Below are 56,072 nucleotides of genomic sequence, written 5' to 3' on the forward strand. Positions count from 1 at the left end.
TGGTGGATGGTACTGGGTTCGAACCAGTGACCCCCGCCTTGTAAGGGCGGTGCTCTCCCAGCTGAGCTAACCATCCAGGGAGGATATGCGTTTACTTCACTAAGTGAAGTGGTGGATGGTACTGGGTTCGAACCAGTGACCCCCGCCTTGTAAGGGCGGTGCTCTCCCAGCTGAGCTAACCATCCAGGGAGGATATGCGTTTACTTCACTAAGTGAAGTGGTGGATGGTACTGGGTTCGAACCAGTGACCCCCGCCTTGTAAGGGCGGTGCTCTCCCAGCTGAGCTAACCATCCATTATTTCACCTTGCCGCAATGTGCTTGGCAAGTGGGGGCGTATTATAGGGGGGCGAGCTTGGCTGTCAACAGTAATTTTAGCGCGATGGTTTGACTGCGCAAAAAGCCATCGCCCTGATGGCATTTTAGGCATACCAGCCTGAATTATCTCATGTTAAATGCCGCTCAGCAGCGGTCTTAGGGTTCAGGATGCCTTTGGTTTGAACAAAGTTAATCCGCGAAAGCTTTAAACGTCTCAACTGGGTGCCATGATAGGTTTCTGACTTCAAGGCTGGTAAAATGCCGCCACTTTTTTGTTAGACAGGACAGACTATGACAGTGGTGACCCGTTTTGCGCCCAGCCCTACTGGCTATTTACACGTGGGTGGTGCCCGCACCGCGCTTTATTCCTGGCTGTATGCCAAGAGCCAGGGCGGCAAGTTTGTATTGCGTATTGAAGACACCGATATTGAACGGTCAACCCAAGAAGCCATGGATGCCATTTTAGAGGGCATGCAATGGCTGGGATTGGATTGGGATGACGGACCTTATTACCAGACCAAGCGTTTTGACCGCTATAACCAGGTGATAGATTCTCTGCTTGCCGAGGGCAAAGCCTATAAATGTTACTGTTCCCGTGAGCGACTGGATACCTTGCGTGAAGAGCAGATGGCGGCGGGCCTGAAACCCAAGTACGACGGCAAATGTCGCCATGGGGTTGAGCAGGAAGGCTCTTTTGTGGTGCGATTCAAGAATCCGCAGGATGGTTCGGTAGTGATTAATGACCATATTCGAGGTCGTATTGAGATTGCCAACAGCGAACTGGATGACCTGATTATACGCCGTACCGATGGCACACCGACGTATAACTTTTGTGTGGTGGTGGACGACTGGGATATGGGTATTACCCATGTTGTACGTGGTGAAGATCATATCAATAACACGCCCAGACAGATGAATATTCTGGAGGCCCTGAACGCGCCTTTACCTGAATATGCCCACGTATCCATGATTCTTGGCGATGATGGTAAGAAACTGTCGAAGCGCCACGGCGCGGTGAGCGTTATGCAATACCGTGATGATGGCTTTCTGCCTCAGGCTCTGTTGAACTACCTGGTGCGTTTGGGCTGGTCTCATGGTGATCAGGAGATCTTCAGTCGCGAAGAAATGATCAAGCTGTTCAGTCTGGACGCCATCGGCCAGTCCGCTTCCGCGTTTAATACCGACAAGTTGATTTGGTTAAACCAGCACTATATTAAAACCTTACCTGGCGCAGAAGTAGCTGAATATGCCAAGTGGCATTTTGACCAGCAAGGTATTGATATCAGCCAGGGACCAGCTCTTGAGCAATTACTGGCCATTCAGGCGGACAGGGTTAAAACGCTAAAAGAGCTGGCTGAGACCAGTCGCTATTTCTATCAAGAATTTGATGACTTTGATGAGAATGCTGCCAAGAAGCACTTGCGCCCTGTGGCTAAAGAGCCGCTCGAACTGGTGAAACAGAAGCTACTGGCTGTTGTCGATTGGAATCCAAGCCAAATTCACGATGCCATTAATGCCACAGCTGAAGAGCTGGGGGTGGGGATGGGCAAAGTGGGTATGCCACTGCGGGTGGCGGTAACTGGCTCTGGTAATTCCCCTTCACTGGATGTCACCCTGGCTTTGTTGAAAAAAGACCAGGTTGCACAGCGTTTGGACAGAGCGCTCATTTATATAGCAAACAGATCTGAATCTTAAAAAAAGCGTTGACAGGGAATAGGGGCGTGCCTAGAATGCGCCCCGCTGTCACACAACAGCAACCTGTTACAAATAATGGGGCTATAGCTCAGCTGGGAGAGCGCTTGCATGGCATGCAAGAGGTCGGCGGTTCGATCCCGCCTAGCTCCACCAAATTTTAGGTTACAGTTAATCGCTGTAACTAGTTACCAAGCCTAGTTGGTAGCGCAGAATAAATTCAGTAAGGAAAAGGTCGCTCGGTTCACTGGCTCACCTCGCCTTACAGAATTTTAGCGAAGCGGTGCTTCGCTGACAAAAATTCTGTCCCCTTCGTCTAGAGGCCTAGGACACCGCCCTTTCACGGCGGTAACAGGGGTTCGAATCCCCTAGGGGACGCCATATTTAGAACCAAAGGGTTACGCTGTATGTGACAGCGGCACCGACGGGGTGAGAACCCCTGGTTCGACTAAAACGCTGGAGCGTTTTAGAACAGCCGGAAGGCTGGCCCGAAGGGTTAAAGGCAGGAGCCTGGAATAATCCCCTAGGGGACGCCATATTAAGTTTGCAGATGTTAGTTGACAGTTTGCAGAAGGAATGCCGAAAATTGGCTGTAAGGATATAGTTGCCAAGCCTAGTTGGTAACGCAGAATAGATTCAGTAAGGAAAAGGTCGCTCGGTTCGCTGGCTCACCTCGCCTTACAGAATTTTAGCGAAGCAGCGCTTCGCTGACAAAAATTCTGTCCCCTTCGTCTAGAGGCCTAGGACACCGCCCTTTCACGGCGGTAACAGGGGTTCGAATCCCCTAGGGGACGCCAAATAAACAAAAAGCCCGCTCTATGAGCGGGCTTTTTGTTTATTTATTGTACCCACGAGGGATGCTGAACCCCTTCGGGTTCGACTACAACGCCAGGAGCGTTGTAGAACAGCCGCAGGCTGGCCCGCAGGGCGAAGGGCAGGAAGCCCGGAGTAATCCCCTGTAGAACACTTAGACTGTGTCAGAAATGACCGGGGTGTTTTTTTATTTGCTGTACCCACGCGGGATGCAGAACCCCTCCGGGTTCGACTACAACGCCAGGAGCTTTGTAGAACAGCCTTCAGGCTGGCCCGCAGGGCGAAGGGCAGGAAGCCCGGAGTAATCCCCTGTAGAACACTTAGACTGTGTCAGAAATGACCGGGGTGTTTTTTTATTTGCTGTACCCACGCGGGATGCAGAACCCCTCCGGGTTCGACTACAACGCCAGGAGCGTTGTAGAACAGCCTTCAGGCTGGCCCGCAGGGCGAAGGGCAGGAAGCCCGGAGTAATCCCCTGTAGAACACTTAGACTTTGTCAGAAATGACCGGGGTGTTTTTTTATTTGCTGTACCCACGAGGGATGCTGAACCCCTTCGGGTTCGACTACAACGCCAGGAGCGTTGTAGAACAGCCTTCAGGCTGGCCCGCAGGGCGAAGGGCAGGAAGCCCGGAGTAATCCCCTGTAGAACACTTAGACTGTGTCAGAAATGACCGGGGTGTTTTTTTATTTGCTGTTCCCACGAGGGATGCTGAACCCCTTCGGGTTCGACTACAACGCCAGGAGCGTTTTTACTCATCCCATCCCTGTGGTTCGTCCTTTGGACAAGCTAAAGCTGTTGATGGTTGCTCCAGGCAACCATGCAGAACAACTACATCCCCGTTAAAGCCATCTATAGTTAGGCACACTACTACCCATTTTAGACCTGCAAATGTCAGTCAATAAAACCCAGGCCACAGAACATCCAGTCGAAGATTATCTGGCTTCCTTGTCAGATCCAATCCAGCAACAGGACTGCTATACATTGCTTAACATAATGCAAACGGAAAGTGGTGAAGCACCGGTGATGTGGGGAGACAGTATGATTGGCTTTGGCCGTTATCATTATCGCTACGAGTCGGGACGAGAAGGCGATTTCTTTCGAATGGGGTTTTCACCCCGAAAAGGTAAGCTGGCACTTTATATTATGCCTGGCGTTAACCAGTTTGCCGACTTACTAGACCAACTGGGTAAATACAAAACCGGAAAATCCTGCCTCTATATAAAATCGCTTGTACAGGTTGATACGAAGACATTGCGCGAGTTAATTGCTGCAGCCTGGCTGGAAATGGCTAAACGCTATCCATAAAGCGTATCTGCGCATTTGTTTCAGCGCTGTTTTGCGGCACAATAGCGGCAATTCCATTGATGGACCTTATTATGTCGCAATCAAGCCCTTGTTTAGACGATCTGCTTCAACAAGACCCTGAGAGCAGGGCCGAGTTCTGTTTGCAGTACTTAGCCAGCCATCACTATCTGTTTGGACTTGAAGCTAAGCAGGGCTGGGTCATGCTAAGTGCTGAAGGCGACGCCTGCACACCATTATTTCCCGATATGCAAAGCGCTCAGTTGTGGCTTAGCCAGCAATATCCAGAATGTAAACCCAAAAAAATAACCCTGATTGAGTTGCAACAAACCTTGTTCGGTCAGTGGCGTGAAGATGAGGTGTTACTGATGTTGTTTCCGCTGGCTGACGAAGAGGAAGGCATCATGGTGAAAGTGGAGGAGTTGCAGGCTGCGCTGGCTGAAGAACAGGGTAGTCAGTGAAACATTTCCCCTTAGTTGGTCTGGGAGACAGTAACGCGCAATTTAAGGTGTATATTGCCAATCGCCCCAAGCTACCTCAATACTTGTCTCTCAGCAGCCAACTGACGCTGAAACAGAACGACATTGCGACCATCGGCCAGGCCTGCGGCAATGGTTGGCGTAAAGTGTTTAATGTATATGCCAAGCTGATGTTTGCGCTGCAGGCGCAAGGTGTGCACCTTGCCCATGGGTTTTCCAGTTGGCAGCAATATCGCGATCAACGTATGTTGCAGAGTCAGTCCTCGACAGCCTTAATGTTTTCGCCCCCGGTGCTTGATGAGCAACAACCGGCTATTCAGGTTATCTGTGGCCGCACTTATGCGCAGCAACTGGATGCTGAGTACGGCTTAAGACTGTTCTGGTTAAATGCTGAATTTGCCGTGAGTCCAATGTATCGCTTGTTTGTTTGCCCTTATTTTGATTATCGCCAGCTAAGCAACCTAAAGATTGCCTATCTACAAACGCTGATAGGTGAATATGGCGCATCGGCAAATGCTAAGGAACGGCTTTGAATCTTCCGATAGCTGAAAAAGTGCATCAGGCTAAGGGCTGGGATGCACAAATGCGGGAATTAATGCTGGCTGGCAGCTCACTAGCGGTTTTGCCTGAAGCCCTGCGCGTGGCCCAGTTTGAAGTGCAAGGCTGTGAAAGTCAGGTATGGTTAAATTGTAAGATCCAAAGCGCAGGTACACTTTCGATAACCGCCTGGTCAACCAGCAAGGTGATCCGTGGCCTGCTGGCTTTGATGCTGGAAGCGCTACAAAATTGCAATGTAGAGGAAGTACTGCAATTCGATATGCAAGCCTATATGCAACAACTTGGGCTGGAGAGGCATCTCAGTCAGTCCCGAAACAGCGGTCTGCGCGCCGTTATGCAGCATATTCAGCAGCAATGTCGACTACACAGCCAACAACCCTGAAATTTAGGTATAAGCATGGAACGCGATTCTTTACCCACAGACAGTCATGCGCGGTTAAAGCCAATCTCTGAGCAGCAGCGTTATATCGTTCTGGATATTCTGCGAGGTTTCGCCCTGTGCGGGATCCTGTTTATGAATATCGAATGGTTTAATCGGCCTATGGCCGACTTTGGTGATTTGGACAGCAGTCAGCGGGGCTGGCATCACAGCGCTGACTGGCTGGTGAGTTTTGCCGTGGAAGGTAAGTTCTACACGCTGTTTGCCCTGCTGTTTGGGATGGGATTTGCCATCATGTGGCGACAAGCCAGGCACAAAGGCAACCAGGCTGTAGCCTGGTTTATTCGCCGTCTGGTGGTGTTGTTTGTATTTGGCCTGTTACACCTCAGCTTGTTGTGGAGCGGCGATATACTCAATACCTATGCACTGGGAGGCTTTATGCTGATAGGGCTGGTACTGGCTTATGAACGCGGCAACTTGCAGGCATTTAACCACACAGCAGCACAGTTAAAACTGGCCATGCTATGGTTATTGATACCTGTAGCTTTAACGGTGGTGGTAGGGGCGGTCGTTAGTGCCAGACAGGACCAGCAGGACATCCAGTCCCACTGGCAATATCAACAGACGCTGGATGCGCGAGCCCAGTTGCTGATATCCGGCGCAAAGGCGCTGCCAATCGATACTGCCAGCACTGATTTAAGTGAACTGCAAGCCTTGGAGCAGGCCGCCGCCGAGGTGGCTGATGAACATCAGCAAAATCTTAGTACTTCGATGGCAGAACAGCTGGTGCTGACGACGGGTAGCTTCTGGCAGGCTACTCAGCATAGGTTGACTTATATACCATTGGCATTGGGCATGAGCCTTGCTCTTTGCCTGTTTGTTATTGTGCCATTGTTTTTAATTGGTTATGCCCTGGTACGGGGCGAAATTATTCAACAATATCAGCACTATTTAGCGTACTGGCGGGTGCTTACCCTGGCTGGACTGGGATTGGGTAGCAGTTTGGCTGTACCGGCGTTATTGCTGGCATCACACCCGGCGGCGCAGATCGATCCCTGGTTGAACTTTACCGCACAGGGCATGAACTACCTAAGCCAGTATCTGATGAGCGTCGGCTATCTGGGCGGCATGCTCTGGTTGCTGTGTCAGGCTAAATGGCTGGCTCGCTTGTCGGGTCTTGCGGCGATGGGCAGAATGGCACTGAGTTTGTACCTGATGCAGTCGCTGATGCTCAGTCTGATCTTTTTCGGATATGGCCTTGGCTGGTATGGTCAGATTGACCGGGCCTGGCAGTTGCTCATGGCCGTGGTTATCTTACTGCTACAGTACGGCTTTAGTCGTTGGTGGCTGAAACACTTCCACTTCGGTCCGCTGGAATGGGTATGGCGCTGCCTGACCTATATGGCCTGGCAGCCGTTTCGTCGCTAAGCTGTTTCAGGGCTCAACCTGTTGTCTTTGGCAGCGCTGTAAATATTTATCAATAACTCTGGCGGCGGCCACAAAACCAAAAGTACCGGTTACCGCCACGGCGGCACCAAAGCCCGAATTACAATCCAGTTTTACACTGCCGTCATGAAATTGCTTGGTATGGCACACTGTGCCGTCGGTCTGCGGATATTTAAGCTGCTCGGTGGAATAGACACAATCTACTGCAAAGCGTCTTTTGGGGTTGCTGGTAAAGCCATAATCCCTGCGCAGTAAAGAGCGTACTTTGGCTGCCAGAGGGTCCTGACTGGTTTTACTTAAATCTGCCACCCCGACCTGGGTCGGGTCGGTTTGACCACCGGCGCCCCCTATGGTGAGTACGGGGAACTTCTTGCGTTTACAATGTGCAATCATCGCGGCTTTGGCATTAACCGAATCGGTGGCGTCAATCACATAGTCAAAGCCATTGAGATACACACCAACATTATCCGGGGTGACAAAGTCTTCAATGCAGTTCACCTGACAGGCAGGGTTGATCAGGCGGATGCGCGCTGCCATCACTTCCACCTTACTTTGTCCAACCGTATTCTGCAGGGCGTGAATTTGGCGGTTGGTGTTGGTGGTGCAAATGTCATCAAGATCGATCAGGGTCAGCTTACCCACTGCGGTTCTGGCCAATGCCTCGGCCACCCAGCATCCAACGCCACCTATACCCACCACACAAAAATGTGCCTGGCTCAGCCAAAGGGCCTGCTGATGCCCGTATAACCGGCTGGTGCCACCAAATCGTTGTTGAAAATCGCTCATACCAGATCAAGCTCAAAAACAGGGGCCGCACTATAGCACAATTGTTGTCCCTTGAACCCTGCTTAATTCCTTTGAAAGCCTTGCTGTTACTGGATTCTCTAATTTTCCTGCTTTTTTGTGATTCGAATGCTCGCGGCTGTATGGCTTTTGAGCGGTTTAAAGTTTTCTGCTTAAGCTACAGGCGTAAAAAAAGCCGCAATAATGCAGCTTATTTGTTCAGAAAATTGTTATGACGCCAGACGTCTAAATGCCTCTGCAACCCTTGGATTATGTAGCTTTTCGGCATATACGGCTAGGTACAGGCGCTCGGGCGGAATGCCGCTAACTTCAGACATTCTATCTAGAATTTCATCAGAGGGGAGTCTGTAACCATTTCTATAGCTGCTAAATGATTGGCGGCTAATGCCCAGTTTTTTTGCTGTCGCATAGTCAGAAGACCCAGCCGCAATGGCATTTAATGCTTCTTGAAAAGTCATATTTTTGGCCCGTTTCTGTAGTTCGCTTGCCCAATATAGTTTAGGCGTAAGCGGATCGCAATACGTCCGCTACCCTGTGGACGGATGTACGCAACCCTGTGTACATTGTTCAGGCCTTCGGGGTTGAGCAGTGGGCCGTGTAGTTCGCACCTACCAAGCGATTCAGTCATTCAATCCCAAGCGCGTTTCTGTCCTCTGTAGGCGGGGGAGTCGGCCGACGAACCCGCCAATTTTCACAGAGGTTTACTTAACGGGGGATTAATCAATATGAATACTTACCAAGTCACACACGGCAACCAGGAGCACCCGGTTGTTGCAGAATCTTTAAGGGCGGCAGCACAAAGCGTGCTGCCAACCGATACCCAGGCGGTTGAAGTTGGACCATGTGCCTTTGCGGCGGTTGTTGTAGAACGCCGCCTGGATGGCTGGCCGAGTATGGAAAGGGGCTACTTTGCCGCTGTGGTACAGGGTGGCCGCGCATGAGCCACCATATCACCCTGAGCTTGGAAGAATTACTGTTGGCAGACCAAGCCATTGGCATTTTACAGCGCAACGTCAGCGCCGTGATTGAACAGTACAAGATTAAAAACCTGCCCGCCCCGCAGTCCTATCTGGAAGACCAGAAGTTACTACGCACCCTGCAAACCAAGTTAGACGCCCGTTTATAGCGGGCTTTGTCAATGGTCTGCGGGTTTCCATTCTCCATCCGTAGGCCATTGCCAAAGCTCGTTAAAGCAACCGGGTTACATAAACGCCCTGACGTTTGGATCAAGATGCCTTTGGGCGTTGGGGGTAACCTGGAAGGGCTGCGGAGGCAGCAAGCCGGTACAAGGGATAGCGCCAAGCAGTCCGGCACGGTACGAAGCAGTAGATAGCGACGGGTCACGGGAGTCGCGCCCCGGACAAACCCCAGCGGGAAGGAGCGAATGCCGGCACCGCAATATAAACCAGCCGTGTAGGGGTTCAACGTGCATTTACTTGGTGGAGCCGTTGGTGTGGGGGTAGGCGTAAGCCTATTTCGAATAGTCCGCCATGCAATGCCCAAGGTCGACAAGACGAACGACGCGAGATAGCACCTCGCCAGTGCGCCCTTTCAAGGTGAGAGCTGAAAGCTTAGCGCATTGGTGAACAATGTTAAAGCACTTGCTGTGCTTGGCATTGGGGCAGTGAGCCGACCATGGTCGCAGAGTCCTAAACCGCAAGAGATTGCGGTTTTTTAAAGGAGCGTGACTAGGGGCTTGCTGCGCCCAAGCGCAGCAAGAACAGGTAAAAAAGCCTTTAGCCTTATCCCGTCCGGGATGAGTGGAGGCAACGCCGACAGCCTTTTACTGCGCGGAAAATTAGCGCCGCTGCAAGCGGCAGCGTTAACGGCCCGCAGGGGAAAGAAAAAAAGAAAAAAACAGAATATGGATGCTTGTTGCTTTGGGCCTGTGTGTAAACGGGAATTAGGGAACGACTGTGGGCAATGGCTGTGGTCAGCTCTGCTGTCCATCAGCCTTGTCCATAGGTAGTGACCGGCCCGCAGGGCAATTCCGGTTTTCCACAGGGCGTATTCTGGCCGACAGGCCATTTTTTGGTCCTTTTTTAACCTCGCCGTGATGGCGATATGGTCCGGTGCAAGGAACCTTATGATTGAGTTAACCCCACCTTTGGCGGCTTGTTGGGATAACACCCGCCAACCCTTTCACAGAGCGCGTTTCTACGTGCACCGTTCCTGGCTACCACCGCCATAGCCGCGCAGATTTCACGTAGCGACACCGTTTTTTTCACCCAATTTTTAGTATTACCAGCCGTAGAGGTAAACCCATGTCAAACATTCAACCATCCCAAGCCGTTCAGTCCCTGGTTAACGACACCAAAGCGCTGATTGTGTTTGCTAACCAGGACATTCCAGGATACCGGCCAGACTTACAAATGAAAGTCGCCCAGGAAGCCGGGCAACGGGCCATGCAGTTAACCGCGCAATTGGTGGACGTGATCCAATCCTTTGACGCCCGTCTGGCCCAACTGGAGGCCGCCAGCAATGCGTAAGGATAACCCCACCGTTATTGGTGAAATTCGCTGTACTACGCCCGGCTGCAACCATATCGCCCAGGTACGCGAGCGTAGCAACGGCCAGAAGCTGAAATACCTGTACTGTGAAAAACAGTGCAAGGTCACCCAAACCGCCGGAGAAGCGTTTCAGAAGTACATTCAGGACAATATGCGCCCCGTGGGCAGCTTAAGCGCCGAAACCGCGCAGACGGACGCCCAGGCAGCCGAAACGGTCAGCCAAACCGAACCCCAACCCGAACAACCGGCACAATTGACCGAATCGAACCCCCTACAGACCACCGAAACCGCTACCGACCCCGAGCCGGATTTGTGGCGGCCGTCGGTTAAAGCACCGAATCAACACCCAACCGGCACCGAAGCCGTGACCCAAAAACGCCTGTCCGGGGTGCATATCGTCGGTATCTTGCTGCTGGCCGGGACCGCTATCGGTGGACTGGTGTGGTTCTTCAGGCGTCGTAGCGCTGAGCCAGTGGCGGCGGGGGCATGATGCAGGAGCTATACGATGAGTTTGGCGGCCCGTCTGAAAACCTCGGGCTGGCTGCCTTTTTGGCCGAACAACAGGACGGTGGCAGCGCGAAAAGCCAAAGCAGCAGCCAATCCGATACCGAACACACCGAAAAGCTAACCGGGGATATTACCGAAGAGCAGGCCAAACAGGCCATTACCCAGGGCGCAATGGGTTTAACCCGGATCATCGGCATGGCCACCCGCACCGATGCGCAGTTATCGCCGCTGGAATACCAAGCGCTGGCTGATGATTTGGCCCCTGGGGTGGTCAAGCTGTGGAATTCCCAGTCCACCTTGCCGCCCTGGGTAAAACAATTACTGGAATTCGCCCCTTATGCCTGGATGACCGTTGCGGTAGGTATGTTCGTGCTATCGGTAGTGCGCAAAGTGCAAACCGAAAAGACCAAACAAGCCAAAGCCAAACGCGCCCAGGAGAAAGTCATTAACCCTACCAAAGAGGATGCCAACGATGGCCATCAATCCGAATAACGCCTTAGACCTAAGAAATGTTTGCTATGTGGCCGCCAGTGGTAACGGTAAAGGCGTGGCAATTCAAAATATGGGCCTGATACCGGCTAAGCCGTTTCTAGCCATCTTTGACCCTTATGGTGAATACCGCTGGAAGGACCGTAAAGGCGGCTTAGGGGGCAGGGCGGTGTACCACTTTACGGACCGGCGCAGCTTTGCGCGGTCCTTTGTCACCGCCTGGAACAGCAAGAAACCGTTTCGCCTCGCTTATCAACCGAGTGGCGGCACCAGCCGTACCGAATTGCTTTGGTTTTGTCGGTTAATGTGGGAAGCGTCAGACGGTAAGCGGGAACTGCATGTTTTGGTGGAAGAAATGGCCCGTATGACCGAAACGGCCGGTAAGGAAGACAGTATCCTGGGTGAGTGCTACACCGGTGGCCGCAAGTTCGGCCAGATATGGCACGCCGCCTTTCAGCGCTCCAGTGAGATACCGAAAACGGTTTGGAGTAATTCCCCCTTTAAAGCCATTGGTGGCCAGGAATCCATGATAGATGCGGAACGGATGGCCAAAGAGCTGTCTTGTACGGTGGCCGACGTCATAGAGCTGGGTAAGCTTAACCAGGACTGGGCGGTTAATGGCAAGAAAACCCGCTTACACTATTTGCTTAAGCGCCCTGGGCTGGGGAATTTTGAGAAAGTAGCCGTATCAGTTCGAGCCAATAAACACTTAGCCAAGTTGATAAAACCTGAATTGAAAACTGATTGTTGGAGAGGGTATAAGAAACTGTTTTAACTAAAAAGCTTCTAATTTAATGCTGCCGAAGTATTTATTTTATATTCTGTATTTTAAAATAAACTAAATTTTCGGCAGAATTAGATCAGTTTTCAAGAATTTCTGTGCCTAGATGTACGATTTTATCAAGCTTGGGTGTAGTTAGATTTTGTGATTGAGATAAATTTGCATTCCAATGTACTTCAAATTTTTCACGTTCTTTGAAATCCACAACTTTCTTTGTTTTGAAATTTGGGCTGTTTAAATCAAGGGTTTTCCAATTGGCTGAGTTGGGATCATTCGATTTTCCACCTAGTAGCTCTGCTACAGTGAAGGGGGACAAGGTGGCTGAAAGTGGAGTACCCTCATTTTCGTAATGAAATATTTCTAAATCCCGAGATACAACGCTAGACCAAAAAATTCTCTGTCGCTCCTTTTTTATAAATATTGGGCCTGATATCCACCAAGGACCTTTATCGTCACGATTGCGACTCTCTGATCTTATGGGTAAAAAAACTTCGGAGAATTGCGACTTTATTTGTTCGGAAATTTTTTCTTTAGTAAAAATACACTTATCATTATCTTTATCGAAAAATAGCTTGGCAGCCTTAATGGTCAACTCTGCTACTAAGTCTTCAGGGACAGTTGAAACAAGCGTATTGATCAGGACTTCCAAGTCATCAAGACTAGATAATATGCGTACGTTTTTCGAACTTTTTGATAGTTCGCTTAAATAATTTTGTAACGCTTTGTCGTTGGTCACAAAAGCCAGTAGGCAAGATGTGGGGGTTATAGGTGAAGAGTTCATTAATTGAATGAAAGAGTTCGCTATTACTGAATCCCTAAATCCTTTTTCTTTTTCATTTGGTTCAAAAGGCGGCTCCCTGTTAATTGAGCGAGAAATTATATCTGACCAATCTACATTCTTCGTGTTACAAGATATTACTTTTATATTTAGTCTTTCAGTGGACTTTTCAATTGCATTGTTAACATGAAGCTTTAAGGTATCTTCACCTATTCCAAATGAATGACCTAATAGCTTCTCCATCTTTTTCATGTTTGGCAAAAGATCTTTTGCTCTTGACAGCATTTGATAGGCACGCTCTCCTATTACTGCTTCTGGCAAAAACCACTCAATCTGAAGATCAGGGTGATTGGAATTATCTAGAATAATTCTGCTCACATCAGGTTGAACCAAATCTGAAGCAACTTGTGTATAAAGTGCGTTTGTATCAAAGACAACAAGAAGTCGTAGCGGGCGTTTTTTCTTCATTGTTAATTCCACTTTCCTATTCTATAAGTGCATAAATGCAATTCTTTATATATTCATTTGTTATTTTTTATTGTAGATCTTGACTTTTATCTTCTATTAAGTCGTTCAAGTCCGCCTCATGCAGCCATGTATTGAATTCATCTTCCGAAATGTTCTTATTATTCATTAAAGATTTAACTACGCTATCAAGCGTCTTACTATATTTTATCTGTTCGTTCTCTCCGCATGCGCTTATAATTCTCTCAATTTGCTCTTTTGAAAAATCAGTTGCATACATTCTTACAGTATTGGAAAAACTATTTGCTTGTGAGAAGCTATTTGAGTCTCCATATATTTCAACTACCTTGTCTGCTGCAACCTTTGATATTGAGAAGAAAATAACATGTTCCATCTCTTCTCTTGACATTTTATTTATTCTCTTGTTTAAAGATGGAATTAATTCTGGTATATCCCATAGGTTTTCAATAAACCCAATATTTTCTTTGGGAAGGATTTCAAGATAAAGCTCGATCTTTTGCTTTATGTCATCCTCTAAGTGAGTCCAGCAATCATTGATGATGGAAATGAGTTTTAAGGGTTTTCCAAGTTCTTCACTTTTTAAGTTTCTAATTATTCTTGAAAGATCGCTCTTTAATATCTCAATGTAGCGCTCTCGATGTAATTTTCCTATGGATTTTAAGGCGGCTGATATCCTCATGAACTCCTTGTATTCCAAATCTTGATGAATAATCATCTTTATTAGAATTATTGTAAAATTTCTTACTAGACTATCTCTAGCTCTGTTTAATGGTCCATGCCTGAATGCTATAAGAGCTTTTTTATCGTCAGTTGGAAAGTATTCTGATTTCACCTCGGAAACCAGTGTTTCCAATGCGTATTTACCTTGAGCTGGAGGATGCTGAAGTAGATGTTCAACAGCAGTTCTAATATGGAGCCTTGCCAATTCTGCAGGAGGGTTTAAAGCATTCCCGTCAATTGTCATGCTAGGATGAGCACATCGATTTCTATCTTCAAGTAATCTGTTTAGGTCAATAAACTCGATTGGTGAAATAAACTCAAGTTTATCTTTGCAAACTGTCAAGATTTTCTTTTCAAAAGAAAGTGATTGGGAAATATCTCCTTTTCTTCTTGCTTCTTCAAATTCTCCAATACATTTATCTGCTTCTTTATCACCAGCAAGGGACAACTCTTTTAGTTTTTCAATTATATCGAATGATACAGCTATCCATGTTAAAACAATTGCAGCTCTAAATGCCCCTGCTTTATAGCAAGCCACCGCTTCTCTTATGTGCTCTTTTGCCTTTTGGTCTCTGCACCTTAAGATTAGTTCATCGAGATCAGACAGTGTAGAAATCACTTTCATCCTTAATATGGCAGGTTTATATCGATTCATGCATGATTACCATGAATTTCGAGAAAGTCTACCCAAACCTTTCGGTATATCAACCAAACCCAAACCAAAAACCATTCGGTTTCCCACTCCCCGCCTTGTTATTCCTGTTAATGGACTTTTCCACTAACGATAACGAGGCAATACCTAATGAATTTTCTGACGAAGAAGGCCAGCTTTAGCGTAATGACGCTGCTGGGCCTGATGATTGTTGTAGCCGGTGTAGTTGTTTGGACTTCAAACAACGTAGATGCCGTTGAAGACGTAATCGGCTAAGGGGAGGGCATCAGCATGAATCTAACCCCTCGCTGCATTCAACTTGCCAGCCCTTCGGCCACTGAGTATGGCCGCGAATCCATTATTAAAATGGATGCCGGTTATGTGTATCACACCATTGAACTGGTCACGAACCTGAAGAAGTACGCCACCATTACCCGGATCACCCTGGATATTGGCGGTACACCTATTACTTATGACCGTGCCGCGATTCGCGACATGCTGGATAAGGCCTACAAGCGCTTTCGCAAAGAAGGCCGTATCGTTATCCCGTTGTCCAAGTTTGAGATGCGTAGCCCTGCCGGTATCTATCAAACGGCGCTGGCCACCGGGGCCGGTGATGACATCACCCTAAAAGTGGAATTTGGCGCAAAGGATGCCGAAGACCCAGCCGTGCCGACTCTGCGCGCCTGTGCGTATGTATCGGAAAACCCTGCCGCCGCCTTGCCCGGTGGGGGTCGCAAGTTTCTGCCGATGCGTTATGAGCATGTGCAGGCACCCGCCGCTGCCGGTGACCACAATTGGACCTTTCCCAACGGTAGCCCCAACAAGTGGCTGCAGCGCCTGATTTTGGACGAATCCGAAGTGCAAGTCACTGAGCTGCACATTAAGAACGGCACCAAAACCGTGGAAAAGTATTACCGGGACGATATCGAGTTTGCCTTGCAACGTCAGGCTGATGGGGTGTTGCAGCCGGGCTTTCTGATTATTGATTTTGTGCGTTTAGGCTTTGGCAAGAACGATGCAATCAATACCCATGGTTTGGGCTTTACGTTTGTGGTCAGCGGCAAAGGTGCGCTGAAAACCTACGTGGACGGCTTCGAGCAAATCGCCGCATAAGGGGGAGCCGATGGAAACCCAAGAACCCAGCTTTTGGGACAGCATTGGCGACTTTATCGAAGGGGCATGGGAAACCGTGTCGCCTGTCGCCCAAGATGCTCTTGGAGCCTGGACCAATGCCCAGGTAAATCAAAATCAAACCAGCCAGGGCAATCAAAGCCAGGGCAACGGCACTACCACCCAGCAGCCAGCCCAACCGGCCAACACCGGCTTGGTACTGGACACCAAAACCGCCCTGATTGGCGGCGGGGCGTTGCTGGTCCTGGTGTTGTTGTTACGGAGGTAAGGTCATGCCACTTATTCCCGTTTTATTGGTGGCCGGAGGCTTTGCCGGTGGGTTCTGGGCAGGCAATGGCCTGTCCAATCTCACTAAGCTGGCTTTGGTCGGCGGCGCGGGCTACCTGATTTATACGCAGGTGGCCAAGTGATCCCCGGCCTTCCCACTGGTATGCCACTCCCCAATATCAGTAGCGGCCCAGCCGTGTCAGGTAATGGGGATAGCATGTTTGACGCAAGCGGCAAATTCGGCGGGCTGAACTACAAAACCGGGGTGAATCCCTGGCTTATAGCCTTTGTGGTTGGCGCTGCCGTGCTGCTGATAGGAAATAAATAAATGCGCAGAGTCCAACTGACTGAGCCAGTCAAAAAAGCCCTGAAGCCTGCGCTTTGGGGCAATGCTAAAAAAGCCGTGTTTGCCGAGATTGAATCCGGCAAAGCCGGGGTGTTTGTCACCCACAACAACCAATTGTTAACCGTGCTACGCCTGGAAGGCCGGGAAATGGTAGTGGTGGCGGCCGTGGGGCAAAACCTGCGGGCCAACCGCCAGGAACTGATTAACTTTGCCCTGGCTAATCACGCCATGACCTTACGCTGGCACACCAAAGCCCCGCAGCATCTGCAAAAAGGCGTAGCAGGCCTGCCGGTGCAACTGGCCGAGGTGCGCAAGCGGGCCCTGGGGCCGGATGAGTACGTTTATAAATTGCAGGTGGCCTGATGGGCAGCAAGAGCAAAAGCCAGCAGCAAACCACCAACCAGCAAACCACCACCAATCATGTCAATGATGGTGAGTTTGCCGGGGCCAGTAACATCGTTATTGATGAATCTGACCGTTCAGTAGAAGACAGCAATAACACCACCCTGGATATCCGTGATTCCAACAACACGGATAACAGCCAGGAAGTGGAAATCAAGGACAGCTTTAATACCACCACGGAAATCACAACCGATATCCGCCAGGAGTATGACCAATCCACCACCAACAGTGGCGAATATGCCGGTAACACCGGCACCATCACCATTACTGACGGTGGCGCGATTGACCAAATGGGCCAGACCTCACGCGAGGCCTTAAAGGAAGGTTTTGAGTTTGGCGGTGATGTGATTGCGGAGCTGCGCAAACAGTCGGAAGAATACGCCCATGCCCTGGAGGCGCAGTTTGAAGACTTCACCAGTTCGCTGTCAGCCAATGCCGCCATGACCGCACAAACAAATGCCTCGGTACTACAAAGCCTCAATGAGTCGAGCACCGCAGATAAACAAATCATTGCTGATTTGGCCAAATCCACCGCCCTGGATGGTCAGGATGTTGTGGCTAAAACCTCTGAGCGCATGATCCTGTATGTCTCCGGCGCGTTTGGCTTAATTGCCCTGGTATTACTGATTAAAGGGGGCCGCTAATGCCCGTAATTAAACTTAACCCTGGCCAGGAACTGGATATTGGCACCCCGGCCAAGTTCCTGTCGGTGATTAATGCCAATGGCCAGTTTGTGATTGAGTCGCCCGCCTTTGGCAAGGTGGCCGGTAAAGTCGGACGTCAGTATGTGCTGGAGAACGTCGGCAATGTGACCTTTATCAACCCCACTGACGGGATATTGGATATCGACTATGAGATAGCCAATATCCAGATTTTTGGGGCAGGTAATGGCACGGTCAGTATTGATAACAAGCCCACCATTCAGCGTATTGAAGAGGCAATCCAGGTTGAAGCTCAGGCCACAGTAGAAGATGGCAAGATGCGCCAGATTCAGCCCAATGTGCTGGCCGCTATCAACCAACAGACTATCCCGGCCGGAGCCGTGCGCCAGTTCGTACCGGCCAGGGATAACACCAACCGCAGAGTAACTATTCAGGTGATATCTGAGGCGCTGACGGTGCTTCGCATTGGGGCAGATAACACCATCACCCAAACCCAAGGGGCAATTGTCGCCGGGTCGCTGGACGCCATCGGCACCGCCGTACTGGATACCGCCTCGGCTATCTGGCTGCGCAACACCTCAGACACTGACGCCATTGTTACCGGCATGGAGGAATACCGCCCATGATGATTTCAAACCCAGTTAACTTGCGTCCCGTTATGGACGCACAGAAAACCGAAATCCTGGCCACCATTCAGCAAGAAAATGCGGTGGAGCGTATGCAGCCGCTACTGGATGCCCTGTTTAACAACATTAATGCGCGCCTGATGTCCCAGGAGGATGAAAACAGCCTGTACGACAATATCAGGGATGAGGTTTCATCACTGCTTTACAGCACCATTAAAAAACCAGATTCGCCGGACTCCGTGCGGGTGATGGTGGATTGGATACTTGCAGAGCTACAACGCACCGATGCAGGCAGCATTCTGGAGCGAATCAACTACAACCGATCTGTGCAATTTGGGATTCGAGACACCTTAGTTGGGCTGATTAATGGCTTGCCACAGAGAGCAACGTTAGATGACCTGCCGCGCCGCTTAGTATCCGCTGCCCAAATCGCGAGACTGGTGAATCCTGGAAGCTATGCCAGAAGCAGCACTGAAGGGTTTTGGGAAGATTCAATTAATAGCTTTGGCACAAAGGGCGCGTCAGGAATAAGTGGTGGGTGGACGGTGATTGCTGATGTTGGCGGCGCTGGCGCGTTTATTGGCCACATGACCAGAGCCTGTCAGGCTGGCGCGACAATCACAGTACGCATCACGATTGATGGTGTGGCAAAGACCTATACGGTTGTCAGTGGTAATGCCACTACGCGCTACGTTATTGGCAATTTTGAGTCATCCCCCAACATAGACGCACAGGTTTTTGCCATGGGGTCATTAGCGGCTGATGTGATGAATCGGCCTTGTGTGCCCTTTACAACGTCTCTGCGAGTAGAAGAGCACATCTCGACCATTTACAACGTGCCGAATTATTCCAGCGCACTGGCCGCTTACCACTTAAATGATAAATACATAGGGTAACCATGAAAATCATCAACCTAACCACCTTTCAGCAGTTAGACCTGCAAAGCCCGCCAGCAGAGGGAACGCTGGTGATGTATATCCACCAAGCCAATGAAGACGGCAGCCCGGCCGTGTGGGAAATCAAACAGTTCTACACCGCACCTGCAGAGCCAGAGCAGTGAAGCCCTGGCACCTTGTCATTTTAATTACAGGAGCGTTTTTGCTTATGAGCAGTCGCAAAAACATCAATGTCAGAAACAACAACCCGCTGAATATTCGCTACAACCCGGCCAACAACTGGACCGGCCAAACCGGCCAGTCAGGCGGCTTTGCCACCTTTGTTAGCCCGGAATATGGGTTTAGAGCGGCGGCTAAGCTGATCCGCAATTATCAGGTCAACCATGGGCTGACCAGTATTGCCGATATCGTCAATCGCTGGGCCCCTGAAGCCGACAACAACGACACCCAAGCCTATATCAACTATCTGGCGGATAAGTTAAACAAACTTACCTGGACGCCGGTATTTGAGAGTGAAATCCCGGCGCTAATGCTGCATATGAGCAACTTTGAAGGGGGCAAGGGGCATTTCACCTATGAGCAAGCAGAGCAGGGGGCCGCCCTGGTATGAAAGGTTCAACCTTAACCTGGGCCGCCTTGGCCATTGGCGGCGCTGTGCTTGGCGCGATTGCCGTCTATCAACTGAAAAAACACACCTCGGGGATAGTCGATGATTGAAACATTGATACCGGCCTTTATCCCGGTGCTATCGGATGGCGTTCGCGCCCTGGTTAACCGATTTACCGGCAGTGCCGGGGCGAAACCTGCAAATGTGGGGGAAGTTATCCAACTTATGCAAGCCGACACTGAAAAACTTAAAGCACTGGCCGAACTGGACAGAACTGGCAACGTATCGCTATGGGTAGCGAATATCCGAGCTTTGCAACGGCCTGTCATTGGTCTGAGTGTGATTACTGGCTATGTGGTTGCTGTGAACACTGGGGCAAGCCCTGAAACACAGATCCAACTTGGCCAATACGCTTCAATGGTAACCTTTTATCTATTTGGTGACCGAACTTGGCAGTACATAAGAGGGCGGAATTAATGGAGTTCAAGCTACTAGAAGCATTGGCCGCTGGCGGAGATCTGGCAACAATGGCAATTGCTATCGCATTGTTCAAGCTTCATACAAGATTGACCAGAGTGGAAGCAAAAATGGAGTCTGTAACTAAGTAATTGAACTCTTGTCCGTATAATGTACGGAAATGTTTGACTTGAGTGGGGAGAGGGAGTACAGTGTGGGTGTTCCGTACATGGTACGGATAGAAAAAATGAAACTTAAAATCAAATAATCATTAAATCGAATAATTATTAAATCAATACAAAACGGAGATAAAAAATGAAAAATCACAATTTAGGGTTGCTGCTTACTGCACCCGGTTAATAAATATCGGAGGTTATATTAGTAAAGAATTTTAAAGGTGGGACAAATTATATGCAATTAGCATTTACAGATAGAAGAAGTGGCTCTCGCACTAATACTGCGAGAATTGAATTAAAAACAACCCCAGAAGTTAAGGTGGCGTTAGAACAGGCGGCTATAGAGAGCGGTGTAAGTTTAACTGCTTTTATAGTGGGCAGAGCTTATGAGGAAGCCAAGAAACTGATTGATTCTAGGAACGTAACTAGACTCAATGAAGTAGCTTGGGAAGCTCTTGATAAGCATATGAAAAGCCCTACTAATGCACCGAATGCTTTGAGGGAACTTATGAAAAGGTAAAGATAGAATGAATAATAACGGTGTTGAAGATGATGATCAGGTAATCATCGGAAAACTTGAAGAGCTACTCAACTCGGAACTTAAAGCTTCATTGAAGAAGTTTGATTGTGGAGATGTGCTTCTTAACCAGTTTGCAAAGAAACAGCTAGTTAACAAGGACGAAAATGGGTGGGTCAGGGCATTTATTGCAGTACACAATAATCAAGTTGTTGGGTACATAACTGTAAGAGCCCATAGCCTCCTAAGAGACAGAATACTCGCGTCGGGTCCGCGAGAGTTCCCATCGTTGATGGTGGATCAACTTGCTGTAGATAAGCGCTACCAGAGCAAAGGTATTGGACAAACTTTGCTAGCACGTGCATTTCAATGCGCTGTAATAATTAGCAAAGAAGCGGGGATTAAAGGTGTAACGTTATGGGCACATCCTCGTGCGACAAATTTTTACGAAAACCTTGGCATGATCAAGGTTACATCCGCAACTGAACAGTTCGGAGAAGTAGAACTACAATTAATGTATATAAACATCGAGATGCTTGTTCAAGCATATTGGGATAAAAGCGCCTAGTTTAAAAGGCCCGGCCAATTCAAAGTCGGGCCTTATTGCTTTGAGGGTATGATTGCCCACTATAATCTGGGGTTCATGTAAGCACCGTTCAGGGCTTGACAAAATAAATGTTTAAAAAGGCAGTTGTTGAATAGCTTCAAATTCAGATTTTTCCCCCCGTGCATCATACAAGCGTGTGGTCGCAATATTCTTATGCCGCATTAGGCGCTGTACAGTAAACAGATCCACCCCAGTTTCAAGCAGGTTAGTAGCAAAGGATCTACGCAGATCATGCGGGCTAAAGCTACGCACCCCAGCCAGTTCATAGCGCCGTTTGATAATCTTCCCGATGGTATGGCGGCTTACCCGCTTTTGTTGCAGATACTGGCTATTACCGACATGTGAGAAGAGGGCTTCAAACTCGCCAGTTCGCATACCAAGCCATTGATCCAGCACCTTCTTAGCGAAGCCTGGAAGCACGACAAAGCGCCTATAACTGCCTTTTCCATTCACAATAAGGCGCTGGCCGTCGTAATCACTGGTGTTTAGCCTGGCTATCTCACTGCGGCGCAGTCCGCCGCCATAGGAAATGGCAATTATGGCGCTGTCACGGGTTTCTCTGGGAATCGCTTCTTCCAGTCGGTAATTGATAAGGGTATTGAGTTCTTCAACGCTCAGGCCGCGCCCGCGAGTGGTGGAGTTACCCCGAACCGGCCGCACATCTTTAATCCGCATATAAGTGTCTGTGCTGATAAGTTGCAGTCTCCAGGCTTCACGGATGGCCCCGCGCATTATAATCAGATAGTTATTGATGGTGCCGGGCTGCAAGCCTTTATCTATCAGCATCTTCTTAAGCTTTAAGAACTCTACATAGTCAATCTGCGACCAGTTAAAATCTGCAAAGCCGGAGCTGCCCAACAGGCGGCATACGCCGTTAAGCGCAAATGTGGAATTTCTGACCGACATGGGTGAATCAAGGGAACTAAGGTACACCTCGGCCGGATTTTTATAGATTATTTGGTTATTATTTTTCATTTATTACATCCCCTAAAGTAATAAAAAAGCAGAAAAAACCAAATTATAGAGAGTTGTAAAAATAAGGCTCTTGCAACGATTTCTACTCGTACGCTGCAAAATAAAGAATGAACTAAGGGAGTGTGCTTATTCTGTGGGCTGTCCGGGCCGCACTATAGCACAATGACTATTGTGGGTTTGGAAAATCAGCCTTTACGCAAACTTTACACTGGCCTGACAGACGGTCAGAGCGGACTTTTTTATACTGAGCGCAGGGAATAATGAGGGATACCAAGTGCGTAAAGTTGTTTTCTCGGTTGTTGGTCTGACGCTGTTCGTCGGCGGCTGGTATTGGCTGGGGGGCGAGGCCCGGTCAGCGTCAGTGCACTATCAAACCCAGGCCGTGAGTCGCGGCACATTGCAAAGTCTGGTCAATACGTCCGGCACATTGCAGGCCGTCGTTACCGTGGACGTGGGCTCCGAACTTTCTGGGCAGATAGTTGAACTGCTGGCTGATTTCAATTCGCAAGTAGAGAAAGGCCAGATTATTGCCCGTCTCGATGATCGCACCATCAAAGCCAAATTACGTCAGGCCGAAGCGGATATTCTGATGGCCCAGGCCAGTATCAGTCAGCAGCAGGCCAGTTTGCAAAAGGCTGAGGCGGAGGGGCGGCGTGCCCGGCGGGCCTTACAACGGGCACAACAATTATTTCAGCAGCAGCTCAGCAACGATAATGATTTGGACCAGGCCAAACTGGATCAAGAGGTGGCCGAGGCGCAGATTCAACTGGCCAGTGCGCAGGTAACCAGCGCACAGGCGCAACTGGCGCAGCGCCAGGCGCAGAAAGAGCAAATTGAACTGGATTTGACCCGCACCCTGATCCGTTCGCCGGTTTCAGGTACGGTTATCAGCCGAGAAGTGGATGTAGGGCAAACGGTTGCTGCCAGTTTATCTGCGCCGGTATTGTTTACCATTGCCCAGGATTTGTCCCAAATGCAAATAGAAGCCGATGTGGATGAAGCCGATATCGGTCGCATTGCCGAAGGGCAGGCCGTGCGCTTTACGGTGGACACTTACCCGGAGCGGCAGTTTAGCGGCCGCGTCAGCCAGGTTCGAAAAGCCGCTAACCTGGTGTCCAATGTGGTGACCTATAAGGTAATAGTTGAAGCACCTAATCGTCGCGAGGCTTTGCTGCCCGGAATGACGGCCAATCTGGACATTGTGCTGGGCGAACGCACAGATGTATTGCGCCTGCCCAATGCCGCCCTGCGTTTCAAACCCAAAGGAACAAGCCTTGGGCCGCAACCGTCTGAGACAAGACAAATGCCGGATTGGGTGGCGCAATTACAGCTTTCAGGTGAACAAGCTAAGCAGGTGCGGGCGTTACAGGACAGTACGCGCGACAACATGCGTGTATTGCGCCAGCAAATGGCAGGCGGGCCACCTCCAGGCGGGGTCAATCCAATGCAACAGCAGCGCCAGGCTTTTCAAAATAAGCTCAAATCGCTGCTGAGTGAGGAACAGTTTACCCGTTATCAAGCGTTAAACCGTGAGCAACGCAGTACTCGAAATTCATCGGCTTCTGTATGGGTGCTGTCAGAAAACGGTCAGCCTGAAGAGCGTAAGATTCTGATTGGATTGGAAAATAACGACTACACTGAATTGTTAGGCGAACAACTGGCTGACGGTACGCAATTGATTATTCGTGCTCAGTATGGGGAATAAGCATGGCATCAGTGATTAGAATCAGGCAATTGTGCAAACAATATGGTGCGGGAGAGCAGCAGGTTAAGGCCCTTAGAGGCGTGGATTTGGATATACAGCAGGGCGAGTTTGTCGCGGTGATGGGCCCATCTGGTTCAGGTAAGTCCACCTTTATGAACCTGATTGGTTGTCTGGACTCGCCCAGCAGTGGCCAAATTATACTGCAAGGGGAGGATGTATCGCAGTTGTCGGCCAATGCGCTGGCAACGGTTAGAAATAACTATCTTGGGTTTGTATTTCAGCAATTCAATTTGTTAGCGCGCACCAGTGCGCTGGAAAATGTGATGTTGCCGCTACTCTATTCCATGCTACCGGACGAGCAGCACAAACACCGGGCGCTGACCTGTCTTGAACAGGTAGGGTTGGCGCAGCGACTCTGGCATATGCCCTCACAGTTATCTGGTGGCCAGCAGCAACGGGTGGCCATTGCCCGGGCCCTGGTCAATGAACCAGCGCTTTTGTTGGCTGACGAGCCGACAGGCGCATTAGACACCCAGACAGGTCTGGAGATTATGCAGATATTCCAGGCGTTAAACCGCCAGGGCAAAACCCTGGTATTGGTAACGCATGAACCTGATATTGCCGCATTTGCCAGTCGTATTCTGATGTTTCGGGATGGGCAACTGGTGTCTGATCAACAGCAGACTCCTGAAGATGCCAGCGATGCACTGCTTGCTTTTAAACAGGGCGCGGCTTCATGACCAACAGAAAACTGCTAATGGGGGCGTGGAATAACCTCAGCGTCAATCTGATGCGCAGCATTCTGACTATGCTGGGGATTATTATTGGTGTGGCTTCAGTGATCATTATGCTGGCCCTGGGGAATGGTGCCAAACGCCAGGTTGATGAGCAGATCCGCAATCTCGGTGGCAATGTGTTTGTGGTATTTGGTGGCAGCTTTAACAGTGCTGGGGTACGCGGTCAGGCCGGTTCGCTGCAGCGTCTGACCGATGCCGACGCCGATGCGATTGAACACAATATTTCAGCGGTAGTCGCTGCTGCGCCAGAATTACGCAGCAATGTGCAAGTGATTTCCGGCAATCTCAACTGGGCAACCAATGTGATAGGGTCAGACAATCGCCTGTTAGTGGCACAAAACTGGACCCTGAGTGATGGTCGCGAGTTTAGTGCTGCTGAGTTGGGCAGAGGGGCAAAAGTGGCGCTAATCGGCGAAACTCTGCGCCGGGAATTGTTTGGTGCCGGTGAAGCGATTGGACAAACCATCAGAGTGAATAAGTTGCCGGTCACAGTCATAGGGGTACTGGGGGCGAAAGGCCAAAGTGCCAGGGGCGACGATCAGGATGATGTGCTAATTATGCCGCTGGATACGGTGCGCAAGAAAATCAGTGGCATTAACCGGGCTAATCCTAAGGCCATTCGCAGCATCACGGTAAAAGTCGCTACGCAGCAAGACATGCCCTGGGTGGAAGAAGAAATGACCCGGTTGCTGAGTCAGCGACTCAAATCTGCGGGCAATGACATCCCTTTTCGCATTCGTAATCTGTCCGAAATTGTTGAGACCCGAATGCAGGCCATGCAGGTCTTTAATTCTTTACTGGCGGGAGTGGCTGCCGTGTCGTTGCTGGTTGGCGGCATCGGCATAATGAATATCATGCTGGTGTCTGTGACCGAGCGTACCAGGGAAATCGGCCTGCGTATGGCAGTGGGGGCAAAGCCGGGTGACATTCTGCGTCAGTTCCTGGTGGAGTCCGTATTACTGTGTGGTGTTGGCGGCGCTATCGGAATCGTCATCGCTGCGCTTACCTGCCTGGTATTGGCCCAGGGCTTTGCCATGGCGGCGGTACTACAGTGGCAGGTAGCGATCCTCAGTTTGGGATTTAGTGCGGTCATTGGGATTTTCTTTGGCTACTATCCGGCGCGCCAGGCGGCGGGGTTACAGCCCATCGATGCCTTGCGGTATGAATAAGGGCGCGTCTCAGCACGTCAAAATTTTTGACATATTGCTGTAAACGAGTTCTGAGCCAACTCAGTCGGGTTATATAAAACAATTAGTTAGGTGGTTTGGCGCGATAAGTGCATTGGTAAATTGTGTTAGTACATGGACGTCAAGGTTTGTATTTGGTAAACCACCTGAGGTTCATGATGTTTATGAAAGTATTTGCCCTGACCTTGGCCCTTTTCAGTCTTTCGTCGCAAGCAGCTTTGATTCGGGCTGATTTTCGAACTGAGTCTAATTTGCCTGATTATGGTTCAGGCCAGCCGTTGGTCTATCAAAGTCTGAATCAGACCGTTGGCGCAGGTTATGAACTGGATAGCGCTGATTTCGTGCAAAATCCCGATGGTTGGTATGGCGGGGTGGTCTGGGTAGACTACGATCCGGCTAGTGCAATCATTACACTCTGGTCGCAGGACTATTGGGATTTTCAGACGTTCGATGTGTGGATTAGCAATATTCAGTTCGATGTTGCTGGTGAAACTATCGCCAATGTCGTACTCTTATCCGACAATCTGATCGAAGAAGCGATTGCGCCGGTTGTCAGTATTACCAGCAACAGCCTTCACATTGCTTATGATTATCGTCCCGACACCTTTTTGTTCAGCGGCGGTATGGCCAGGTTTAAAATGGAATCCAGGGAGGGTGACATCACACAGCCCCTTGTCAATGTGCCGGAACCTCTGACGGCATTGATAATGCTAGTTGGGCTGTTTGTGATTGGACGACAGCAGTATGGTATTAAATAAATCATTCTCCAATGACTTATGGCCCTGTTTATCAGGGCTTTTTTTTAAATACTACATTTATCCCCGCGGGCTGTAATGGCGTTTAAGCCACTGGCTTAATCCTTCTAAGCCAGGGAAAAGCACCCGTTCCGTGATATTGGCCTGATCCAGCTTGTCGCGTACTTCCCATTTTAATGCGGCTGGCAAAATCACCCGTTGAAATTGCGTATTGGTTTTGTTTAGCAGTTCGTCCATTAAAATACTGGCTGAAGACGCTACACTGAACAGTGCATGTTGGTTGATAATGCGCCCGTCCAGTGACGGCGGTTCAAAGAACAAAAAGAAATCGGACTGATCCAGTTGGGCAAACGCATCCAGGTCGCGCACCAGCTCGGTTAGCAGCTCCACGGTGAAGACGTTGCCCCCTTCGAATTCGAGTTTTTCACGCATTGGCTCTGGCAATTGCTTGCATGAATCATGGTAGTTGACCTTCCATATCACCCCGTCTTTGTCACCCTGGCGAATATCCGCGGTAGCAAAATGCATCGCCACAAAGGGTGAGTAGGTCCAGTCCAGCAAGCGCGTGGGTAAGCCCTGATGCTGAGCCATGGTCAGCCAGTGCCAGATGGGCCCAGTGGTGTCAAAGCTGTCATGCCCGTATTTTCTGAAATTTCGCAATAAATGGCGTTCAAGGCTGGCATACTCGCCGCCCAGACGAGCCAGCGAGGTTTTCAGATTGAAACTTGCGTCCGGTAACCCTCTGAATACAAAAGGGGAACGATAGCGGCTAATGGCCGGGCTCCAGGACTCATCAAATAACAGCTCCTGCAGGTGGCTCCAGGATTTGGCAATCAAAGTATGCATGGATAATACGGGTGCGATTCTGTGTAGTTAAGTCTAGCCAAGGGATGTGACGAAAAAATAAAAAAGCCAGCATAAGCTGGCTTCGCGATAGTACCTGAAATTCAGGGGCAATAGCTTGCAGTTAGAACTGCATTTCCGGAATGTCACCTTCAATGATCAGTTTACCGGCGGTTTTCTGGCGAATTTCATCCACTGACACTCCAGGCGCACGTTCCAGTAAATAAAAGGCGTTGTCGCGGATCTCGAGCATGGCCAGATCGGTAATAATGCGGTTAATACAATTGACTCCGGTCAGCGGCAGGGTGCATTGCTCCAGCAGTTTGGATTGACCATGTTTATCAGCATGGGTCATGGTGACAATGATATTTTTGGCACCCGCGACCAGGTCCATGGCGCCGCCCATGCCCTTCACCAGCTTGCCGGGGATCATCCAGGATGCGATATTGCCCTGCTGGTCCACTTCAAACGCCCCCAACACGGTAATATCCACATGGCCACCGCGGATCATGGCAAAACTTTCGGCGGAGCTGAAAATAGACGCACCGGTACTGGCCGTGACGGTTTCCTTACCGGCGTTGATCATATCCGCATCCACCTGCTCTTCGGTAGGATAGGGGCCCATACCCAGCAGACCGTTTTCCGATTGCAGCATCACGGTAATACCTTCAGGTACATAGTTGGCCGCCAGGGTAGGAATGCCAATACCCAGATTAATATAGCTACCGTCTTTAAATTCCTGCGCCACGCGCATCGCGATTTGTTCTCTTGAAAGGGCCATATTGTTCTCCTTATGCGCTGCGGGTGACTTTGCGTTCGATGCGTTTTTCAAAGCTGCCTTTGATCACGCGATCCACGTAAATGCCCGGGGTTTGGATTTGACTGGGGGGGATCTCGCCAGGCTCGACAATTTCCTCCACTTCCACCACGGTGATTTTGCCCGCGGTGGCCGCCATCGGGTTAAAATTCTGCGCAGTATGGCGGTAAACACAGTTACCGTAACGGTCCGCTTTCCAGGCTTTCACAATGGCGAAATCGCCGGTGATGGACTCTTCCAATATGTAAGGGCGGCCGTTGAATTCCCTGACTTCTTTGCCTTCCCCCACTGGCGTACCATAGCCGGTGGCGGTATAAAATGCCGGGATGCCGGCACCGCCAGCTCGCATTTTTTCTGCCAGCGTGCCCTGTGGGGTTAGTTCTACTTCCAGTTCACCGCTAAGCAGTTGTTTTTCAAACAAGGCGTTTTCACCCACGTAAGAGGCGACCATTTTCTTTATTTGCCGGTCTTCCAGTAAAATACCCAGACCAAAGCCGTCCACACCGCAGTTATTGGAAACCACGGTCAGTCCTGTTACGCCCATGCGCTTAATCTGGCCAATCAGGCCCTCGGGTATACCGCACAGACCAAAGCCACCGGCAATGACCGTCATATTGTCTGTCAGTCCGGCCATGGCCTCTGCGTAGCTGGACACCACCTTGTCAAAACCTGCCATCGGATTCTCCTGTTTAGCTGATAAATTGCCCAGCGCCAAGTGTAGAAAGCAGCCAGGCTATTGCGCCAGTATTGAGTAATGTTGTAAATATGTAAAATCAATTTAATTTACCAACTAATAAATTATATTTATGAATTTGTCTGTGCCCAACTCGGTATCTTTACGCCAGTTGCAGATTTTTGTGCAGTTGGCTGACAGCCGCTCCTTCGCCGAAGCGGCGAGCAGATTGCATTTGTCGCAACCGGCTTTGTCTATTGCCATCCGCAAGTTTGAAGAGGCGGTGGGGGGAAATTTATTTTCCCGCAGCACCCGTCAGGTGGAATTAACCCCTGAGGGGCGGGCTTTTTTGCCGGTGGCACAGCGCCTGCTGCACGACTGGGATGAAGCCTTTACCGATTTACATAATCTGTTTGCCATGCAGCGTGGAAAATTGACCCTGGCCGCCATGCCGTCTTTTGCCAATAGTTTGCTGCCAGAAGTGCTGCAGGCCTTTCATCAGCAGTATCCGAATATCAATATCAGTTTGCTGGATATGGTGATGGAAAGAGTGATAGACGCGGTATTAGACGGTCGCGCAGAGCTGGGCATTATATTTGAGGCGCAGCATATGCCGGGGTTGGACTTTACCCCCTTATTTGATGACAGCTTTGTGGTTATTCTGCCGCTGGCGCACGCACTGCAGCACAGAGCTGCGTTAGGCTGGCAGGATCTGCAAGGCCAGCCCTATGTGGCAATGAACCGCGGCTCGACTATTCGCGCCTGGTGTGAACAGGCGCAGCAGGAAACAGGGGTACAGGTGAGCGTGGTGGCCGAGGCAAGTCAGCTATCCACGGTCGGGCAACTTGTTGCGGCAGGGCTGGGCGTGTCAGTGGTGCCGGCCATTTGCCAACAGGATATGCAGCGCCGTGGCCTTTGTACCTTGCCTTTGCAACATCAGGGCGGCGCCAAACGGGTTGGCATAATCCACCGTAGCCGTAGTAACTTGTCGGTGCCCGCCCGGCAGTTACAACTTATGCTGGAAAGCCGTTTTCGCTCTGGTTGAATACCTGTTGCCGAATAAATTTCATTCACCGCACAGACGCTGAGGGCAAAGAGATTCGCAGCGGTTTAGATGTTTCTGCTGCTACAAGGTAGACTGGGTGGCTGCACAGTGCATATGGGTCAACAGTCTGACTGCGCCAATGGCGCAGCCACTACTACCACTTTTTCTTGGGCGCAAATAATTCGTCCAGGTCATCCCGCTCTGAATCTTTGCGTTTGGCGCGGTCAGCGGCGTTGGCGTTGCGTAGGTTGTCCTGGATGGTTTGCAACTGGTGCTCCAGTTCCTGGCGTTTGCTGATAACATATTCATCCGGCGATGGCTGGGCGTTTAGCGCGGCAATGGCTTTTTCAAAATACTGTCTGGCCGAGCCCAGCATATTGCTTTGTACTGCCCCTCTGGCCCTTTTCGCCAGGGTTTCGACGTTGACTTTAAGTTGCAGGCGCTCCAGGCGTTTATCTTCATCAAGAAATACATGGGTATCCACCTTGCCCTTGGAATTTTCAGAGCGCAACAAAGCACGCAGTTTCTTAATACCCTGGATCAGCATAATGATTTGCTTATCATTTTCGGGCAGCATGAAGTTGTCGGTGGGTGGGGCAAGTTGCTCGGGTTTGATGGCATCCACCCGTTCCTGTGCATCCTTGACCCGTTGCTTGATATCCATCGCCTTGGGGTTAAGCTCGTACATGCTTTGCAGGGCATTAAGCACGCGTTTATTCAGGATGAGGATCAATTGCTGCGATACCGGCATTTGTGCAGCGGCCATCAGCACGTCCTCGGTTTCATCGACAATGGACTTCTGCTTGGCGGCTTCGGCGCGCCGCTCCGCCTCAACCTGCTCTTTATGCTGTTGAATGGCGTTGATCACAATGGCCACAATGATCAGGGCCACGATAAGGATGATGACTATGGTAAACATAAAATCGTCACTTTCTTGTTATTATATCCGCTCTGGCGCAGCATATTAGGGTAATTTCAGGGTAAACACACTACCCCCCAGTTTGCCGCCGTTTTCCAGGTGAATGGAACCCTGGCGATGATTATTACTGTGTGCCCGGGCAATCATTCTGGCAAAGAACAAGCCCAATCCGGTGCGCCCGCTGGCAATATCAAAGTCTTGCATATCGCTGTTACCGGCCAGCAGCATACTTGGCGGATAGCCAGGGCCGTCATCTTCAATGCGAAAACACAAATAGCCATCTTCTTCAAAGGTGCTCAGCTTAAGCTGTTTTTTGCTGTAACGCATGGCGTTTATTAGAATATCGTTTAACAACACATTGATAAGATCAGCATCCAGATACCAGGCAATATCGTCGGCTACTTCAATATCCAACTGCATTTTCTTGTTGCTGATGTAACCTTCATTGGTGGCCAGAATATCTTCAACAATATCTCCCACATAGTGCTCATCCACACTGATGGGCAGGTTTTGCTTTTCCGCCCTGTACAGTGACAACAATTGCATCAGCCCGGTATTTAAACGAAACGCCTCGTATTGCAGGCTGGCCAGGTTTTCACTGATCTGCGGGTTGCTGTCGGGCACCATCTGACTGAGGTTTTCAATGGACTGTAACAGCAGGCACAAGGAGTTTTTCATGTCGTGCACACCGGCAGCCAGTACAGAAGAAAAATCAATCAGCTTGGATGATGTAGGCATAGTCACCGCTACCCGGATAAGATGTTCTGATTTATACCAATAATGCCTCGGCAGGGAAAGCCAAATGCCTTAACCTACAATTGGTTATCGCCCCTAAATGAAGAAAATCCCGGTATTTATCTAAAATTTTATGGAATTAATCTTCTCATCAGTATATATATTTTGCATATAGGAAATAACAGAAGAATGGCCCGCGCAACAAAATGAAACTACAGCAGCTCAGATACATAGTCGAAGTCCTCAATAATAACCTTAACGTGTCCGCTACCGCCGAGAGCCTGTTTACCTCTCAGCCGGGGATCAGCAAACAGGTGAGGATGCTGGAAGATGAGTTAGGTGTACAGATTTTTGGCCGCAGCGGTAAACACCTCACCCATGTCACCGAAGCCGGTAAAGACGTGATTAATATTTCCCGTCAAATTCTGGCCAAGGTGGAAAGCATCAAGGCAGTGGCCCGCGAACATACCCTGCCGGACCAGGGCAAACTGAATATTGCCACTACCCACACTCAGGCCCGTTATGCGCTGCCAGGGGTGATTAAGGGCTTTATGGGCAAATACCCGCGGGTGTCGTTGCATATGCACCAGGGCACGCCCTCGCAAATCAGCGATCTGGCGGCCAAAGGCGAGGCTGATTTTGCCATTGCCACCGAGGCGCTGCATTTATATAACGATTTAGTGATGCTGCCTTGCTATCACTGGAATCGCAGTATTATCGTCAACCGTGAACACCCGCTGGCCAAGCGCACTTCCATTGCCATTGAAGATATTGCCCAGTACCCGCTGGTGACCTATGTGTTCGGGTTTACCGGTCGCTCCGAGTTGGACGATGCCTTTAACCGTGCCGGGCTGGAACCCAAAATTGTGTTTACCGCCACCGATGCCGATGTGATTAAAACCTATGTACGTCTTGGTGTGGGTATTGGTGTGATTGCCTCGATGGCGCTGGATGAAAAACTGGACGGCGATCTGGTCAAAATTGATGCCAGTCATTTGTTCCAGTACAGCACCACCAAAATCGGCTTCCGTAAAGGCTCCTTCCTGCGCAGCTATATGTATGACTTTATCGAACGTTTTGCCCCGCATCTGACCAAAGATGTGGTGGAAAAAGCCATGATGCAAAAAAGCAACGACGATATCGAGCGGATGTTTAAAGATCTGACCTTACCGGTCAAGTGAGTTGGCAGATAATTAATTGCGAGTTGCGAGTTGCGAGTTGCGAGTTGCGAGTTGCGAGTTGCGAGTTGCGAGTTTTGGCGGGGGATGTCGGAATAAATTCCAACCCACTGGGCTTTGTGCAAGTTAATTTTGTGCAAGTTAATTAGACGAGAAAATTTGCCTGCTTTGTTACTGGCAGAGCAGTCGGCAGCCGTTGCTGCCGATGGTTGAACAATTCGCCTAAATTGAGCATTTCAGTTGCTGGCCGAGCATACCTGCGGTGACCAGGGTCACGCCCTTGCTGGTGACGCGAAAGCCGCGGGCCTCATCAGCGGCTTTGTCGATACCAATCTGGGTGCCGTCGGGAATATCTACGCCACGGTCGATAATGGCTTTACGAATATGGCAACGCTTACCGATATTGACGCTGGGCAGAATCACTGAGTCTTCCACCTGTGAATAATCACTGACGGTCACTTCGGAAAACAGCAGGGAGCCGCGAATACGGGCGCCGGAAATGACGCAGCCGCCGGAGACCATGGAGCTGGTGGCCATACCCACCCGATCGCCATCTTCCAGCACAAACTTAGCGGGTGGCTGTTGCACCTGATAGGTCATTATCGGCCATCTGTCATCGTATAGGTTGAGTTCGGGCACTACCGAAATCAGTTCCATATTGGCTTCCCAGAAGGCATCCAGGGTGCCTACATCCCGCCAGTAAGCACGTTTGCCGCTGTCCTGATCGCGAAACGGAAAGGCATAGACCTTACAGCTTTCTATCAATGACGGAATAATGTTTTTGCCAAAGTCGTGTTCCGAACTGTCGTTGTTTGCATCTTTGACTAACTGGTCAAACAAAAATTCGGTATTAAATACATAGTTGCCCATAGAGGCCAAAGTCTGGGTGGGATCACTGGGTAAAGGCGTAGGATGCGGTGGCTTTTCGTCGAACTTGCGAATGCGCCAGTCTTCATCCACTGTCATCACACCGTAGGCACCGGCGGCTTCTTCTATCGGTACCTCAATGCAGGATACGGTCATATCGGCGCCGGATTCCACATGGTAGGCCAGCATTTCACCATAATCCATCTTGTAGACATGGTCACCGGACAATACCAGCACATATTTGGGCGCTACCGAGCGGATAATATCAATATTCTGGAAGATGGCATCGGCGGTGCCTTTGTACCAGGCTTCCGAGGTGCGCTGAGAAGCGGGCAGCACATCAACAAATTCACCCATGTTCACATTAAGATGCGACCAGCCCCGCACCAGGTGCTGGATTAACGAGTGGGCTTTATATTGGGTGGCGACACCGATTTTTTTGATACCTGAGTTCAGGCAGTTAGACAGGGGAAAGTCGATAATCCGGAATTTTCCGCCAAAATACACCGACGGCTTAGCACGCCATTCGGTCAGTTCATGCAGCCTTGAGCCCTTGCCCCCCGCCAAAATAAGGGCGTAGGTGTCTCGGGTCATGCGGCTGATAAAACGTTGATTCTTGTCGAGCATTACGTTCTCCCTGGATGCAGGTCGGATTTGAAAACGAAAGTGGCACGTGACAGCACAAACACGCTATGCACCTCCTGTGCTGTGTTCAATATAACGTCGTTAATTTGCCGCTCATAGAAAAACCGGACAAAAAAGTGAAAAAATACAGCAGGCTAGCTAATGTTTGCAAACCGTCCAGAAGTGATATCGCTATTCAAATCCCATATGAAATCAAACGAAACCAAAGTGAAAATCACCAAAATCCTATGAGCCCTTTCATCGCAGAGAACGCCGGGTTGAAATTCCAATAATTTCTCCTCTGTGTTCTCTGCGTCTCTGCGGTGAATATGGGAATGTTTCAGTGGCAATCCGCTAGCTATTGCTTGCAGGTTTACGCTGGCAATCACGGATTAAAAAGCGATTAGGGCTAAGGGCTGCCAGCGTCGCATTGTCCAGTGGCAAGGGCTCGCCCGCTAATTGGCTGGCCAACATCTCGGCCAGCAAAGGCGCCGTGCATAATCCACGGGAGCCCAGCCCCATGAGCAAATACAAGCCCGGCAGATCGGTGGCCTGAGCATAGCCTTGAGGCGCCTTACCCAAATACAGGTTCGCATAGCTCATGGACTGTGCGGGTAAGTCCGGCATAGCACCAACCAACGGCAAGTGATCGGGCAGACCAAGGCGCACCGAAGCCCGTCCCTGACCATCGGTGATTAGCTGACCGGCCCAATCGCAACCCGCCATTGCCTGCTGGTGAATGGCCAGGTTTTGCTCGGCTTCCGTGCTGCGGTAGTCGCAGAGCATATCCTGCTTAATATAAGTGGAACCCATAGCGTGGCGGCCATTTAATGCCGGGGTCATATAGCCTTTATGACATAACACGGTTTTAAGCTTGGTATAGGCCGGCAGGCTGGGGATATGTTCCACCTGGCCGCGTACCGGTCGCAGCGGCAGGTTATGCAATAGTGGTAAATGCACCGATTCAGCCCCGGTTGCCAGGACCACCAGGGGATGATGGTTATGGCTACCATCCTGCCAGTGCAGTTGCCATTGTCCATCTTGGTGGACGAGCTCCTCAAGTACTTTGCCCTGTATGATTTGAAGATTGTCGCCACAGGTTTGTAGCAGTGCCTGGGTTAGTCCGGCCGGGTCCAGCCAGCCACCATCCTGAATAAACAAGGCTGGGTAGGGGATATCCAGTCCGGCAATATCTGAGGCTGCGCGACTGTCAATGGGCTTAAGCAGATTCGCCGGCCAGTGCCCTTTTTGCACCAGTTTTTGCTGTTTGTCCTTAAGGGCTGCATTAAAGGCAATCTGCAGCACCCCACAAAAATCGTGGTCCACGGTCTGGCTTGTCAGTAATTCTGCGTAGCGACGACGGGCAAAGCCAAAGGCCTGGGCCATAAAGCGGCTGGACAGGTTGTCATCCACATGCAATTGAGGGTAGAAGCCGCCCTGGCGATTACCCGAGGCGCCATCTGCAATGGCTTTACTGTATAAGCAGACCTGGTAGCCTTTTTGGCAAAGGCTATACGCAAGATTTGCGCCGGCCAGTCCTGCGCCGATGATGGCAACCTGTTTATGTGCTGCTGTGCGGCGAAAGTACCAGGGTTGATTATCTGCCTGCGGGAGCTTGCTGGGCAGGTAACCGGCCAGCATATCGCGTTTGTGACCAAATCCCTGGCGTTTTTCCACTGCAAAACCGGCCTGCTGTAAACCGCGACGCACAAAACCTGCCGCAGTAAAAGTAGCGAAAGTACAATCTTGTTTCCCCAGTGTTGCCATATGTGTAAACAACTGCTCTGTCCACATATCCGGGTTTTTACTGGGGGCAAATCCATCCAGAAACCAGGCATCCACCAGTCCTGTTGGTGGGCAATGCCACTGCACCAGCAATTCGTGTAAATCGCCCAGCCATAAATCAAGAACCACGTCGGCGTCATACAGGGTAAACAGCAGGCGGTGACAACCAGCGGTAAGATGAGGATAGTTATTCAGTAGTGCCTGGCTGTATTCTGCCAGCACAGGCCAATGATTCAGGGCCTGTTGCAGGTCCCCCTGAGATAAAGGGAACTTCTCGGTGCTGATAAAATACAAACGCTTAAGCGGTGAGCTTGGGTGATTCACACGAAAGTCTGCGAAGGCGGCCAGACTGGCCAGGAAGTTCAACCCCGTGCCAAAACCGGTTTCGGCAATTATAAAATGCGCGTTCTGCCACTGTTGCCAACGTTGTGGAATCTGATTGTTGTGCAAAAATACATAGCGTGTTTCCTCCAAACCGTTGGCGTTAGAGAAATACACATCGTCAAAGGCATTGGCCACTGGCGTGCCTTGTTCGTTAAAATCTATCTGGGCGGTTTGAATGGCCATGCAAGGTCTTTAATCACAACAGCAGGGGCGCTATTCTACGTGATAGTGGGATGGCAGTAAAAAGTTGCCCGGCCCGCTTGGCATAAAGCAAAACAATGGCTTTAACATTGAACCGTCGGTAGCGCGTCTGGTCTTAAAGAGCAGACCAGTTTTGCCGAGAAAATCATTACCATAAGGGCACTTTTTTAAGTGAAGGTAACAAAATGAGAAGAGCCGTGATTACCGGACTGGGCGTGGTGTCCAGCATTGGTAACAATAAGCAGCAAGTATTGGAATCCCTGCAACAGGGCAAAAGCGGTATCCGTTATTCCCAGCAATTCGCCGATATGGGCCTGCGTAGCCAGGTATGGGGCAATATTGAACTGGATGTGAGCGAGCATATCGACCGCAAGGCCCTGCGTTTTATGGGCGAAGCAGCAGCTTATGCCTTTATTGCCATGCAACAGGCTATCGAAGATGCCGGGCTGAGTGATGAGCAGGTTTCCAATGTGCGCACTGGTTTGGTTGCTGGCTCCGGCGGCGCTTCTTCGAAAAATCAGGTGGAAGCGGCGGATATTCTGCGCGAAAAAGGCGTAAAACGGGTTGGCCCATATATGGTGCCCCGGACCATGAGCAGCACCGTATCTGCCTGTCTGGCCACGCCCTTCAAAATCAAGGGTATTAACTACACCATCTCCTCAGCCTGTGCTACCAGCGCCCATTGTATTGGCCATGCCCTTGAACAGATTCAACTGGGTAAGCAGGATATTGTGTTTGCCGGTGGTGGTGAAGAAGTGGACTGGACCCTGGCCATGCAGTTTGATGCCATGGGCGCGTTGTCCACCAAATACAATGACAGCCCGGATAAAGCGTCCCGTACTTATGATGCTGATCGTGACGGCTTTGTGATATCCGGTGGCGGTGGCATGGTGGTGGTGGAAGAGCTGGAACATGCCTTAAACCGCGGTGCCAAGATTTACGCCGAGATAATTGGCTACGGCGCCACATCCGACGGCTACGATATGGTGGCGCCTTCCGGTGAAGGTGCGGTGCGCTGTATGCAGCAGGCCATGCATGGTGTGGAAGAGAGTATTGATTACCTCAATACCCATGGTACATCGACTCCGGTAGGTGATGTGAAGGAACTGGAAGCCATTCAACAGGTGTTTGCTGGTAAATCACCGGCCATCAGTGCCACCAAGGCCATGACCGGCCATGCACTGGGCGCTGCGGGTGTGCATGAAGCCATCTACAGCCTGCTGATGCTGGAACATGGTTTTATTGCTCCATCCGTCAATGTGCATAACCTGGATGCTAAAGCGGCCGGGCTGGACATTGTTACCGAACCGCGTCAGGCACAGCTGAATACCGTGATGTCCAATAGCTTTGGTTTTGGTGGCACCAATGCCACCTTGGTATTGCGCCGCTATCAGAAGTAGCTAGCTGCAACACTGAGCTCTGATTATTTTTGTACCTCCAGGGGTGGATGGTATGTCGGCTTGGCAGGGAGCCAGGCCGATGATATTCCTGCCACGCATAGACTTATCGGCGCCAAACTGGTAAAGTGCGCGCCTCTTTTGGCATCCGTCGGTCGGTGCCTGTCTAGCGAATCCTCTTAATATTCCCCGGACGTTTTATTTTCCCCGCCTAAGACCGTGTCAGCGCCAAGCGCTGAGTAGGCCGGTTACGGAGTACAATTTTGAATTCATTTGACCAACTTGGCCTGTCGGCCGAATTGTTGCGTGCTGTTGCCGAACAGGGCTACAGCCAACCTACCCCTATCCAGGCCCAGGCCATTCCTGTGGTTTTGGAAGGACGTGATGTAATGGGCGCTGCCCAGACGGGGACCGGCAAAACCGCCGGTTTTACCTTGCCACTACTGCACAGGCTTGGTGGTCAGCGCCATAGTCAGGGCATTCGCCCGGTACGAGCGCTGGTGCTGACTCCTACCCGTGAACTGGCAGCCCAGGTGGGTGACAGTGTCCGCGACTATGGTAAATATCTGCCGCTCACCAGTGCGGTGATTTTCGGTGGTGTGAATATCAACCCGCAAATTGCTGCGTTGCGCCGCGGGGTTGATATTCTGGTCGCCACCCCAGGCCGGTTACTGGACCATGTCAATCAGAAAACCCTGGACCTGTCCAAGGTAGAGATTCTGGTACTGGACGAAGCTGATCGTATGCTGGATATGGGTTTTATCCACGATATTCGCAGAGTGCTGAAATTATTGCCGGCCATGCGTCAGAATCTGTTGTTTTCTGCTACCTTCTCCGATGAGATTAAGCGCCTGGCCGATGGTTTGCTGGACAATCCTGCGCTGGTGGAAGTGGCCAGACGTAATACCGCCTCAGAGGCTGTGGCACAGACAATCCATCCGGTGGATAAAGATAAAAAACGCCAGATGTTGTCCTACCTGATAGGCTCCAACAACTGGCAGCAGGTCCTGGTGTTTACCCGTACCAAGCACGGCGCCAACCGTTTGGCTCAGCAACTGGAAAAAGACGGCCTCACTGCCGCCGCTATCCACGGTAATAAAAGTCAGGGGGCCCGTACCCGTGCGCTGGCCGATTTTAAATCTGGTCAGGTACGTGTGCTGGTAGCCACCGACATTGCCGCGCGAGGACTGGATATCGACCAGTTGCCTCATGTGGTTAACTTTGAGCTGCCTAATGTACCGGAAGACTATGTACATCGTATCGGCCGCACCGGCCGTGCCGGTAACGAAGGTGAAGCCGTATCATTGGTGTGTGTCGACGAACACAAACTACTGCGCGACATTGAGAAACTGATCAAACGTGAATTGCCAAAAGTGGTGATTGACGGTTTTGAGCCGGATCCCAATGCCAAACCCGAGCCGATTCAAAAGCCACAGGCCAGGGCTCAGCGTCGACAAATGGGTGAAAAGCCCAGAGGGCAGAAGTCGGAACGCCCTGCAGGTGAACAAAAGCGCCGTCGTCGTCGCAGCAAACCTAGAAATCCAGCCGCACACGCAGCCTGATCGGACTGGTAATTCCCGGGTAAGTGGGCAAAATAGCGGACTTTGTCATTCGTCTGTTTTGCCCATGCAAATCTACTGTGAAGATTCCCTGTTGTATGCCCGCGAGTTTTTTGCCGATTGGGGGCAGTTACATTTTTTCAGCGGCCGCACTGTCACGCCATCTCAACTCAAAGACGCCGATATTCTGCTGGTGCGCTCTACCACCAGGGTCGATGCAGAAATGCTCAGCCATTGTCCCAACCTTAAATACGTGGGTACGGCGACCGCCGGCACCAATCATCTGGACATCCAGGCCTTAAAATCCCGCGGCATCGCCTATGGTTCCGCCGCTGGCTGTAACGCCATAGCGGTAGCTGAGTATGTGGTAAGCGCATTGTTTGCGCTGGCTCAAACACAAGGCTGGCAGTTGCTGGACAAACAAGTCGGGATTGTGGGGGCCGGACATGTAGGCAGCCAGTTACATAATAAGCTCAGTGCCCTGGGTATTCGCACTTTACTTTGCGACCCGCCGCTTGCAGCGCAAGGGGACAAGCGCACCATGGTGGATATGGATGCCATAATGGCCTGTGACATCATCAGCCTGCATGTGCCTTTGGTGGAGCTGGGGTCTTATTCCACCCGTGGGTTGTTTGGCCCACAACGATTGGCGCAGCTCAGTGACAATCAGGTGCTGATCAATGCCTGTCGTGGCGAGGTAGTGGATAATCAGGCGCTGTTGGCACTGTACCGTCAGGGGCGGAAATTCACCACTGTACTGGATGTGTGGGAAAACGAACCGGATATTCTGACTGACTTGCTACCCTATGTCGCCTTAGCCAGCGCCCATATCGCAGGCCATACCCTGGAAGGCAAAGCCAGAGGCACCTGGATGCTATATCAACAGGTTGGTGAGTTGCTCAGCCTGCCTGTCGAACTGCCTCTTGAAGCCGTTCTGCCCGACGCGGAATTAGCCGCAATGACTATTGATGAGGCCGAACAGGCGCAACTGGCAAAGCTGGTATTTGGTGTTTACGATATTCGCCAGGATGACCAGCTTTTCAAAACGCAGGTGAGTCAGCCGGGACAGTTTGAATATATCCGCAAGCACTATGCTATAAGAAGAGAATTCGCTGCATTGCAAGTTAGTGCTGGAAATTCTGTGCTGAAAAAGGCAATCTGCGGGCTCGGCTTTGCTAGTAAAGCCGCTAATTCTTGATCAGTTTTTGATCGTCAGGCTTGACCCCAACCAAGGAGATTAAACAGAAAATGTCACGAGCCTTTGATGTTGCCGTTTTAGGTGCTACCGGTCTGGTAGGCCAGCATATGATCGAAATCCTCGAACAACGGGATTTTCCGGTTAATAAACTTTATCCTCTGGCCAGTGCTCGCTCTGCCGGTGGTACGGTGAGTTTCAAGGGTAAGGACGTGACAGTACTGGACGCCGACACCTTTGACTGGTCACAGGTGCAACTGGGCTTTTTCTCCGCCGGTGGCAGTGTGTCTGCCAAATATGCACCACTGGCTGCCGAGGCAGGTTGCGTGGTGATCGACAATACCTCGCAGTATCGTTATGAGCCGGATATTCCGCTGGTGGTGCCAGAGGTTAATGCTCATGCATTGGCCGATTTTCGTAACCGCAATATTATTGCCAACCCCAATTGTTCCACCATTCAGATGCTGGTGGCGCTTAAACCCATTCACGATGCGGTGGGTATCAGCCGTATTAACGTCTGCACATATCAATCGGTGAGTGGCGCGGGTAAATCAGCCATGGAAGAGCTGGCCAGACAGACAGCAGATCTGCTTTCCAGCCGTGAAGTGACGCCAAAAGCCTTCAGTCGCCAGATTGCTTTTAACGTTATTCCGCAGATTGATGTATTCATGGATAACGACTACACCAAAGAAGAAATGAAAATGCATTGGGAAACCCAGAAAATCATGGGTGACGATAGCATTATGGTGAATGCCAGTGCAGTGCGCGTACCGGTATTTTACGGTCATGGTGAAGCCGTGCATATTGAAACTCATCAGCCTATTGATCCTGAAGCGGTGAAAGATTTACTGGCCGATGCACCCGGTATCACCTTAATGCGGGAGCGCGAAGATTTTCCCACCCAGGTGGGCAATGCCAGTGGTAAGGATGAGGTGTTTGTTGGTCGTATTCGTAAAGATCACTCTCACCCCAATGGCTTGAATTTGTGGGTGGTATCTGACAACGTACGTAAAGGAGCGGCCACCAACAGTATTCAGATTGCCGAAGTGTTGGTGCGCGACTACCTGTAAGCTCGCTAAGATTAGACTGGTAAACAGGCCCGGAACTTGGTTCCGGGCCTGTTTTTTTGCGTTCAAAGAAAGCGAAAGTCCGCCGATAATGGGTATAAATCTACAGTATCGGCTTTATGGATCAGGTCAGGTATCTGGTTTATAGTTCGTGTTGGAATGTAAATTGCTGATAAATTTAATCCAGGCCGAAAAAATGGCGGTAACCCTCAAGGTTACTTATAAAAAGTGATAACTATTAAATCCGCGGAGAGGCTGGTTCCGTGGGTACTTTGTTGGGGCTGCGAAGGAAGACTATGAGAATACGACCGTTGCTGATGCTTTGTCTGGCAAGTTTTTTCTCCTTGGGCCTTCCCCTTGCCAGTCAGGCGCAGTCTGTGGCCATCAAAGGTCCGAAGAATGCCACACGGGAGTTCTCGGGCGTAGTATATGGCCCGATCGAATCAAATGATACCTTGTGGCGTATCGCCCAGCGTTATCGTCAGAATCAATCCCTCAGCATCTACCAGGTGATGGTGGCGATTTATGAACTCAACCCAAACGCGTTTGAACAGCAAAATCTGAATCTTATGGTGGACGGCGCCATGCTGCGCCTGCCCAGCGAGCAATACATTGCCCGTATTGATGTAGAGCTTGCCCGTCAGAAGGCTGAATTAGACGAACAGGCGCTCAAACGTGCAACCACTGCCACCCCTTCACCGGGGGCCAGTCTGAACAAAGCCATCAACAGCGCCAGTGCCGATGAGCTGGCACAGACCCGCCAAGCTATTGAGGCAAAACTCAGCAACCTCGATCAGGAAAACCGTCAGCAATTCGACAGTCTTAGGCAACAAATTGCCGCTTCTATTGATTCGGTACAAGCGCTGTTACTCGAAAATAATCAGGTTTTGCAGCGCCTCGACAAGGTAAATGAAGATATTGAAGCCCTGCGTCAAAGCCAGGAACAGGACAAAACTCAGTTGTCCTCTTTGCTGGAGCAGCAGAATGAACTGGTGGATTTTTCCCGAGAGATCAAACAGCAACAGGAAGTTGAACGTCAGCAAAGCTGGTTTAATAGCCCGGCTACCATGGTGGCGGCCACACTGATCCCAACCTTGCTATTGTTAGGCGGTTTGGCCATGTGGCTGAGGCGTCGCAACAATGAACCACAGCCTGCCGCAAGCTCAACTCAGGCCCCAGCGCCCGCTCCGGTGATAGAAGATAACCCCATGGATGACTTGTCTGATGCGCTGACCGATGAGCTGTCTGGCGAACTGGAGACAGATGACAAGGATGACGACCTGTTTGGAGAAGAATTACTCGATGACGTGCTGACCGACGAATTGGAAGAGTCGCTGGATGCCGCCTTGGGTGAAGACTTTGATGACTTCCAGGATCTGGCCGACGAAATGCTGGTGCCAGAAGATAAACCCAAACAGGAAGAAGCTTCAAACGGTGGTTTACTGGACCAAGGTGATCTCGACGATTTATTCAGTGATGAGCAGGAATTGCTGGATGAAATCAGTGATATGGATGATGGTCAGGCCATCGACTTGTCTGAGGTGGAGGAATCGCCGGCCACAGCGCCAGAGGACGATGACAATTGGGATGATGAACTGGATGATATGCTGGAATCATCACCAGGTGGCGATGAGAAGCCAGAAATCAGCATAGATGAACTGCTTGATGAGCCCATGGCACAGGATAGCCAGGTGGAAGATGACAGCCTGGATCTGGATAAACTGGATAAGGAGTCATCTCTTAGCGATGAGATGATCGAGCAACTTGATCAGGAAATTGCCAGCCAGGGTAAACAGCTGGATGAGCTGACTGACGAACTGTTGATGGAACTGGAACAGGTCGACAACCTGCAGGACGACTTGGCCGATGAGCTATTGGCCGAACTTGAAAATGAGAATCTGCTGGAAGATGAAGAGGTTGAGTCTGGCGTAAGGGCTGATTCAGAGCCCGGCCTGGATGATCTGTCCGACGAGCTGTTGTCAGAGCTGGAAGCTGAGAATACTGAAATCCCCGAAACGCAGCAGGAGAGCGCCGGGCAAGCCGATGCAACTCAGGATGACCTGACCGATGAGCTGTTGGCTGAACTGGAAGCCGAAAATCCCCAACTTGAGGACGCCGCCTCCGAAATTGAGCAGCCGGATATCGCAGGGGACGACCTTAGTGATGAATTACTGGCTGAACTAGAGGCTGATGAAGCGGATTTGGATGCACCGGCTGAGTTGGCAGAGGATAAAACCGACAACCGGCAAGAACCTATGGCAGAAGAGGAATCTGCTGAATCACAGGATATTCAGGTCTCTGCTGATGAGCTGGAGACAATGCTTGATGAAGACGTTGCCCAGACTGAGACGCAAGGGGATGAGATAGATCAGGAGCTGGCGGAGTTCGAACAGGCATTGGATGCATTTGAGCAGGAAGTGCCTGAACAGGATACTGACACTCAACAGGCGGCAGATGCTGAAGCTGATACGCCAACTGCCGAACAGGTTGATAAAGCGGCTGATGAGCCAGGTCTGGATGATATTCTCGACGACGATGCGCTGGAGCAGGCGTTGGCAGATATGGAAGACGAAAGCCTGACTTCTGATGAACTGGCCAAAGAACTCGATGAGCTGCCGGCCCTGGGCGACTGGCTGGAAAATAAAGACACCACAGCCAAAGCAAAGGTCAGTGACGATGATCAGATGTTAGATGAACTGGAGTCATCAGACTTTGATCAGATGCTGGAGTCCATGGATGCCGAATCAGAACAAGAATCTGAAGACGTAAAACCTGATGAACCAGAACTGGATCTTGAAGCCCTGCTGAATGAGCATTTGCAAGATCCTGAGCCACCCAAGCCTCTGGCTGAATCGGAAGAAGATTTCCTCGATATCGACGCCCTGCTCAGCGAAAGTCTGGAAGCGGAAGAAGAGCCAACTGTGGAGAAGGAACTAAATCTGGATGTGGACTTAGATCAATACTCCGGTGTGAAAGATGACGAAGACGTAGTGGACGTGGATAAGGACAGCGGATTAGGTGCGAAACTGGATCTGGCCCGCGCCTATCTTGAAATGGAAGACAAAGAGTCCGCCATAGAGCTGCTGCAGCAGGTGGTGGAAAAAGGTAGCCCTGAACAACAGCAGGAAGCCCAAACCATTCTGAATAATCTGAGCTGAATATGAAGTTTTTGTGACGCTATTGAGTCACCTTTGCCTGACTCGTAGACTGTCGGTCACTGTATCAACACAGATGACCGATGAAAACCGAATTCGACGCAAGCTGGAAAGAATGGATCCAGACCAACGTAGCGGCTGGCCATAGCAAAGACAGCCTGTTTAAAATTCTACTTGATGAGGGCTATGCGCATCAGGCTATTAAGCAGGCACTAGATTATGAACCCAGTGTTCCTGCGTTCCTGTTAAATAACCCCCTGAAAAGCGATAAGCAGCCCCAGCATAAATACGGGCCAAAGCTGCAAAAAAATCAGTTGTTTCTGGCCAATGCCAGAAAACTTGCAACACCCGTTGTGGCCTTTGTCGCCGAAGATTTTTGTCTGGCCGACGAGCGACATACGCTGACAGAATGCCTGACTCAGAATATCAGTGCGCAACCGGACAACGCTTTGGGACGCCTGGATCGGCGCCTTTGCCGATATGTGGGGATTGAACCCTCTTATGCGACGCCGGTTGGTTCATTAACCAATCTGGCGGCCAGCAAGGGCAACCCTGAGCTAGGCTTTATGCTGGTATTGAACGTCTCAACTGCAGCCATACCCATTGAGAGCTTGGATTTATTGCTAGCGCCCGGAATGCTGTTGTTGGTGCAGAATAGTCCGGCAGGCAGCGCTGATATCAGCCAACTGTTTTCTCCGTTAGATGGCACAGGGCTGCTGTATAAGACCTTCTTAAACCGAAGCCAGCTTGAGCCTGCGCCAAACATGTTTAGCAAAGAGGCCAATGAATTTATTCCCAATTACACCTTCAGTGGCTTGATGAAGCTCAAGCTGGCACCTGGTTTATTTGCCGATATAGCCAGTTATTATTTACTCAATATGCAGCATAGCAAGGAAGAAAATGTGCCGGGTGATTTCATGTTCAACCGGCACAAGCGGGTTTCCAGTACGCTGATTGAATTGCCGCAAAGCCTGAAGAACAGAGTACATGATGAACTTAAGCCCCTGGTGGAACGCTGGTGTCAAGCACCCGTAGAGCCAACTTATGTATATGGTGTGCGAACCTATCATGAAGGGGCAGCGCTGAAGCTGCACCGGGACAGAATTGAAACCCACATACTCGGGGTTATCATTAATGTTGATCAGGAAGTGAATCAGCCGTGGCCGTTGGTGATTGAGGACAACTACTATCGTCGTCATGAGGTATTTCTGAAGCCGGGAGAGGTGCTGTTTTATGAAGGGGCCAGGCTAAAGCATGGTCGTCCTACCCCTTTTGACGGCAAACGCTTTGCGAATATATTCTGCCACTTTACGCCAAAAGGTTATCTGCCCAGAACATTTTAAGCATTGGCTGGACCCCTGTTATACTCCCGGCAATTTTTGTCTGGCAGAGAAGATAATGCGAATTGCTCTGGGGATTGAGTACGACGGCTCAAAATATTATGGCTGGCAGCGTCAGCGCGAAGTCAACAGTGTTCAACAAGAACTGGAAACTGCCCTTAGCCGTATTGCTGCGGAACCAATAGAGTTATCCTGCGCCGGGCGCACCGATGCGGGAGTGCATGCTACCGGCCAGGTGGTGCATTTTGATGTGAATAATGCGCGGCAAATGAGGGCCTGGACTTTGGGCATGAACGCCAGTTTGCCAGATGACATAGCAGTGAAATGGGCGGTCGAGGTACCGCAAGAGTTTCATGCGCGTTTTTCCGCCACCGCCAGACGCTATCGCTATGTGATCTACAATCACCCGCTACGCAGTGGTATTTTGCGGCAGGGGGTAACCCATTATCACAGCCATCTTGATATCCATCGTATGAACGAGGCGGCAGCCTGTTTGCTGGGAGAGCATGATTTTAGCGCCTTTCGTGCCGCCATATGTCAGTCAAAGTCACCAAACCGACATGTAACCCATGTAGCCTTACATAGGCTTGGCGATTACGTGGTGCTGGAAATTCAGGCTAATGCCTTTTTACATCATATGGTGCGTAATATTACCGGCTCGTTGTTGGAAATTGGCAGCGGACACAAACCGGTAGAGTGGCTGGCGCAGTTATTAGCTGGAAAGGATCGTAGTCAGGCGGCCGCTACGGCAAAACCCAATGGCTTGTACTTGGTGGATGTGACATATCCTGAAGCGTTTTGCCTGCCGCAGTCCAGTCCTGGTCCATTATTCCTGCCTCCACAATTGTAAATAATCTGGCTGAAGACAATATGGCGGACAGAGGATGTTTGAGCGTTATTGGGATTCCGTGGCGTATGGATCACTTCTAAGACCAGTTAATATTTTTGGTCCTACCTTGATTTATGCTCTAATAGCGCAAAATTAACTGGTTCATGCCTTGTTATATCGGCGTGACCTGGCCGAAATCATGTTCGGCACCATATTTCAAGGCAGCGCTTGGCGCTGTACAACATCAGGATTAAGGGTTCCATGAGCAGCTGGATTCAGAAAATACTTCCCCGTACCCAACAGTCGGCCGCCGCTAAGGCCAATGTGCCGGAAGGGGTATGGACTAAGTGTACCGAATGTAATGCCACCCTGTATAAACAGGAGCTTGAGCGCCAACTGGAAGTTTGCCCTAAGTGCGATAACCATATGCGCATTAGTGCCAGAGCGCGTATTGACAGCTTTCTGGACCAGGGGGAGCGGGTTGAACTGGGGGGCGAATTAGAGCCTCAGGATGTGCTGAAGTTTAAAGACTCCAAGAAGTACAAGGACAGAATTACTGCCGCACAAAAATCCACCAACGAAAAAGACGCCCTGGTGGTGATGAAAGGCAAGCTCAATGGTATGCCAGTGGTGGTGGCGGCATTTGAATTTGCCTTTATGGGCGGCTCTATGGCCTCAGTAGTAGGGGCCCGTTTTGTTAAAGCGGTGGAAGCCTGTCTGAAAAATAATTGTCCGCTGGTGTGTTTTTCAACCAGTGGCGGAGCACGTATGCAGGAAGCCCTGCTGTCGTTGATGCAAATGGCTAAAACCAGTGCCGCGCTGGCTAAAATGAGTGAGAAGGGCTTACCCTATATTTCGGTATTGACTGACCCAACGATGGGGGGGGTATCCGCCAGTTTAGCTATGCTGGGTGATGTTAATGTGGCTGAGCCTAAAGCCCTGATTGGTTTTGCTGGTCCCCGGGTCATCGAACAAACCGTACGTGAAAAGCTGCCCCCTGGTTTCCAGCGCAGCGAGTTTTTGCTGGAAAAAGGTGCCATTGACATGATTGTCGATCGCCGTCAGATGCGTGACAAGTTGCATAGTCTGCTTAGCAAAATGCATCACTCCAACTGATTTATGACACAGCAACCTTCTTCCCAGCCTTCCACATTGGAAGGCTGGCTGCATTATCTTGAGTCCATTCATCCGTCCACTATTGATATGGGACTGGATCGCACCCGCGAAGTGTTTCAGCGCCTGGCGCTGGATTTTTCCAGTATCAGGATAATTACTGTGGCAGGCACCAACGGCAAAGGCACGACTTGCGCCATGCTGGAACAAGCTTTAGAGCAAACCGGCCGCCGTACCTGCGTATACAGCTCCCCGCATATTCTGGACTACCGTGAACGCTTGCGTGTAAGTGGACAGATGCTTAGTGAGCAGGCCCACTGCCAGGCCTTCGCGTTAGTGGAACAGGCCCGGGCGGACACCAGTCTGACCTACTTTGAGTTTGGCACCCTGGCGGCCTTGGTGCTTATTGCCCAGCAGCAGCCGGACTTTGCCATTTTGGAAGTCGGGTTGGGCGGTCGACTGGATGCAGTGAATATTCTTGATGCTGACATTGCTGTGATTACCACCATTGATCTTGATCATCAGGATTGGCTGGGCAATACCCGTGAACTGGTGGCAGCGGAAAAAGCCGGTATTTTTCGGCGTAATGGACAGGCCGTTGTGGGGGAGCCGCAGCCGCCGGCGAACCTGGTGGACATAGCCGACAATCTCAATCTGGACGTGAGTTGGCAGGGCCGGGACTTCAGTTACCGAATTGAACAGAACCGTTTTTATTGGCAGGGCGACAATGGTGTGTCGTTAAGTGGGCCGCTGCCAGCTATTCCGGCGGCTAATGCTGCCACGGCGCTATCTGTGCTACAACGGCTGGGTGTACTGGCTGAACTGAATGTGGAAGCTTTATTAGGGGAAATTCACCTGATAGGGCGTTGTCAGCTAATAAATGAACATCCCCGAGTGCTGGTGGATGTTGCACATAATCCCCAATCGGCCAACTATCTATTGCAGCAAATCAGCCAATATTCAGCGCAAAACGTACATCTGGTTGTCGGTATGCTGAAGGACAAAGATATCGGTGCTTGCCTGAGGCCATTTACCTGTTTAAGTCCACGTTGGTATTTGGCGCCACTGGGCGGTCCGCGTGGGGCCACGGCCAGGATGCTGGCTGATTTGCTGCCTGATGGACAAAAAGTGCTAGAATGCCAATCCGTACAAGATGCCTACAGCAAAGCCTTGCAGCAGGCACAACAACAAGATCTGGTGGTGGTGTTCGGCTCCTTTTTTACTGTGGCTGAGATTTTATCTATCACCACCTCTTGAACCCAATTGACACCCAGGCGGGGAGGTAAGTTTGTCTTCAGCATTTCAAAACAGACTGGTAGGTACCATTATTCTGGTGGCCCTGGCGGTCATTTTTTTACCGGATATTCTGGATGGCGAAAAAGTGTCCCATAAAGACACTTTTCTGCAGGTACCTGCACGACCTGACCATCAACCTGTCGCGCAAACTGCCGCCTTTCCTGAAGATGAAGTGAAAGAACGGGTCAGTCGCACGGTGGAAATCGTGGATGAAGTGGCAGTGGATGACCCTGTGCAGGCGGATGAGCAAGTGGCCGCAGTGCCATCCGGCGAAATAACAGAAACGCCAGATGAGGCAGCAGATTATCAAGTTGCTGACAAGACGATTAGTGCTGGTTGGGTTGTGCAGCTCGGTAGTTTTCGTCACCAAAAGAATGTGCGCGAGCTGATGGACAAACTGGAAGCGGCAGGTTATCGCACATTCAGTCGCAATATTAATACCAGCGCAGGACAGTTGACCAAAGTGTTTGTTGGCCCTGATCTGCAAAAAGATAAATTGGAAAAGGCGTTGCCTCATTTGCAGGAACTGACCAAATTGCAGGGCAAAATCACTGAGTTCAGGGCTGAATAAATCAGCCCTTTTTTATTTGGGCAGCGAATTTCTTATTTCGCAATAATGAAGATTTTCGTATGGGCTTCTGCTAGAATGCGCGCGGCTTTTTTCATCGAATGACGGCATGAACTGGATAGACTACTGCATTATAGGCATCATCCTGCTTTCCACCCTTATCAGCCTGGTTCGGGGCTTTGTTAAGGAAGCTGTTTCTCTCGCCGTCTGGTTCGCCGCATTCTTTATTTCCAGTCAGTTTTACGCCGATTTGGCGGTCTATCTGGATAACTTTTCAGATCCGATGGTTCGTAATGGTGTGGCCATTGCGATCCTGTTTGTCGCTACGCTGATTTTGGGCGGCCTATTAAACTATCTTATTGGACAGATGGTCCAATATACCGGGTTGTCTGGCACTGACCGCGCACTGGGTGCCGTGTTTGGCTTGCTCAGAGGGGCACTGGTCGTCAGCGCATTGTTGTTTTTTATGGATGCATTTACCGGTTTTGGCAAAGCACAATGGTGGCAGCAGTCCATCCTGATCCCTGAATTCAGTATTGTTATTGAATGGTTCTTCGAATACCTCCAGAACCATTCCAGTTTCTTAAACCCTTGAGCATCCATGCCTTTGGCAAGATGCACTGGAAAATATAGGTAACTTGCATGTGTGGTATCGTAGGTATCGTGGGTAAAAGCCCGGTTAATCAGGCTCTGTATGATGGATTAACCGTATTGCAGCACCGGGGGCAGGATGCTGCAGGTATCGTCACCATTGACGATGGCATGTTCCACTTGCGTAAGGCCAATGGACTGGTCCGGGATGTGTTCCATAGCCGCCATATGCAGCGCTTAACCGGCAATTTCGGCATAGGTCATGCGCGCTATCCCACCGCAGGTTCGTCCAGTTCCGCGGAAGCCCAGCCATTTTATGTGAACTCGCCCTTTGGTATTGCCTTTGCTCACAATGGCAACCTGACCAACGCTCATGAGCTGGAAGAAGAGGTTTTCCGTATTGCCCGTCGTCATATTAACACCAGCTCAGACTCTGAGCTGTTACTGAATATCTTCGCCCATGAATTGCAGGAAGGCTCCGGCCTGACCCTGGAGCCACAGGATGTGTTTAATGCGGTAAGCAGAGTGCACCGTAAGATTAAAGGTGCATATGCTGTAGTGGCAGCCATTATCGGTAACGGTATGGTGGCATTTCGCGATCCTCATGGTATTCGTCCGCTGGCATTGGGTAAGCGGGAAACCGAGTTTGGCGATGAATATATGGTGGCGTCTGAGAGTGTGGCGCTGGACGTGGTGGGTTTTACCTTTATCCGCGATGTGGCGCCGGGTGAAGCTATTTACGTTACCGAAGATGGCCAGCTGTTTACCCAACAGTGCGCTGATCATCCAACCCATACTCCCTGTATTTTCGAATTTGTTTATTTCGCCCGCCCTGACTCCTTTATTGATGGTATTTCAGTATATGCATCCCGAGTCAATATGGGGCGCAAGCTGGGCCAGAAAATTGCCCGTGAATGGGCTGACCTGGACATTGACGTCGTGATCCCCATCCCTGAAACCTCGAATGATATTGCCCTGCAAATAGCCCAGGAACTGAATCTGCCATATCGCCAGGGTTATGTGAAAAACCGTTATATCGGCCGTACCTTTATTATGCCGGGCCAGACTCAGCGTAAGAAATCAGTGCGTCGTAAGCTCAATGCTATCTCTTCTGAATTTGCCGGTAAGAATGTACTGCTGGTGGATGACTCCATTGTAAGGGGCACCACTTCTGAGCAGATTATTACCATGGCTCGCGAATCTGGCGCCAAAAAGGTGTATTTTGCCTCTGCCGCACCTGAAATTCGCTTCCCCAATGTCTATGGTATTGATATGCCGTCAGCCAATGAGCTGATTGCCCATGGCCGCGAAATCGACGAGATCTGCGAACTTATCAAGGCCGATGGTTTGATTTTCCAGGATATTAGCGATTTGGTGGAAGCCGTAAGGGAAGAAAATCCGGAGATTGGCCGTTTCGAAACGTCAGTGTTTGACGGCGAATATATTACCGGCGATGTGGATCAGGATTATCTGAACAGGCTGGACCTGATGCGTAATGACTCGGCTAAGCATAAAAAAGGCCAAATGGAGTTATGCAATTTAGAGATTCATAATCTGGATGGCGAAGCCTGATTCTTGTTGCAAATAAAAAACCGCGCTAAAGCGCGGTTTTTTGCGTTTGTAACCTACAGCATTTGTAGATGATATTGAGGTGACGCCTCAGGCCATATATTCAGGCCCCAGACCCATTCCCCACAGAATGACCGAGCCCGCCATAATAATAACCAGCAATACCAGCCCGCAGGTCACCACCGAACTGGCATAAATAAAGCCCTTTTCTTCGGGGATCTGCATAATAATCGGCACGCCGGAATAGAGCAGATAAACAGAGTAAGTCAGCCCGGCCAGCCCAACCAGCATCACAAACCAAAGTACCGGATACAGCGCGGCAAAACCTACCATAAACAATGGTGTGGCAGTGTAGGCCGCCAGTTCCAGTGACTGGGTGAAGGATGGATTGGCATCAAAGGTCTTGGCCATCCAATGCACCAGATAGGCCAGGCCAAATACGCCAGCGACCAACGCCAGATACATGCCGATGCTCATCATCATGGCGCTTTGCTGAGTGAGCTTGATCACATCTCCCACCCCAATACTCCAGCCGAGATGAGCCGCAGCATAATAGCCGGTAATGGCCGGAATCAGGGCCACGATCAGTATATGGGTCATACTGTAGCTAAGGCTTTCATGCCTTTTTTCAATGGTTTGCCATTCTTCTTTGGGGTGAGCATAAAGACCCCACAGATGGTTCAGGATCATAATCTACCTCACTTAGCGCATTGGCTTCTTAGTTGATGTTTCCCCACAGCTTTATACTGATGGAGTGTTTTTAACATTGTTTTAACATTAGTTTCATGGACCTTGCTTCGTTCGTCAATAGTTTATTTTATCGACAATATAACCCTATGGTTTTACTGGTTTTTACTAACAGATTAGGGCCACTCTTTTTCTCTCTGAAAGGTTTTTCAGTGGTGCTCACATGAAGAGCAGGGCAACCTTTTAATGGGCAAACTACACAGGGGAAATAAGGTTATCTGCAGCAAGAATGTTGCCGATGACTAACAAGAGCGAACCTCGCATAGCCATGATAAAATCCCCTTATTTAGCTCTGAACGGGCCAGTGGCTGCTGTACAGATTAAAAGTCTGAGATTGTTGTTTGAATACTTTACTTGCTCCCATTAAATCATTCCTGCATTGCGAGACACCGAAGCAATGGGTTGACGCCGCGATGAAACCGGTAAACCTCTCTGTGCTGCTTACCGATCACCTTATTTGCGAACTGAAGGCCGCCCAAAGTGCCATGTATTTGATTCGCAAATATGCGGTAGACGAGGAAAGTGGCGCTGCGCTGCTTAAATGGCTAAAGCCATATGAAGATTTTGCTTATCGTCAGATTGGTGATTGGCAAGCGTTGGCCGGGCATGACAAGCTGACTAAGGCAATGATACCCCGTTCGACTTCGCCTTATAGTCAAGATCTGATTAATAAAATGGTGCTACTGATTAAAGAGGAGCTCCATCATTTCTATCAAGTGCTCGAGCTTATGCAAGTGTTTGGAGTGGCTTACGACAAGATTACCTCAAGCCGGTATGCCAGAGGCTTACTCAGTCATGTCAGAACTCATGAGCCAGCGGCATTGGTTGATAAATTGATCTGCGGAGCTTACATAGAGGCTCGTTCATGCGAGCGTTTCGCAGCCATTGCACCTCATGTCGATAGCAGGCTGGGGGAATTCTATATTTCTTTGCTACGTTCTGAAGCACGCCACTATCAGGACTATTTGACGCTGGCCCAGGACTTTGCCCAAAACGATATCTCAGCGCGCGTTCAGCACTTTGGCAGCGTGGAAGCGGAGCTGATTTTATCGCCGGATAGTGATTTTAAGTTTCACAGTGGCATGCCAACCTGACCCTACCTGCAGGGTTTCAACTTCAAATTAGCTGATAGGCTCACTTGGCGGGCGGTGCTTACACAACCGGGGTAAGCATGCCAATCCTTGGCTTTGCTTTTGCCTGTTCGTCGGTAACATTTGTCAATTATTCTGAACAAGGTTTTTCGTCCGTATTCTGTTTGTTTTTTATTCTGGCTTGCTGAGTTCCTCCATGAATGTTAACAATATGTTGCTTCTAAAGCAGTTATCTTGAAATGGATAGATGGGGCATGGAGCTGCCATAAGGCAGCAATTCTGTTCAACGGAAAAGGAATAACAAATGAAATTGAAACTGAAGAAGAACACGTTGATGCAACTCTCTAACGACATGGAAGTTGTGCCGCAGAAACTAACGCACAACATAGCTGGTGGTGCACCACCTTCCCGCTTTGATCTCTGTCTTACCACTATTCAGCCGCTGGCTGGCCGATGTGATCCTTTCACTGATTTTTGTACATCGGGTGCAACCTGTGGTTCGACTTGTGGTTCCACCTGTAGTTCCACTTGTGGCTCCACCTGCGGTTCCACTTGTGGCAGTACTTGTGGAGTAACGTGCGGGGCTACTTGTGGCGCTACATGTGACGGCTGTCAATCTTTACGGATTTGCCCGCCATCGCTTGAGCCCTATGGCAATAATGCAGTGCCAAACAGGCCACATACCTGTTTCTGCTAATAAAGATGAGACAAAGAAGCCGGGCTTCTTTGTCTTTTCCTGATTTTCTGTGCCTGGCTGCTGCCAGGAGTTTTTTGAGCCGGGCAGCGATAACCAGGCTGTGTCGGCAACAGACAGAGAGTATAAAGGCCATAAGGAGAAGGCGATGTCTGCACTTATCAGCTCTGAACAACAGCACCAACAATGTCTGCACATTCTCAGACAGATTACCGACAGAATTGACAGCGAGCTGCTCAGTGTCAGGAACTGGGGACTATGCGGTGGTGTAGCTGGCCTGATTTTATTTCTGGTGGAAATGGAAGCTAACTACCCAAATACCCTGGGTATGGATAAGATTGAAAGTCTGATTGATGCCCTGCAAAGCAATTGCGATTTGAAAACACTGCCACCGCGACTGGATATGGGGCTGTTAGGCATTGCCTGGTTACGTGAACACCTGCAACAACGCTTTGGTGATGACGATGACGTGAATGCCGATATTGACCAACTGATACTCAATGCATTGTCGGTGGATACTTGGTCGGGAGAATATGAGCTACTGGCCGGATTAGCCGGTTTTGGCCTTTATGCCAGCAAGCGTTCCGGCTACGACAGCGGTAAGCGGATGATTGAGAAAGTGGTGCAGCACCTGCAGTCACTGATGGTGGAAACACCACAAGGGCTGGCGTGGCCAAGCGCCCCCACATCGGCTTATCACTCAGACGGGAATAGCGAGCAAGTGGAGTTTAACCTGGGGCTGGCTCACGGTAATGCCTCTGTCTTAGGGTGTCTAACCCACATTTATCGCTGTCAACCCACGTTAGAACACGAGCGCCTGTTAAGGGGCAGCGCCGATTGGTTATTGGCACAGCGCAACCCTGCCGATACCGGCAGCTACTTTTCCTACAACAATCGGCGGGTGATGCGTTCGCGCATTGGCTGGTGTTACGGCGATATTGGTAACGCCCTGGTGTTATGG

General features: G+C 50.2%; 58 protein-coding genes and 6 tRNA genes (1 of these 64 cut by a window edge). 48 read left to right on the forward strand and 16 right to left on the reverse strand.

The window, feature by feature from the left end; all coding sequences use genetic code 11:
- The 3 genes from CSR04_RS13135 to CSR04_RS13145 all read right to left on the reverse strand — a co-directional run bounded on the left by CSR04_RS13135 (window position 1) and on the right by CSR04_RS13145 (window position 294).
- A tRNA-Val gene (locus CSR04_RS13135) sits at window positions 1-76 on the reverse strand.
- Window positions 77-109: 33 nt separating this feature from the next.
- Window positions 110-185 (reverse strand) — tRNA-Val (locus tag CSR04_RS13140).
- Window positions 186-218: 33 nt separating this feature from the next.
- Window positions 219-294: transfer RNA gene (locus tag CSR04_RS13145), tRNA-Val, on the reverse strand.
- A gap of 313 nt (window positions 295-607) precedes the next feature.
- On the opposite strand from CSR04_RS13145, the gene gltX reads away from it, so the two are divergent.
- The 9 genes from gltX (at window position 608) to CSR04_RS13190 (ending at window position 6,969) form a co-directional block, all read left to right on the forward strand.
- On the forward strand, window positions 608-2,011 hold the full coding sequence (gene gltX, locus CSR04_RS13150) for a glutamate--tRNA ligase (RefSeq protein WP_102796745.1): 1,404 nt from the start codon (window positions 608-610) through the stop codon (window positions 2,009-2,011).
- 77 nt (window positions 2,012-2,088) lie between these two features.
- Window positions 2,089-2,164 (forward strand) — tRNA-Ala (locus CSR04_RS13155).
- Between the two features lie 149 nt (window positions 2,165-2,313).
- A tRNA-Glu gene (locus CSR04_RS13160) sits at window positions 2,314-2,389 on the forward strand.
- A gap of 340 nt (window positions 2,390-2,729) precedes the next feature.
- Window positions 2,730-2,805, forward strand: a tRNA-Glu gene (locus CSR04_RS13165).
- Window positions 2,806-3,711: 906 nt separating this feature from the next.
- A complete protein-coding gene (locus CSR04_RS13170) occupies window positions 3,712-4,128 on the forward strand; it encodes a DUF1801 domain-containing protein (protein WP_102796746.1) in 417 nt (138 codons plus the stop codon).
- Between the two features lie 71 nt (window positions 4,129-4,199).
- The gene (locus CSR04_RS13175) at window positions 4,200-4,586 is read left to right on the forward strand and encodes a DUF2750 domain-containing protein (protein WP_172449350.1); all 387 of its coding nucleotides are present in this window, start codon (window positions 4,200-4,202) and stop codon (window positions 4,584-4,586) included.
- Window positions 4,583-5,137 carry a DUF6942 family protein gene (locus tag CSR04_RS13180; protein WP_102796748.1) on the forward strand — a complete coding sequence of 185 codons (555 nt, stop codon included), beginning with the start codon at window positions 4,583-4,585 and terminating at the stop codon, window positions 5,135-5,137. The genes CSR04_RS13175 and CSR04_RS13180 overlap by 4 nt, the downstream gene beginning before the upstream one ends.
- On the forward strand, window positions 5,134-5,544 hold the full coding sequence (locus CSR04_RS13185; protein ID WP_102796749.1) for a SufE family protein: 411 nt from the start codon (window positions 5,134-5,136) through the stop codon (window positions 5,542-5,544). The genes CSR04_RS13180 and CSR04_RS13185 overlap by 4 nt, the downstream gene beginning before the upstream one ends.
- A 15-nt stretch (window positions 5,545-5,559) precedes the next feature.
- Complete coding sequence (locus CSR04_RS13190; RefSeq protein WP_102796750.1) at window positions 5,560-6,969, forward strand: DUF418 domain-containing protein; 1,410 nt, start codon at window positions 5,560-5,562, stop codon at window positions 6,967-6,969.
- A 6-nt stretch (window positions 6,970-6,975) separates the two neighbouring features.
- On the opposite strand, the gene tcdA is transcribed toward CSR04_RS13190, so the two are convergent.
- Window positions 6,976-7,773 (reverse strand): tRNA cyclic N6-threonylcarbamoyladenosine(37) synthase TcdA, encoded by a 798-nt coding sequence (gene tcdA, locus CSR04_RS13195; protein ID WP_102796751.1) that lies wholly within the window; start codon window positions 7,771-7,773, stop codon window positions 6,976-6,978.
- Window positions 7,774-8,000: 227 nt separating this feature from the next.
- Window positions 8,001-8,249 (reverse strand): helix-turn-helix domain-containing protein, encoded by a 249-nt coding sequence (locus CSR04_RS24755; RefSeq protein ID WP_146027170.1) that lies wholly within the window; start codon window positions 8,247-8,249, stop codon window positions 8,001-8,003.
- 267 nt (window positions 8,250-8,516) lie between these two features.
- On the opposite strand from CSR04_RS24755, the gene CSR04_RS13200 reads away from it, so the two are divergent.
- The 6 genes from CSR04_RS13200 (at window position 8,517) to CSR04_RS13230 (ending at window position 12,072) form a co-directional block, all read left to right on the forward strand.
- Window positions 8,517-8,732, forward strand: coding sequence for a hypothetical protein (locus tag CSR04_RS13200; protein ID WP_102796752.1), 216 nt, complete (start codon window positions 8,517-8,519; stop codon window positions 8,730-8,732).
- On the forward strand, window positions 8,729-8,917 hold the full coding sequence (locus CSR04_RS13205) for a hypothetical protein (RefSeq protein WP_102796753.1): 189 nt from the start codon (window positions 8,729-8,731) through the stop codon (window positions 8,915-8,917). Before CSR04_RS13200 ends, CSR04_RS13205 begins: the two co-directional genes overlap by 4 nt.
- Window positions 8,918-10,055: 1,138 nt before the next feature.
- Window positions 10,056-10,280: a hypothetical protein gene (locus CSR04_RS13215; protein ID WP_102796755.1), complete on the forward strand. Its 225-nt coding sequence runs from the start codon at window positions 10,056-10,058 to the stop codon at window positions 10,278-10,280.
- Window positions 10,273-10,791, forward strand: a complete 519-nt coding sequence (locus CSR04_RS13220; RefSeq protein ID WP_102796756.1) for a hypothetical protein — start codon at window positions 10,273-10,275, stop codon at window positions 10,789-10,791. The genes CSR04_RS13215 and CSR04_RS13220 overlap by 8 nt, the downstream gene beginning before the upstream one ends.
- Window positions 10,788-11,300 carry a hypothetical protein gene (locus CSR04_RS13225; RefSeq protein WP_102796757.1) on the forward strand — a complete coding sequence of 171 codons (513 nt, stop codon included), beginning with the start codon at window positions 10,788-10,790 and terminating at the stop codon, window positions 11,298-11,300. The genes CSR04_RS13220 and CSR04_RS13225 overlap by 4 nt, the downstream gene beginning before the upstream one ends.
- Window positions 11,281-12,072 carry a hypothetical protein gene (locus tag CSR04_RS13230; protein WP_102796758.1) on the forward strand — a complete coding sequence of 264 codons (792 nt, stop codon included), beginning with the start codon at window positions 11,281-11,283 and terminating at the stop codon, window positions 12,070-12,072. Before CSR04_RS13225 ends, CSR04_RS13230 begins: the two co-directional genes overlap by 20 nt.
- Before the next feature lie 85 nt (window positions 12,073-12,157).
- On the opposite strand, the gene CSR04_RS13235 is transcribed toward CSR04_RS13230, so the two are convergent.
- Window positions 12,158-13,324, reverse strand: coding sequence for a PIN domain-containing protein (locus tag CSR04_RS13235; protein ID WP_102796759.1), 1,167 nt, complete (start codon window positions 13,322-13,324; stop codon window positions 12,158-12,160).
- Between the two features lie 67 nt (window positions 13,325-13,391).
- A complete protein-coding gene (locus tag CSR04_RS13240; RefSeq protein ID WP_216362563.1) occupies window positions 13,392-14,717 on the reverse strand; it encodes a hypothetical protein in 1,326 nt (441 codons plus the stop codon).
- A gap of 147 nt (window positions 14,718-14,864) precedes the next feature.
- On the opposite strand from CSR04_RS13240, the gene CSR04_RS25410 reads away from it, so the two are divergent.
- From CSR04_RS25410 to CSR04_RS13295, 13 genes are all read left to right on the forward strand, one after another.
- Entirely contained in the window at window positions 14,865-14,990 is a 126-nt protein-coding gene (locus tag CSR04_RS25410; protein WP_281259790.1) for a hypothetical protein, read from the forward strand.
- 15 nt (window positions 14,991-15,005) lie between these two features.
- Window positions 15,006-15,830 (forward strand): major capsid protein P2, encoded by an 825-nt coding sequence (locus CSR04_RS13245; RefSeq protein WP_102796760.1) that lies wholly within the window; start codon window positions 15,006-15,008, stop codon window positions 15,828-15,830.
- Window positions 15,831-15,840: 10 nt separating this feature from the next.
- The gene (locus CSR04_RS13250; protein WP_102796761.1) at window positions 15,841-16,116 is read left to right on the forward strand and encodes a hypothetical protein; all 276 of its coding nucleotides are present in this window, start codon (window positions 15,841-15,843) and stop codon (window positions 16,114-16,116) included.
- A 4-nt stretch (window positions 16,117-16,120) separates the two neighbouring features.
- Complete coding sequence (locus tag CSR04_RS24950; protein ID WP_172449351.1) at window positions 16,121-16,258, forward strand: hypothetical protein; 138 nt, start codon at window positions 16,121-16,123, stop codon at window positions 16,256-16,258.
- Between the two features lie 185 nt (window positions 16,259-16,443).
- Window positions 16,444-16,824: a hypothetical protein gene (locus CSR04_RS13260; RefSeq protein WP_102796763.1), complete on the forward strand. Its 381-nt coding sequence runs from the start codon at window positions 16,444-16,446 to the stop codon at window positions 16,822-16,824.
- Window positions 16,824-17,507: a hypothetical protein gene (locus tag CSR04_RS13265; RefSeq protein WP_102796764.1), complete on the forward strand. Its 684-nt coding sequence runs from the start codon at window positions 16,824-16,826 to the stop codon at window positions 17,505-17,507. The genes CSR04_RS13260 and CSR04_RS13265 overlap by 1 nt, the downstream gene beginning before the upstream one ends.
- On the forward strand, window positions 17,507-18,151 hold the full coding sequence (locus CSR04_RS13270) for a hypothetical protein (protein ID WP_102796765.1): 645 nt from the start codon (window positions 17,507-17,509) through the stop codon (window positions 18,149-18,151). The genes CSR04_RS13265 and CSR04_RS13270 overlap by 1 nt, the downstream gene beginning before the upstream one ends.
- Complete coding sequence (locus CSR04_RS13275) at window positions 18,148-19,047, forward strand: hypothetical protein (protein WP_102796766.1); 900 nt, start codon at window positions 18,148-18,150, stop codon at window positions 19,045-19,047. The genes CSR04_RS13270 and CSR04_RS13275 overlap by 4 nt, the downstream gene beginning before the upstream one ends.
- Before the next feature lie 2 nt (window positions 19,048-19,049).
- Complete coding sequence (locus CSR04_RS24955; RefSeq protein WP_172449352.1) at window positions 19,050-19,211, forward strand: hypothetical protein; 162 nt, start codon at window positions 19,050-19,052, stop codon at window positions 19,209-19,211.
- A gap of 44 nt (window positions 19,212-19,255) precedes the next feature.
- A complete protein-coding gene (locus CSR04_RS13280; protein ID WP_102796767.1) occupies window positions 19,256-19,657 on the forward strand; it encodes a hypothetical protein in 402 nt (133 codons plus the stop codon).
- A gap of 99 nt (window positions 19,658-19,756) precedes the next feature.
- Window positions 19,757-20,131: a hypothetical protein gene (locus tag CSR04_RS13285; RefSeq protein ID WP_102796768.1), complete on the forward strand. Its 375-nt coding sequence runs from the start codon at window positions 19,757-19,759 to the stop codon at window positions 20,129-20,131.
- 390 nt (window positions 20,132-20,521) lie between these two features.
- Window positions 20,522-20,806 (forward strand): type II toxin-antitoxin system TacA family antitoxin, encoded by a 285-nt coding sequence (locus CSR04_RS13290; protein WP_102796769.1) that lies wholly within the window; start codon window positions 20,522-20,524, stop codon window positions 20,804-20,806.
- A 7-nt stretch (window positions 20,807-20,813) separates the two neighbouring features.
- Complete coding sequence (locus CSR04_RS13295) at window positions 20,814-21,371, forward strand: GNAT family N-acetyltransferase (protein WP_102796770.1); 558 nt, start codon at window positions 20,814-20,816, stop codon at window positions 21,369-21,371.
- Between the two features lie 111 nt (window positions 21,372-21,482).
- Here the strand turns inward: CSR04_RS13295 and CSR04_RS13300 are convergent, their stop codons facing one another.
- Window positions 21,483-22,385, reverse strand: coding sequence for a tyrosine-type recombinase/integrase (locus tag CSR04_RS13300; protein ID WP_102796771.1), 903 nt, complete (start codon window positions 22,383-22,385; stop codon window positions 21,483-21,485).
- A gap of 274 nt (window positions 22,386-22,659) precedes the next feature.
- Here CSR04_RS13300 and CSR04_RS13305 point away from each other — a divergent pair, with 274 nt between their 5' ends.
- The 4 genes from CSR04_RS13305 (at window position 22,660) to CSR04_RS13320 (ending at window position 26,832) form a co-directional block, all read left to right on the forward strand.
- Window positions 22,660-24,090: an efflux RND transporter periplasmic adaptor subunit gene (locus CSR04_RS13305; RefSeq protein ID WP_245921605.1), complete on the forward strand. Its 1,431-nt coding sequence runs from the start codon at window positions 22,660-22,662 to the stop codon at window positions 24,088-24,090.
- 2 nt (window positions 24,091-24,092) lie between these two features.
- Window positions 24,093-24,830 (forward strand): ABC transporter ATP-binding protein, encoded by a 738-nt coding sequence (locus tag CSR04_RS13310; protein WP_102796772.1) that lies wholly within the window; start codon window positions 24,093-24,095, stop codon window positions 24,828-24,830.
- Entirely contained in the window at window positions 24,827-26,056 is a 1,230-nt protein-coding gene (locus CSR04_RS13315; RefSeq protein WP_102796773.1) for an ABC transporter permease, read from the forward strand. Before CSR04_RS13310 ends, CSR04_RS13315 begins: the two co-directional genes overlap by 4 nt.
- 146 nt (window positions 26,057-26,202) lie before the next feature.
- Window positions 26,203-26,832, forward strand: a complete 630-nt coding sequence (locus CSR04_RS13320; protein WP_216362564.1) for a hypothetical protein — start codon at window positions 26,203-26,205, stop codon at window positions 26,830-26,832.
- 57 nt (window positions 26,833-26,889) lie between these two features.
- Here CSR04_RS13320 and CSR04_RS13325 read toward each other — a convergent pair whose 3' ends face one another.
- The 3 genes from CSR04_RS13325 to CSR04_RS13335 form a co-directional block, all read right to left on the reverse strand.
- Window positions 26,890-27,675, reverse strand: a complete 786-nt coding sequence (locus CSR04_RS13325) for an FRG domain-containing protein (RefSeq protein ID WP_102796775.1) — start codon at window positions 27,673-27,675, stop codon at window positions 26,890-26,892.
- Window positions 27,676-27,796: 121 nt separating this feature from the next.
- Window positions 27,797-28,453 (reverse strand): CoA transferase subunit B, encoded by a 657-nt coding sequence (locus CSR04_RS13330; protein WP_102796776.1) that lies wholly within the window; start codon window positions 28,451-28,453, stop codon window positions 27,797-27,799.
- Between the two features lie 10 nt (window positions 28,454-28,463).
- Complete coding sequence (locus CSR04_RS13335; RefSeq protein ID WP_102796777.1) at window positions 28,464-29,165, reverse strand: CoA transferase subunit A; 702 nt, start codon at window positions 29,163-29,165, stop codon at window positions 28,464-28,466.
- Between the two features lie 130 nt (window positions 29,166-29,295).
- Here CSR04_RS13335 and CSR04_RS13340 point away from each other — a divergent pair, with 130 nt between their 5' ends.
- Complete coding sequence (locus tag CSR04_RS13340) at window positions 29,296-30,207, forward strand: LysR family transcriptional regulator (RefSeq protein ID WP_102796778.1); 912 nt, start codon at window positions 29,296-29,298, stop codon at window positions 30,205-30,207.
- A gap of 154 nt (window positions 30,208-30,361) precedes the next feature.
- Here CSR04_RS13340 and CSR04_RS13345 read toward each other — a convergent pair whose 3' ends face one another.
- Entirely contained in the window at window positions 30,362-31,126 is a 765-nt protein-coding gene (locus CSR04_RS13345) for a hypothetical protein (protein ID WP_102796779.1), read from the reverse strand.
- Between the two features lie 45 nt (window positions 31,127-31,171).
- Complete coding sequence (locus CSR04_RS13350; protein ID WP_102796780.1) at window positions 31,172-31,864, reverse strand: sensor histidine kinase; 693 nt, start codon at window positions 31,862-31,864, stop codon at window positions 31,172-31,174.
- A gap of 203 nt (window positions 31,865-32,067) precedes the next feature.
- Here CSR04_RS13350 and cysB point away from each other — a divergent pair, with 203 nt between their 5' ends.
- Window positions 32,068-33,042, forward strand: coding sequence for an HTH-type transcriptional regulator CysB (gene cysB, locus CSR04_RS13355; protein WP_102796781.1), 975 nt, complete (start codon window positions 32,068-32,070; stop codon window positions 33,040-33,042).
- A gap of 219 nt (window positions 33,043-33,261) precedes the next feature.
- Here cysB and glgC read toward each other — a convergent pair whose 3' ends face one another.
- Both glgC and mnmC read right to left on the reverse strand, forming a co-directional pair.
- Window positions 33,262-34,533 (reverse strand): glucose-1-phosphate adenylyltransferase, encoded by a 1,272-nt coding sequence (gene glgC, locus CSR04_RS13360; RefSeq protein WP_102796782.1) that lies wholly within the window; start codon window positions 34,531-34,533, stop codon window positions 33,262-33,264.
- A gap of 351 nt (window positions 34,534-34,884) precedes the next feature.
- Window positions 34,885-36,882, reverse strand: a complete 1,998-nt coding sequence (mnmC, locus tag CSR04_RS13370; RefSeq protein ID WP_102796784.1) for a bifunctional tRNA (5-methylaminomethyl-2-thiouridine)(34)-methyltransferase MnmC2/FAD-dependent 5-carboxymethylaminomethyl-2-thiouridine(34) oxidoreductase MnmC1 — start codon at window positions 36,880-36,882, stop codon at window positions 34,885-34,887.
- A 203-nt stretch (window positions 36,883-37,085) separates the two neighbouring features.
- Here mnmC and fabB point away from each other — a divergent pair, with 203 nt between their 5' ends.
- The 12 genes from fabB to purF all read left to right on the forward strand — a co-directional run bounded on the left by fabB (window position 37,086) and on the right by purF (window position 52,582).
- Window positions 37,086-38,300: a beta-ketoacyl-ACP synthase I gene (gene fabB, locus CSR04_RS13375; RefSeq protein WP_102796785.1), complete on the forward strand. Its 1,215-nt coding sequence runs from the start codon at window positions 37,086-37,088 to the stop codon at window positions 38,298-38,300.
- A gap of 260 nt (window positions 38,301-38,560) precedes the next feature.
- Complete coding sequence (rhlE, locus tag CSR04_RS13380; protein WP_102796786.1) at window positions 38,561-39,859, forward strand: ATP-dependent RNA helicase RhlE; 1,299 nt, start codon at window positions 38,561-38,563, stop codon at window positions 39,857-39,859.
- A 64-nt stretch (window positions 39,860-39,923) separates the two neighbouring features.
- Window positions 39,924-41,054, forward strand: a complete 1,131-nt coding sequence (locus CSR04_RS13385; RefSeq protein WP_102796787.1) for a 4-phosphoerythronate dehydrogenase — start codon at window positions 39,924-39,926, stop codon at window positions 41,052-41,054.
- 50 nt (window positions 41,055-41,104) lie between these two features.
- Window positions 41,105-42,121 carry an aspartate-semialdehyde dehydrogenase gene (locus tag CSR04_RS13390; RefSeq protein ID WP_102796788.1) on the forward strand — a complete coding sequence of 339 codons (1,017 nt, stop codon included), beginning with the start codon at window positions 41,105-41,107 and terminating at the stop codon, window positions 42,119-42,121.
- A gap of 293 nt (window positions 42,122-42,414) precedes the next feature.
- Entirely contained in the window at window positions 42,415-45,276 is a 2,862-nt protein-coding gene (locus tag CSR04_RS13395; protein ID WP_102796789.1) for a FimV/HubP family polar landmark protein, read from the forward strand.
- Between the two features lie 80 nt (window positions 45,277-45,356).
- Window positions 45,357-46,616: a proline hydroxylase gene (locus CSR04_RS13400; protein ID WP_102796790.1), complete on the forward strand. Its 1,260-nt coding sequence runs from the start codon at window positions 45,357-45,359 to the stop codon at window positions 46,614-46,616.
- Window positions 46,617-46,671: 55 nt separating this feature from the next.
- Complete coding sequence (gene truA / locus CSR04_RS13405; protein WP_102796791.1) at window positions 46,672-47,463, forward strand: tRNA pseudouridine(38-40) synthase TruA; 792 nt, start codon at window positions 46,672-46,674, stop codon at window positions 47,461-47,463.
- A gap of 240 nt (window positions 47,464-47,703) precedes the next feature.
- Window positions 47,704-48,558, forward strand: a complete 855-nt coding sequence (accD, locus tag CSR04_RS13410; RefSeq protein WP_102796792.1) for an acetyl-CoA carboxylase, carboxyltransferase subunit beta — start codon at window positions 47,704-47,706, stop codon at window positions 48,556-48,558.
- 3 nt (window positions 48,559-48,561) lie between these two features.
- Complete coding sequence (gene folC / locus CSR04_RS13415; RefSeq protein WP_102796793.1) at window positions 48,562-49,812, forward strand: bifunctional tetrahydrofolate synthase/dihydrofolate synthase; 1,251 nt, start codon at window positions 48,562-48,564, stop codon at window positions 49,810-49,812.
- Window positions 49,813-49,843: 31 nt separating this feature from the next.
- The gene (locus CSR04_RS13420; protein ID WP_102796794.1) at window positions 49,844-50,422 is read left to right on the forward strand and encodes an SPOR domain-containing protein; all 579 of its coding nucleotides are present in this window, start codon (window positions 49,844-49,846) and stop codon (window positions 50,420-50,422) included.
- A 106-nt stretch (window positions 50,423-50,528) separates the two neighbouring features.
- Window positions 50,529-51,014, forward strand: coding sequence for a CvpA family protein (locus tag CSR04_RS13425; RefSeq protein WP_102796795.1), 486 nt, complete (start codon window positions 50,529-50,531; stop codon window positions 51,012-51,014).
- A gap of 47 nt (window positions 51,015-51,061) precedes the next feature.
- Window positions 51,062-52,582: an amidophosphoribosyltransferase gene (gene purF / locus CSR04_RS13430; RefSeq protein WP_102796796.1), complete on the forward strand. Its 1,521-nt coding sequence runs from the start codon at window positions 51,062-51,064 to the stop codon at window positions 52,580-52,582.
- Window positions 52,583-52,669: 87 nt separating this feature from the next.
- Here the strand turns inward: purF and CSR04_RS13435 are convergent, their stop codons facing one another.
- Window positions 52,670-53,269 carry a Yip1 family protein gene (locus CSR04_RS13435; RefSeq protein ID WP_102796797.1) on the reverse strand — a complete coding sequence of 200 codons (600 nt, stop codon included), beginning with the start codon at window positions 53,267-53,269 and terminating at the stop codon, window positions 52,670-52,672.
- Between the two features lie 398 nt (window positions 53,270-53,667).
- On the opposite strand from CSR04_RS13435, the gene miaE reads away from it, so the two are divergent.
- Window positions 53,668-54,420, forward strand: coding sequence for a tRNA isopentenyl-2-thiomethyl-A-37 hydroxylase MiaE (gene miaE / locus CSR04_RS13440; RefSeq protein ID WP_102796798.1), 753 nt, complete (start codon window positions 53,668-53,670; stop codon window positions 54,418-54,420).
- 839 nt (window positions 54,421-55,259) lie between these two features.
- Window positions 55,260-56,072, forward strand: partial view of a lanthionine synthetase LanC family protein gene (locus CSR04_RS13450; protein ID WP_146027172.1) — the 5' portion only. 390 nt of this gene lie beyond the right edge of the window; 813 of the gene's 1,203 nt are visible here — the first part of the coding sequence; the start codon lies at window positions 55,260-55,262; its stop codon lies off the right edge, out of view.

This window comes from Bowmanella denitrificans (genome assembly GCF_002887595.1).
Taxonomy (GTDB): domain Bacteria; phylum Pseudomonadota; class Gammaproteobacteria; order Enterobacterales; family Alteromonadaceae; genus Bowmanella; species Bowmanella denitrificans.

What these genes read in the sequence shown, in the direction of transcription:
- gltX (WP_102796745.1), top strand. Translation starts at nt 608, where the DNA reads ATGACAGTGGTGACCCGTTTTGCGCCCAGCCCTACTGGCTATTTACAC.
- CSR04_RS13170 (WP_102796746.1), top strand. Translation starts at nt 3,712, where the DNA reads ATGTCAGTCAATAAAACCCAGGCCACAGAACATCCAGTCGAAGATTAT.
- CSR04_RS13175 (WP_172449350.1), top strand. Translation starts at nt 4,200, where the DNA reads ATGTCGCAATCAAGCCCTTGTTTAGACGATCTGCTTCAACAAGACCCT.
- CSR04_RS13190 (WP_102796750.1), top strand. Translation starts at nt 5,560, where the DNA reads ATGGAACGCGATTCTTTACCCACAGACAGTCATGCGCGGTTAAAGCCA.
- tcdA (WP_102796751.1), bottom strand. Translation starts at nt 7,773, where the DNA reads ATGAGCGATTTTCAACAACGATTTGGTGGCACCAGCCGGTTATACGGG.
- CSR04_RS24755 (WP_146027170.1), bottom strand. Translation starts at nt 8,249, where the DNA reads ATGACTTTTCAAGAAGCATTAAATGCCATTGCGGCTGGGTCTTCTGAC.
- CSR04_RS13200 (WP_102796752.1), top strand. Translation starts at nt 8,517, where the DNA reads ATGAATACTTACCAAGTCACACACGGCAACCAGGAGCACCCGGTTGTT.
- CSR04_RS13205 (WP_102796753.1), top strand. Translation starts at nt 8,729, where the DNA reads ATGAGCCACCATATCACCCTGAGCTTGGAAGAATTACTGTTGGCAGAC.
- CSR04_RS13215 (WP_102796755.1), top strand. Translation starts at nt 10,056, where the DNA reads ATGTCAAACATTCAACCATCCCAAGCCGTTCAGTCCCTGGTTAACGAC.
- CSR04_RS13220 (WP_102796756.1), top strand. Translation starts at nt 10,273, where the DNA reads ATGCGTAAGGATAACCCCACCGTTATTGGTGAAATTCGCTGTACTACG.
- CSR04_RS13225 (WP_102796757.1), top strand. Translation starts at nt 10,788, where the DNA reads ATGATGCAGGAGCTATACGATGAGTTTGGCGGCCCGTCTGAAAACCTC.
- CSR04_RS13230 (WP_102796758.1), top strand. Translation starts at nt 11,281, where the DNA reads ATGGCCATCAATCCGAATAACGCCTTAGACCTAAGAAATGTTTGCTAT.
- CSR04_RS13235 (WP_102796759.1), bottom strand. Translation starts at nt 13,324, where the DNA reads ATGAAGAAAAAACGCCCGCTACGACTTCTTGTTGTCTTTGATACAAAC.
- CSR04_RS13240 (WP_216362563.1), bottom strand. Translation starts at nt 14,717, where the DNA reads ATGAATCGATATAAACCTGCCATATTAAGGATGAAAGTGATTTCTACA.
- CSR04_RS25410 (WP_281259790.1), top strand. Translation starts at nt 14,865, where the DNA reads ATGAATTTTCTGACGAAGAAGGCCAGCTTTAGCGTAATGACGCTGCTG.
- CSR04_RS13245 (WP_102796760.1), top strand. Translation starts at nt 15,006, where the DNA reads ATGAATCTAACCCCTCGCTGCATTCAACTTGCCAGCCCTTCGGCCACT.
- CSR04_RS13250 (WP_102796761.1), top strand. Translation starts at nt 15,841, where the DNA reads ATGGAAACCCAAGAACCCAGCTTTTGGGACAGCATTGGCGACTTTATC.
- CSR04_RS24950 (WP_172449351.1), top strand. Translation starts at nt 16,121, where the DNA reads ATGCCACTTATTCCCGTTTTATTGGTGGCCGGAGGCTTTGCCGGTGGG.
- CSR04_RS13260 (WP_102796763.1), top strand. Translation starts at nt 16,444, where the DNA reads ATGCGCAGAGTCCAACTGACTGAGCCAGTCAAAAAAGCCCTGAAGCCT.
- CSR04_RS13265 (WP_102796764.1), top strand. Translation starts at nt 16,824, where the DNA reads ATGGGCAGCAAGAGCAAAAGCCAGCAGCAAACCACCAACCAGCAAACC.
- CSR04_RS13270 (WP_102796765.1), top strand. Translation starts at nt 17,507, where the DNA reads ATGCCCGTAATTAAACTTAACCCTGGCCAGGAACTGGATATTGGCACC.
- CSR04_RS13275 (WP_102796766.1), top strand. Translation starts at nt 18,148, where the DNA reads ATGATGATTTCAAACCCAGTTAACTTGCGTCCCGTTATGGACGCACAG.
- CSR04_RS24955 (WP_172449352.1), top strand. Translation starts at nt 19,050, where the DNA reads ATGAAAATCATCAACCTAACCACCTTTCAGCAGTTAGACCTGCAAAGC.
- CSR04_RS13280 (WP_102796767.1), top strand. Translation starts at nt 19,256, where the DNA reads ATGAGCAGTCGCAAAAACATCAATGTCAGAAACAACAACCCGCTGAAT.
- CSR04_RS13285 (WP_102796768.1), top strand. Translation starts at nt 19,757, where the DNA reads ATGATTGAAACATTGATACCGGCCTTTATCCCGGTGCTATCGGATGGC.
- CSR04_RS13290 (WP_102796769.1), top strand. Translation starts at nt 20,522, where the DNA reads ATGCAATTAGCATTTACAGATAGAAGAAGTGGCTCTCGCACTAATACT.
- CSR04_RS13295 (WP_102796770.1), top strand. Translation starts at nt 20,814, where the DNA reads ATGAATAATAACGGTGTTGAAGATGATGATCAGGTAATCATCGGAAAA.
- CSR04_RS13300 (WP_102796771.1), bottom strand. Translation starts at nt 22,385, where the DNA reads ATGAAAAATAATAACCAAATAATCTATAAAAATCCGGCCGAGGTGTAC.
- CSR04_RS13310 (WP_102796772.1), top strand. Translation starts at nt 24,093, where the DNA reads ATGGCATCAGTGATTAGAATCAGGCAATTGTGCAAACAATATGGTGCG.
- CSR04_RS13315 (WP_102796773.1), top strand. Translation starts at nt 24,827, where the DNA reads ATGACCAACAGAAAACTGCTAATGGGGGCGTGGAATAACCTCAGCGTC.
- CSR04_RS13325 (WP_102796775.1), bottom strand. Translation starts at nt 27,675, where the DNA reads ATGCATACTTTGATTGCCAAATCCTGGAGCCACCTGCAGGAGCTGTTA.
- CSR04_RS13330 (WP_102796776.1), bottom strand. Translation starts at nt 28,453, where the DNA reads ATGGCCCTTTCAAGAGAACAAATCGCGATGCGCGTGGCGCAGGAATTT.
- CSR04_RS13335 (WP_102796777.1), bottom strand. Translation starts at nt 29,165, where the DNA reads ATGGCAGGTTTTGACAAGGTGGTGTCCAGCTACGCAGAGGCCATGGCC.
- CSR04_RS13340 (WP_102796778.1), top strand. Translation starts at nt 29,296, where the DNA reads ATGAATTTGTCTGTGCCCAACTCGGTATCTTTACGCCAGTTGCAGATT.
- CSR04_RS13345 (WP_102796779.1), bottom strand. Translation starts at nt 31,126, where the DNA reads ATGTTTACCATAGTCATCATCCTTATCGTGGCCCTGATCATTGTGGCC.
- CSR04_RS13350 (WP_102796780.1), bottom strand. Translation starts at nt 31,864, where the DNA reads ATGCCTACATCATCCAAGCTGATTGATTTTTCTTCTGTACTGGCTGCC.
- cysB (WP_102796781.1), top strand. Translation starts at nt 32,068, where the DNA reads ATGAAACTACAGCAGCTCAGATACATAGTCGAAGTCCTCAATAATAAC.
- glgC (WP_102796782.1), bottom strand. Translation starts at nt 34,533, where the DNA reads ATGCTCGACAAGAATCAACGTTTTATCAGCCGCATGACCCGAGACACC.
- mnmC (WP_102796784.1), bottom strand. Translation starts at nt 36,882, where the DNA reads ATGGCCATTCAAACCGCCCAGATAGATTTTAACGAACAAGGCACGCCA.
- fabB (WP_102796785.1), top strand. Translation starts at nt 37,086, where the DNA reads ATGAGAAGAGCCGTGATTACCGGACTGGGCGTGGTGTCCAGCATTGGT.
- CSR04_RS13385 (WP_102796787.1), top strand. Translation starts at nt 39,924, where the DNA reads ATGCAAATCTACTGTGAAGATTCCCTGTTGTATGCCCGCGAGTTTTTT.
- CSR04_RS13390 (WP_102796788.1), top strand. Translation starts at nt 41,105, where the DNA reads ATGTCACGAGCCTTTGATGTTGCCGTTTTAGGTGCTACCGGTCTGGTA.
- CSR04_RS13395 (WP_102796789.1), top strand. Translation starts at nt 42,415, where the DNA reads ATGAGAATACGACCGTTGCTGATGCTTTGTCTGGCAAGTTTTTTCTCC.
- CSR04_RS13400 (WP_102796790.1), top strand. Translation starts at nt 45,357, where the DNA reads ATGAAAACCGAATTCGACGCAAGCTGGAAAGAATGGATCCAGACCAAC.
- truA (WP_102796791.1), top strand. Translation starts at nt 46,672, where the DNA reads ATGCGAATTGCTCTGGGGATTGAGTACGACGGCTCAAAATATTATGGC.
- accD (WP_102796792.1), top strand. Translation starts at nt 47,704, where the DNA reads ATGAGCAGCTGGATTCAGAAAATACTTCCCCGTACCCAACAGTCGGCC.
- folC (WP_102796793.1), top strand. Translation starts at nt 48,562, where the DNA reads ATGACACAGCAACCTTCTTCCCAGCCTTCCACATTGGAAGGCTGGCTG.
- CSR04_RS13425 (WP_102796795.1), top strand. Translation starts at nt 50,529, where the DNA reads ATGAACTGGATAGACTACTGCATTATAGGCATCATCCTGCTTTCCACC.
- purF (WP_102796796.1), top strand. Translation starts at nt 51,062, where the DNA reads ATGTGTGGTATCGTAGGTATCGTGGGTAAAAGCCCGGTTAATCAGGCT.
- CSR04_RS13435 (WP_102796797.1), bottom strand. Translation starts at nt 53,269, where the DNA reads ATGATCCTGAACCATCTGTGGGGTCTTTATGCTCACCCCAAAGAAGAA.